The sequence below is a fragment of the Hydrogenophaga flava NBRC 102514 genome (genome assembly GCF_001571145.1).
Classification (GTDB): domain Bacteria; phylum Pseudomonadota; class Gammaproteobacteria; order Burkholderiales; family Burkholderiaceae_C; genus Hydrogenophaga; species Hydrogenophaga flava.
Genome location: NZ_BCTF01000031.1, coordinates 1 through 55,929 on the forward strand (window position 1 = coordinate 1; position 55,929 = coordinate 55,929).

Sequence of the window (55,929 nt, forward strand, 5' to 3'; positions counted from 1 at the left end):
CCCGCCGCGCCTACCGGCTCGCGCCGCTGGTGCTCAGCCTCGGGCATGCGATGCGATCGGGCTCGCAGGTGCTGGCCATCGCCGCCCCGCGCATGCGCGCCCTGGCTGAGCGCGAACGCATCAACGTCGGCCTGGCCTACCCCGACCGGGACGAGATGGTCTACCTGGAGTCGATCCGCTACAACCGGCGCGTTGCGCTGCGCAACGTGGTCTCCGGCCAGCGGGTGCCGATGGAGCTCACCTCGCTGGGCCGGGCGTATCTGGCCACGGTGCCCGCCGAACGCTACGCACTGCTCGAACCCATCTTCAGGAAGCGCAATGGCCGGCACTGGCCCGAGATCAGACGGGCCATCGAAACGGCGACGGACCACATGAAGTCCAAGGGCTACTGCTGGGCCAGCTGGCAACCCGAGGTCCTGGCGCTGGCCACCGCGTTCCCGTCTTCGGAAGGCATCTGTGTCATCAACGTCAGCATGTCCACGCCGGAACAACCCGAGCGCTGGATCAGGACCCTCGCCCCCCATCTGCTGCGCCTGAAAGAGGACATCTGTCTGGAACTGTCCAAGCTTCCCGAGATCTGACCCAGGCATGCAAGGCGTGTGATTCAGAAGCGGCACGCCTCAAGTTGATCCAGGTCAAGTCGATATCTTGGGACATACCCACCCAAACGCCGACCGGCCCAGGAGCACCTGCATGACTGTTTTCCGACGTGTCACCGTTTCGTCTCGTCTCTATGCATCGTTCATTGGCATGGCGGTCATGGCTGTGGCCTCGCTGCTCACTGCCTACCTGCTGCAGATGCGCAGCGAAGCCACGCTCAACCGGCTCCTGGAGGTGGAACACCAGCACACCCAGGAGGTGAACGACTGGCGCATGATGTCGGCCGTCACCAGCGTCCGGATGATGGCGCTATCGCGCAGCGAAGATCCGGCCATCGACGCAATGTTCGGACCCGAGATCGATCCCCTGATCGCCACGATCGACAAGCAGTACGCGGCGATCAAGTCCTGGGCCAGCTCTTCCGAGGAGGTATCGGCGCTCAAGGCCATCGACGATATCGACCCGGTGATCATGGCCGCACACAAAAAGATGTTCGACAGCCGGCAGGCCGGTGACCGACAGGCCGCCATCGAGGTGTTCGACAAGGAATGGCTGCCGGCGGTCAAGCGATACGACGAAGCCATCAACCGGTTCGCAGCCCTGCGCGAGGCCAGGCTGGAACAGTCCATTCGCGACGCCCAGGCGCAAATCCACTCCCAGTTTTGGACCACCAGTGTCGTCATGGCCCTGATCCTCGCGGTCATCGGCTTCTTCGTGGTGGCCGTGGTGCGCTACATCCAGAAATCGCTGGACAGCGCGGTCCGCGCGGCAAAGACTGTGGCCGCTGGCGACCTGACCCTCAAGGTCGAGGCACATGACCGCGACGAGTTCGGCCAGCTCGGCCTGGAACTCAACCGCATGGCCGAGGGCCTGCGCAGCGTGGTCACCAAGGTCCGTCATGGCACCGACCACATGACGAACGCCGCCCACGAGATCGCTCAGGGCAACCAGGACCTGTCCCACCGAACGGAAAACCAGGCGAGCCAGCTGCAGCAGACCGCCGCCACCATGGAGATGCTGGCCGACAACGTGCGGCTGTCCGCCGACAACGCCGTTCAGGCCAACGCGACCGCCCACACCGCCAGCCGGGTGGCCCAGCGTGGGGGGGAGGCCATGGGGCTGGTGGTCAACACCATGGGACAGATCGAGCAGTCCTCCCGCAAGATCGAAGAGATCATCGGCGTCATCGACGGCATCTCGTTCCAGACCAACATCCTGGCTCTGAATGCGGCGGTTGAAGCGGCGCGCGCCGGAGAACAGGGACGTGGCTTTGCTGTGGTCGCTGGCGAGGTCCGCGCACTGGCTCAGCGATCCGCCACCGCCGCGAAGGAGATCAAGCAGCTGATCGCCGATTCCGCCGACAAGGTGCGCGCAGGGAACGTCCAGGTCGAAGAAGCGGGCAAAACCATGCTCGAGCTGGTGGAGTCGGTCCAGCACGTCAGTACCCTGATCGGGGAAATCAGTGCGTCGGCCGCGGATCAGCGCAACAGCATCTCCGGCGTGAGCACGGCGGTGACACAGCTCGATCACACCACCCAGCAGAACGCCGCGCTCGTTGAACAGTCGGCCGCCGCGGCGGCTTCCATGAGCGAACAGGCGAGGGCTCTTGCCGATTCGGTGGCGCTGTTCAGGATTTCCTGAACAGGACACAACGCAAGTCGGCAAGACAGCTTTCACAGGAGTTCAGTCGACCCCAGACAAACCCCAGCCGCCCCCTATCCCGTTTGGTAGGTGCCCGGTGCCCCTGCGCTGCCTAACCTCTGGTCTGCGGATTCCAGTCCGCCCCCCACAGACCACCAAGAGGCCAGCCCATGCACCGCAAACCCGCCTTCCACGGCACCCGTCCCCTGATGGCCGTCGCACTCGCGTGCGCGGCCTGTGCCGCCCACAGCGTCGAGAACGGCGCCCCCATCACGCCCATCGGCATCTTTGAATTCGGCGCGGGCACCCTGCCCCCGTCCTCGGTCGGCGCCACCGTGGGCGTGCGCGGCGCCAGCTACAGCGCCAGCCAGCTGCGCGACACCCGCGGCGACCGCTCGCCGGTCGGCATCAAGCTCAAGGTCCACAGCGCGTCGCTGGCCATCGTCAAGACCACCGACGTGCCGCTGCTGGGCGGCACCTACGGCTTCACCGCCGTCGTGCCCTACCTGGACATGAGCAACCGGCTCACGATCCCCACACCGGTGGGGCCCATGCCCCTGAAGGGAACCAATGCCGCCGTGGGCGACATCACCGTCGCCCCGGTGGTGGTGAAGTGGACGCCCTCGCCCGGCCTGTTCGTCAACGGCCGGCTGGAGCTGCAGCTGCCCACCGGCTCCTACAAGGCCGACCGCCTGATCAACTCCGGCTCCAACCACTGGACCGCCTCGCCCGCCGTGTCCTTCACCTGGATCGGCCCCACCGGGCTGGAGGTGTCGTCCAACATCCAGCTGAACGTGCACGGCAAGAACAAGGACACGCAGTACCGCTCGGGCATGGAGTACCAGCACGAGTTCGCCGTCGGCCAGCACGTGGGACCTTGGACCCTAGGCGTCGGTGGCTACCTCTACCAGCAGATCAGCGACGACAAGGTCAACGGCTCGAAGTTCCAGGACGGCAACCGCTCGCGCGTGATGGCGCTGGGCCCGGCCATCAGCTTCTTCGACCTCGGTTCCGACTGGCCGGTGTTCTGGGCCCACGTCTACAAGGAGTTCGGCGCGCGCAACCGCAGCCAGGGCACACAGGTCGCGGTGCGCGCCGCCTGGTCGTTCTGAGCCCGGCTTCAGCGGGGAACCGAGAGATGGGCCGCGGCGGACGACAGCACCAGGCGCACCAGGTCGGACTGCCGGTGCTGACCGGTCTTGGCCTGGATCTGCTTGAGCTGCACCCGCGCCGTGCCCACCGAGACACCCCGCAGCTGCGCGTATTCCTCGACGGTGCTGCCGGTGGCGATCGCGCCCAGCAGCCGGGCCTCGGTGGGGGTGAGGCCGAACAGGTTCTCCAGCGCCCCGGCCGGCAGCTCCAGCGCCACCGAGGCCGAGGACACCACCAGCATCAGCGAGCCGGGGTCGTCGCCGGGCCTCAGGGCCACGTGCAGGGCCTGGGCGCCCTCGCCCAGCCGCAGGTAGCCCACCCGCTGCGGCCCCGCACGCCGGGCCGCCGACAGCGCGGCGAGCAGCGCCTGGGTGTCCTGGGCCGAGCGGCCGTACAGGTGCTCGCCCTGCAGACACAGCGCCGCGCCGGGCGCCAGCAGGGCCGTGGCCTGCCGGTTCAGCAACTGCACGCGGCCGTCCTCGCCGCACAGCACGATGCCGAAGCACAGGCTGTCCATCAGGCCCCGCAGGCGCTCGTCGCGCTCCATGGTCGCCTGCATCTGGTCGGTCAGCAGGAAGGCCTGCCCGATGTGCGGCGCCAGGTCGGCCAGCCGGTTGACGTGCTCGACCGAAAAGTCGCTGGTGTCGTGCACCGGGCGGTGCAGGGCCAGGCCCAGGTACACACCGCGGCCCACGTCCTGCAGGGTGCCGATGAAACGGCCCAGGCCCAGCATGGCCAGCCGCTGCCGCAGCCGGGGGCCGGCCTCGTCGTCGGGATCGAACAGCAGCTCGTCGCTGGCCACCCGGTCCAGCCCGCGCAGCACACGCCGCTGCTCCAGCCGCGGGTTCTCGCCCGTGTTGAGTTCGGGCGACTGCACCGAGGTGACCGCCCGGGTGCGCGAGTCCTGCGCGGACCACAGCACCTGCGCCTGCCCACCCTCGAAGCGGAAGGCCTGCACCACGGCCGACTGGGCGCCCGTGAGGCTGCACAGGCGGTCCATCGACTGCACCCAGCGCGCCGGCTGCGCGGCACCCGCGTACAGGTCCAGCATCAGTTCGTCCGGTTTTCTCAGGAAGGCGGCGGGGGCGTTCGACATGGTGGGCAGAGATTAGCGAGCAACCGGCGCACCGCAAGGGTGGATTCCCTGCCCATGCGCCACTTTTCATTCACCCGAACTACACAGCAATCGCCATGCCAGAAACCATCCTGCACCACCCCCTGATCTGCACCATGGACCCGCAGCGGCCGTGGGCCCAGGCCATCGCGGTCCGTGACGGCCGCATCCTCGCGGTGGGCTCGCTGAAAGAAGCGCGCGAGGTGCTGCCCACCGCGCCACTGGTGCACCTGCCCGGCGAGATGGTGACCCCGGGCCTGGTCGACGTGCACAACCACTTCGTGTGGGCCGGCCGCGCCGAGCTGTACGAGGTGTTCGTGCCCCCCGTCTTCAGCCTGGACCAGGTGCTGGACGCGGTGCGCGCCGCCGCCGCCGGCAAGGCGCCCGGCGAATGGATCGTGGGCGGCATCTGGGGCTCGGCGCTGATCGGCGAGATCGATGCCGACGCCCGGCGGCGGCTGGACGAGGCCGCGGGCGGCCGCCCGGTGATGCTGCGCGACGACTCGCACCACAACCGCTTCGTGAGCACCGCAGCCCTGGCCGCCGCGGGCATCACGGACGACACGCCCGACCCGGTCAACGGCACCATCGTGCGCGACGCCACCACCGGCGAGGCCACCGGCCTGCTGCTGGAGGCCGCCTGCAGCCTGGTGGAAATGGCAGTGGCGCGCGCGCTGGACGCGTCCCCCCGCCTGGACGTGGAGGCCGCGGCGCACGCCGTGAAGCGGCTGAACGCGGTCGGCGTCACCGGCATGCAGGAGGCGCTGACGACGCGCGCCGTGATGCGCGCCCTCAAGACCCTGGACGACGAAGGCCGGCTGAGCGCCTGGGTGATGGGTTCGCTGCCCATGACCGAGGCCCCGCTGGCGCCCGGCGAAATGCCGGACGAACTGCAGGCGCTGCGCGACGACTTCCGCACCCGCCACTTCCTGCCCGACGCCGGCAAGATCTTCCTGGACGGCGTGCCCACGTCGCGCACCGCCGCCATGCTGGAGCCCTACCTGCCCGACGCGGTGCACGGCTGCTGCTTCCGCGGCGGCACCACGCTCACCGTGCCGCAGCTGGCTCGGGTGCTGTCCGACTGCGAGCAGAAGAACATCCGGGTCAAGATCCACTGCACCGGCGACGCCTCCACACGCGCGGCGCTGGACGCCATCGACGTGCTGCGCAGTTTCAACGGCCCGGGGCTGCAGCACCACATCGCACACGCCACGTTTATCGACCCGGCCGAGATCCCGCGTTTTGCTGCGCTGGACGTGGTGGCCGACCTCTCGCCGCCGCTGTGGTTCCCGAGCGTGATCATCGACGCCATCCGCGGCACCGTGGCCAAGCACATCGTCGACCGCATGGCCCCCATCCGCTCGCTGGTGGAGGCCGGGGCCCTGGTGGCCGGCGGTTCGGACTGGCCCGTGGTGCCCGACCCCAACCCCTGGCCGGCCATGCAGGGCATGGTCACGCGGCGCGACCCCTCGGGCCGGCTGGACGGCGCGCTCGCGCCCGAACAGGCCATCGGCGTGCAGGACGCGCTGCGCGCCTACACCCTCAACGCCGCCCAGGCCACCGGTCTGGCAGATCGGGCCGGCTCGCTCACAGCCGGCAAGTCCGCGGACCTCGCGGTGCTGGACCGTCGGGTCTTCGACATCGACCCCGCCGAGCTGGGCCAGACCCGGGTGCTGCAGACCTGGTTCGAAGGACGTTGCGTGCACGGGGCCGACACATGACCACCGACCCGCGCGTCCCGGTGACGGTGCTCACCGGCTTTCTGGGCAGCGGCAAGACCACGCTGCTGCAGCAGCTGATGCAGCGCCCCGAATGGCGGCGCACCGCCGTGGTCATCAACGAGCTGGGCGAGACCGGGCTGGACCACCTGCTGGTGCAGCACGTCGCGCCCCATGTGCGGCTGCTGCAGAGCGGCTGCCTGTGCTGTTCGGTGCGCGAAGACCTGACGCAGACCCTGGCGGACCTGCTGGCGCGCCGGCGGCGCCAGGAGCTGCACTTCGACCGCGTGGTGGTGGAGACCACGGGGCTGGCCGACCCGCTGCCGGTGATGCACACCCTGACCACGCATGCCTCGCTGGTGCGCGACTTCCGGCTGGCGGGCGTGGTGACCGTGGTCGACGCCTTCAACGGCTTCGCCACGCTCGACCAGCACGAGGAGGCCCGCCGCCAGGTGGCCGTGGCCGATGCGCTGCTGCTGAGCAAGTGCGACCTGGTGCAGCCCGCAGCGCGCGAATCGCTGGAGGGGCGACTGGCGCGTCTGAACCCCAGCGCGCCGCAGCACCGGGTGGACCATGGAGCGCTGCGCTCCGAGCACCTGCTCTACCTGGAAAACCTCGACAACCCCTTCCACGCCCCCGCACCGGCGAACACCCCCGCGCCGAAGACGGCCGGCTGGCTGTTCAGGGCCACCGGCCCGCTCACCGGCTCGCTGTTCCAGCGCGCGCAGCACGCGCACGCCAGCGACATCCAGACCCTGTGCCTGACGGTGGACGAGCCGTTCGAGGACGAGGCCTTCCGCCACTGGCTGACCCTGCTCACCGCCCTGCGCGGCGAGCGCCTGCTGCGCTTCAAGGGCCTGGTCCACATCGCCGAGCGCCCCGAACAGCCGCTGGTGGTGCACGCCGCGCAACACCTGGTGCACCCCCCGGTGCCCCTGCCCGCCTGGCCCGACGCCGACCGCCGCTCGCGGCTGGTGTTCATCACCCAGGGCATGGAGCCGCAGGTGATCGAACGCACGCTGCACAAGTTCACCGGCGCCCGCGCCGTGGCCGCACCGGCCTGACCGTTCCCCGTTTCCGTTTTCTTTCTTCCCCGGAGCAAGCCCCATGAACCACCACCCCGCCCCACGCCGCGAGTTCCTCAAGACCTCTGTCGCCCTCACCGCCGCCAGCGCCCTGCCCGGCTTCGCCATCGCGCAGCAGAAGGCGCTGCGCGTCGGTTACATCACCGCCCTGTCCGGGCCGCGCGCGCCCTTCGGCGTGGCCGACCAGTGGCACCTGGCCAAGATGCGCGAGCTGCTCAAGAACGGCCTGGAGGTGGGCGGCCAGCGCGTGCCGGTCGAGATCCTGCTGCGCGACAACCAGTCCGACCCCAACCGCTCGGTGCAGGTGGCCAGCGAGCTGGTGCTGCGCGAGAAGGTCGACCTGATGCTGGTGGAAGACGGCGACGCCTCCACGCCCGCGGGCCAGCTGTGCGACGTGCACGGCGTGCCGATGATCAGCACCATGTCGCCGTGGCAGGCCTTCCTGTTCGCCCGCAACGGCAAGATCAGCAAGGGCTTCCCGTTCTCGTTCCACTTCTTCTGGGGTGCGGACGACGTGGTGAAAACCTTCACCTCGCTCTGGGACAGCGTCAAGACCGGCAAGTCGGTCGGCACGCTGTACATCGACAACCCACCCGGCGCGGCCTTCGCCGACCCGCTGGCCGGCATGCCGCCCGCGCTGAGGAAGGCCGGCTACGCCGAGTCCACCGGCGGCTTCTTCAAGGTCGCCACGGACGACTTCAGCAACCCCATCGCCAGCTTCAAGAAGGCCAACGCCGACATCGTCTCGGGCTTCATGTACGAGAGCCACTTCGCCACCTTCTGGAAGCAGGCGCAGCAGCAGGGCTACAAGCCCGAGGTCTGCACCGTGGCGGCGGCCTTCCTGTTCCCCAGCGCACTCAAGGCCCTGGGCGCGGCGGGCAACGGCATGTCCACCGAGGTCTGGTGGACGCCCGCGTTTCCCTACCGGTCCTCGCTCACCAACCAGAGCGCCGCCGAGCTCGCGGCCGAGTGGGAGAAGTCCACCGGCAACCAGTGGACCCAGCCGCTGGGCTATGTGCACGCCATGTGGGAGGTGGGCCTGCACGCGCTCAAGACCGCGGGCGACCCGTTCGACCGCAAGGCGGTGCGCGACGCCATCCAGAACATGACGCTGGACACGGTGGTCGGCAAGGTCGACTTCAAGAACAGCCCGATCAAGAGCGTGGCCCGGACGGCGCTGGCCGGTGGCCAATGGAAGCGCACGGCCGCGGGGTCGAAGCACCCCTACGAACTCGTGGTGGTGAACAACGCGCTGGCGCCCGCCATCCCGCTGGGCGGCAAGCTCGAACTGCTCTCGCAAATCAAGTAAGGCGCCCCATGAGTCTGGAAGTCAGGGGCCTGTGCAAGGCCTACGGCCAGGTGGTGGTGGCCGACCGCATCGACATCGATCTGCCGGTCGGCCAGTGCCTGGGCGTGATCGGTCCCAACGGGGCCGGCAAGAGTTCGCTGTTCCACCTGCTCACCGGCACTGTGGCCGCCGACGCGGGGCACATCGCGCTGGAAGGCAAGCCGCTCTCGGGCCTGCCCGCCCACCGGCGCGCGCGCCTGGGCGTGGCGCGCGCCTTCCAGGTGCCGCAGCCCTTCGGCCACCTCAGCGTGTTCCAGAACGCGCTGGCGGCCGCCACCTTTGCGGCCGATCTGCGCGGCGAGGCCGCGGCCAGCGCCGCGCAGGACGCGCTGGAGCGCTGCGGGCTGTCCCGCGCCGCCGACAAGCTGGCCGGCGCCCTGCCCCTGCTGGACCGCAAGCGCCTGGAGATGGCCAAGGCCGTGGCCGCGCAGCCGCGCCTGCTGCTGCTGGACGAGGTGGCCGGCGGCCTGACCGAGCGCGAGGTGCACCAGATGGTGGACCTGGTGCAGCAGCTCAAGCAGCGCTACGCGGTGATCTGGATCGAGCACATCGCGCACGCGCTGCGCGCCGTGGCCGACCGCATCATGGTGCTGCACTTCGGCCGCAAGCTGCTGGAGGACACGCCCGCCGAGGTCATGGACAGCGCCATCGTGCGCGAGATCTACATGGGGGTGCCTGCCAATGCCGCTGCTTGAAGTCGACAGCGTCGACGTGTTCTACGGCGACTTCCAGGCGGTCTCCGGCGTGAGCCTGTCGCTCTCGGCCGGCGAGGTGCTGGCGCTCATCGGTGCCAATGGCGCCGGCAAGACCACGCTGCTGCGCGCGGTCACCGGTCTGCTGGCGCCGCGCGCGGGCCGCATCCGTTTCGACGGCGACGATGTGACCGGCCTGCCCGCCGAAGCCTTGGCGCGCCGCGGCGTGGCCATGGTGCCCGAGGGCCGCATGCTGTTCCCGTCGCTGACGGTGGAGGAGAACCTGCAGATGGGCACGCTCACCCGCCGGCGTGGGCCCTGGACGCTGGACGCGGTGTACGGGGTGTTCCCGGTGCTCAAGGAACTGCGCCAGCGCAACGCGATGCAGCTCTCGGGCGGGCAGCAGCAGATGGTGGCCATCGGCCGCGCGCTGCTGGGCAACCCGCGCCTGCTGGTCTGCGACGAGCTCTCGCTGGGCCTGGCGCCGCTGGTGGTGGAGGAGATCTACCGCACCTTCGACCGCATCCGCGGCGCCGACCTGGCCATCGTGCTGGTGGAGCAGGACGTGGCGCGCGCCCGCTCGGTCTCCGACCGGCTGACCTGTCTGCTCAAGGGCCAGGTCACGCTGCAGGGCGCGAGCCAGGGCATCACGCTGCCGCAGGTGACGGCGGCCTATTTCGGGGAATGACATGGACTGGCTATCGACCTTGATCAACGGCCTGCTGCTCGGCGGCCTCTACGCGCTGTTCGGCCTGGGCCTGGCGCTGGTGTTCGGCGTGATGCGGGTGGTGAACCTGGCGCACGGCGAGTTCATCGTGCTCGGCGCCTACGCCGGCTTCTTCCTGGTGGGCTGGTTCAGCAGCGTGCCGGTGTGGGCCATGCTCATCCCGGTGGTGCTGATCGGCTACGCCTTTGGCTGGCTGCTGCAGGCCACGCTGCTCAACCGCGCGGTGCGCACGGGCAATGTGCTCACGCCGCTGATGCTGACCTTCGGCCTGTCGGTGCTGCTGCGCAACGGCATGGTCGAGCTCTTCGGCGCCGACTCGCGCGCTGTGGACGCCGGCGCGCTGGGCAGCGCCAGCATGGACCTGCTGGGCCTTTCGGTGGGCGTGTACCCGGTGCTGATGCTGCTGCTGGCACTGGCCCTGTTCGCCAGCCTGCAGTGGGTGCTGCGGCACACCGAGTTCGGCCGCACGGTGCGCGCCACGGCCGACTTCCCGGACGTGGTGCGGCTGATGGGCGTCAAACCCGAACGCGTGTTCTGCCAGGTCATGGGCCTGGCCGCGGCCTTCGCCATGGGCGCGGGCTACCTGCTGGCGCAGCGCACGCTGTTCACACCGTTCTCCGGTGTCGAGCGCATGCTGGTGGCCTTCGAGGTGGTGATCATCGGCGGCCTGGGTTCGTTCTGGGGCGCGGTTGCCGGGGGTCTGGTGCTGGGCGTGGCCCAGCTGTTCGGCCAGCGCCTGGACTCCAACGCCGGCTCGCTGTACGCGCACCTGCTGTTCCTCTTCACGCTGATGGTCCGCCCCAAGGGCCTGGCCGGAGGCCGCGCATGAAAGCCCGCGCCCTGCTTCCCCTGGCCTGGACCCTGCCCTGCGCCATCGCCGCCGCGCTGGCGCCGCAGTGGCTGGACGCCGGCCTGATGCGCCTGGCCAGCGAGGTGCTGCTGGCCATCTGCCTGGCCCAGATGTGGAACCTGCTGGCCGGGTACGGCGGCCTGATGTCGCTGGGCCACCAGCTGTTCATCGGCGTCGGCGCCTACGCCCTGTTCGACCTCGCGCAGCGCACCGGCGTCTCGCCCTACTGGCTGCTGCCGCTCACCGCCCTGGCCGGCGCGCTGTGCGCGGTGCTGATCGCGCCCGCCCTGTTCCGGCTGCGCGAGGCCTACTTCGCCATCGGTATCTGGGTCATGGCCGAGGTGGTGCTGCTGCTGGTGACCAAGACCCAGGCCCTGGGCGGCAACGCGGGCCTGACGCTGGACATGTCGGCGCTGGAGGACATCGAGCTGTTCGGGCAGATGAGCTTCTGGCTGTCCTGCGCGCTGGGCATTGCGTCGGTGGCCGGGCTGCAGCTGCTGATGCGCTCGCGCCTGGGCCTGGCCATGACGGCCGTGCGCGACAACGAGGTGGCCGCACGCAGCGTGGGCATCGACGTGCAGCGCGTGCGCCTGGTGGCCTTTGTCATCTCCGGCGGCATGAGCGCGCTGGCCGGTGCCGTGTACTTCATGGGTGGCATGTTCCTCGCGCCCAGCGCCGCCTTCGACGTCAACTGGGTGGTGATGATGCTGTTCGCCACCCTGATCGGCGGCATCGGCACCATCGGCGGCCCGGTCATCGGCGTGCTGATCTGGTTTGCGCTGCGCGAGCTGCTGGCCACCTCGCTGGGCATCTCCGGCGGCTGGTACCTGATCGCCATGGGCGCGGTCGCCGTGCTGGTCAGCCTGTGGGCCCCGCGCGGCCTGCTGGGCCTGCGCCCCTGGACCTCCCTGCGAAAGGCCATGCCATGACACCCGCCGCCCGCCTCCTGCCCCTGGCCGCCGCCCTCGCGGCCTCGGCCACCAGCGTCTGCGCTCAGGACAAGCCACCGCAACCCATCGTGGTGGGCGCGGTCAGCAGCCTCACCGGGCCGGGCGCCTCGGACGCCAGCGTGCAGGCGGCGCGCATGGTCTTCGATTCGGTCAACGCCGCCGGGGGCGTCCAGGGCCGGCGCATCGAGTACCGGGTGATCGACGACCGGATGTCGCCGCCGCAGGCGCAGCGCGCGGCCACCGAGCTGATCGAGGACCCGCGCACCGTCGCCCTGGTGGGCGGTTCCAGTGCGCTGGAGTGCGGCGTGAACCAGGCGCGCTACGCCCAGGCCGGCCTGTTCAACCTGCCCGGCGCCGGTGGCGACCCCGCGTGTTTTTCTTCGACCCACATCGCGCCGCTGAACGCCGGCCCCTACGTGGCCACCGCCACGGCCCTGAGCTTCGCGCACCAGGTGCTGCGCCACGAGCGCCTGTGCGTGGTCTCGCCCGCGCTGCCGGGCATGACCGAGGCGTTCGAAAAATCAGTGCGGGACTGGACGCAGCGCACCAGGGCGCCCGCCCCGGCGCTGGACATGTACCAGCTGGGCGAGCCGCTGGCGCCGCTGGTGCAGCGGGTGGCGGCGCGCCAGTGCCAGGCGGTGGTCTACACCGGCCCCGGCGGCCCCGCCATCGAATGGGTGCTGGCCAGCCGGCCGGCCATGCCCCGGGTGCCCATCGTGATGCTCACCCCGGTCTACACCACGCAGGCCGCGCAGGCGCTGGCGGGTGCGGGCGACGGCCTCTACGCGATGGCCGAGTTCGACCCCTGGTCCAGCGGCTCGATGCAGATCATGGGCTGGCGCCGCCTGCTGATCGCCCGGCAGATCGAACCCAGCTCGCTCTCGCAGGGCGGCTATCTTGCGGCGCAGGCCCTGGTACACACGCTGCAGGGCCTGCGCGGCCCCATCACCCGGGCCAGCGTGGCGCAGGCCCTGCAGACCATGGCGCCCTGGCGCAGCGGCATGATGGAACAGCCCTTCCGGGTCGGCGCCGACGGCCGCCACCAGCTCAACCGCAGCGCGCTGCCGATGAAGCTGGAGGCGGGCAAATGGCGCATCGCCCACACCCAGTGGATCCGCGAGTGAATCAGAGGCTGCGCAGCCCATCTCCGAACACGTCCAGCGCCTTGAACAGCAGCTTGCGCGGGATGGTCAGCGAGGGCATGACGCGCATCACGTTGGTGTAGCGGCCGCAGGGCACCATCAGCACGCCGTGGCTCAGCACATGGCCCATGAGCTTGCCCAGCTTCTCGCCCGTCAGCGGCGCCTTGGTGGCCTGGTCCTCCACCAGTTCGATGCCGATCATCAGCCCGCGGCCGCGCACCTCGCCGATGTAGGGGTTGTTGAAGCCGCGGATGTACGCCTGCGCCTCCTGGCCCAGCTGGTGGGCGCGGTTGATCAGGTCCAGCTTCGGGTCCTGCAGCAGGCTGATGTTGGTCAGGGACACCGCGGCCGACAGCGAGTTGGCCGCGAAGGTGTTGGGCGCCGAGCCGTCGGGGATCTTCGCGGCCAGGTCGGAGCGCATCACCAGACCGGCCATCGGCACGTCGCCGCCCATGCCCTTGCCGAAGGTCAGCATGTCGGGCTTCACGCCCGAGTGCTCGACCGCCCACATCTTGCCGGTGCGGCCCGCGCCACACTGCACCTCGTCCACGATCAGCAGTGCGCCGCTCTTGTCGCAGGCCTTGCGCAGCAGCTGCAGGAACTCGGGCGACGGCGGCACATAACCGCCCTCGCCCTGCACCGGCTCCACGATCACGGCGGCCACGTCGTCGGCCGCGGTGTAGGGCGTGTTGAGCAGGTAGTCCACGTATTCACCGGCGATCTGCTCGGCGCTCTTGTGGGTGGTGTCGAACGGGAAGCGGTAGGCGTAGGGGTACGGCGCATGGATCACGCCGCCCATGAACGGTCCGTAGCCCTTGCGGTAGGCGGTGCCGGTGGTCAGCGCGTTCGAGGCGTTCCACACCCCGTGGTAGCCGCCGTGGAAGGCAATGATCTGGTGCCGACCGGTGACGCGCTTGGCGAACTTCACCGCCGCTTCCAGCGCGTCGCTGCCGCTCTGCGTGAAGAAGGTGATGCAGTCGCCGCGCAGGCCCTCGGGCATGATCTCGGAGATCTTGGCCGCCAGCTCGGTGCGCTTGGAGCTGTTGACCTCCATCGCGTGCATCAGCACTTCCGACTGCTGGCGGATCGCCTCCAGCACCTTCGGGTGGCAGCGGCCCACGCTGCTCACGCCCACGCCGGCCGAGAGGTCGATGAAGGTGTTGCCGTCCGGGTCCTGGAAGGTGACGCCCATGGCGCGGTCCATCACCACCGGCATGCGGCCACCACCGCGCGCCATCGACTCGGTGCGCGCGGACAGCGCCAGCGCTTCTTGCGCCTTGGGACCGGGGAAGGTGGCCGAGACCATCTTGGGCGCATCGGCAAAGCTCAGGGATTCAAAGTCAAGTTCGTTCACGGGGACACCTTGGAGAAACTGTGGTCGGCGATGCATCACCGGCAAGGGTGATCGCATCGAAGGACACAGAGCCGCGTGGCTCTGGTGGGACGGATTCTGTTGGTGCCCCCGCGAGCGGGGTTAGCCCGAATCGGCAAGCTTTGGCAGCCCGCCGGTGGGTGAAGAGACACAGGGGCCGGCGCGCTGCGCCGGCGGGTCTCAGGCCGCGGCGGCGGCCCGTGCGGGCGGCGCGCTGACCGCGCGCGGGGTCTGCGACGGCAGCTCCAGGAACAGCTCCTGGTACTCCGACGCGAAGTGGCTCAGGTGGAAGAAGCCCCACTTCGCGGCGGCGTCACCGATCGACAGCTGCTGGGGCGTGGTGGACATGAGTTCGCGCCGCACACCGTTCAGGCGCACGCTGCGGATGTAGTTCACCGGGTTGGTCTCGGTCACGCTCTGGAAGCTGTTCTGCACCGTGCGGCGGCTGACCCGCAGCCGTTTGCACAGGTCCACCACGCTGGGCGCGTTGGCGGCGTCCGACAGGGTCATGCGGTGGCACTTCTCCACGATGAAGCTGCGCGAGGAGCTGCCGTGGCGCTGGGACCGGTCGCACGCGGGATCGGAGATCAGGCGCATCAGCTCACCCAGCATCGCCTGCTCGACCTGCTGCTCCTCCTCGGGCGTGGACACCTGCCCGGAGACGGCGATCACCGCGTTGAACAGGGCCAGCAGGCGCTTGCGGCTCTCCGCCAGGCGGTGGCCAGGCACCTGCACCACCGGCTGCTTCAGCAGCGCGTCGATGCCGGTGGGCCAGGGGGCGCCCGCCATCATCCGCTCGAAGGCCTCGCGCTCGAAGGTGATGGACAGCATGTCCATGTGCATCGGCATGTGGAACATGAACTCGTCGCCGCCCTGCAGCACGAAGATGCACTTGTCGTCCGCCGCCCGGCCCTGCACCCGCGCTGCGCCGGGCACGGCCAGCGGCACCGCGAAGCAGATCTGGCCGCGCGGCGCCTCGCCGTGCTGCACCACGCGCTGGTTGATGAGTTCGCGGAACGCGTGGATGCGCGTGGTGGAGAACTGGGACAGGGCGCACTGCGCGGCGCCGGCCGAGATCTGGCTGTAGGTCTGGCCCCAGCCATGCACCGATGTGGCGTGCAGGTGCACGTCGTTGAAGCGATCTGTTCTGGTGTTCATGAGACCTCTGGTCAACGTGGTCCGAATGCGGGCATCTGGTGGCCCGTGACGTCGTGATCCCTGGTGCCGCAAGAAGTGTGCCTCTGGCCCCCGGCGCGCCGGTACCCGTGCTAACCCGCAGAAGCGGGTGCCGGGCGTGACAAGGTGCTGATTTGGGCTACTGAGGCGCCGGGCGCCAACCCGACACTCGCCCCGACTTCAGCCACCCACCCGAGTGTTCAACATGACCCAGCACCTCAAGCACTTCATCGAAGGCGCCCACACCGAATCGTCGGACGACGCGCGCCTGGACCTGATCAACCCCGTGGACGAGCAGGTGTACGCCACCGCCGCCAGCGGCACTGCGCAGGACGTGGACCGCGCCGTCTCGGCCGCCCACGCCCAGCTGGTCGGCGGCGCCTGGAGCAAGCTCAACGGCAGCCACCGCGCGGCGCTGCTGAACCAGCTGGCCAGCCTGGTCGAGCGCGACCTGGAGATCCTGGCCGACATGGACGCACGGGCCATCGGCCGCTCGCGCATGGAACCGCGCATGATGGACGTGCCCAACGCCGTGTCCCACCTGCGCGCGGCCGCGGGCTGGGCCAACCAGCTGGAGGGCCGCACCATCCCCACCGGCGGCTACATGGGGGTGCGCACGCTGTCCTACACGGTGCGCGAACCGGTGGGCGTGGTCGCGGCCATCGTGCCCTGGAACGCGCCGCTGATGATCACCACCTGGAAGCTGGCGGCCCTGCTCGCGGCCGGCTGCACCGTGGTCATCAAGCCGTCGGAAGAGACGCCGCAGTCGGCCCTGCACCTGGCCGCGCTGTGCCAGGAAGCGGGCTTCCCCGACGGTGTGGTCAACGTGGTGATGGGCCTGGGTGAGGTGGTGGGTCGCGCGCTGTGCGAGCACCCGCTGGTGGCCAAGATCAGCTTCACCGGCAGCCCCGAGGCGGGCGCGGCCATCCAGCGCATCGCGGCGCCGCTGTTCAAGCGGGTGACGCTGGAGCTGGGCGGCAAGAGCCCGCAGATCGTGTTCGACGACGCCCGCTTCGACGACGCGGTGCGCGGTTGCGCCATGGGCCTGTTCATCAACCAGGGCCAGGTCTGCGCGGCGGGCTCGCGCATTCTGGTGCAGAAGGGCATTGCCGCGAAGTTCTCGGCCGCGCTGGCGCAGGCCGCGAAGGCGGTCACCGTGGGCGACCCTTCGCAGGAGGGCGTGCAGATGGGGCCGGTGGCCAAGAAGGCCCAGTACGAGCGGGTGAACCGCTACATCTGCCAGGGCCTGGAAGAAGGCGCCGAGCTGCTGGCGGGCGGTGTGTCGAACACCGCCAAGGGCTGGTTCGTGCGGCCCACCATCTTCGGCGGCGCGAACAACCGCATGAGCATCGCGCGCGAGGAGATCTTCGGCCCGGTGGGCACGGTCATCGAGTTCGAGACCGACGACGAAGCCATTGCCCTAGCCAACGACTCGGCCTACGGCCTGGCGGCCACGGTGTGGACCGGCAGCCTGGAGCGCGCCCACAAGGTGGCCGGCGCCATGCGCGTGGGTGCCGTCGGCGTGAACTGCTGGAGCCCGCTGGACGCCAACCTGCCCTGGGGCGGCCTCAAGACCAGCGGCATCGGCCGCGAGGGCGGCCTGCCCGGTTCGCTGGCCTACACCGAAGAGAAGGTCATCACCGTGCTGCTGCCCTGACCCACCCCCTCTCCCCTTTCACACCCACGTCCACTGGAGAACCCGACATGAAGCACCAAGACAAGTACCCAGCCAGCATGCGCGCGCTGCACTGGCTGATGGCCCTCCTCATCCTCGGCCAGATCTTTGGCGGCTGGTTCATGACGCCCTACGACGAGACCCGCGAGCCGCTGGTGGGCCAGCTCTACTGGTGGCACAAGTCCTTCGGGCTGCTGGCCTTCCTGCTGATCTTCATCCGTCTGAGCAACCGGCTGCGCTACGTGCCACCCGAGCTGCCTGCGGGCCTGCCCGCCTTCGACCGCAAGCTGGCGCACTTCGCGCACTGGGCCATCTATTTCCTCATCGTGATGCTGCCCATCACCGGCTACACGCTGTCGAGCACCTTCGAGTACAGCGACGGTGTCACATTCTTCGGCATCCACGTGCCCGAGCTGTTCCCGAAGAACGAGACCGCCTACGAAGCCGCCGACTGGCTGCACGGCATCCTGGCCTACACCCTGCTGGCGGTGGTCGTGCTGCACCTGGCCGGCGTGATCAAACACCGCTACTTCGACAAGAACCCCGACAACGATGTCCTCCAACGCATGCTCTGAGAAACCCATGTCCCTGCAACTCAACACCTGCCCCCAGGCGCTGGAACTGATCCGCGCGCGCGTCTCGACCAGCCACTTCAACCCTGCGTTCGAGATCGACGACGACCTGGTCGCCGACCTCATCGGCCACGCCTGCGAGGCGCCCAGCGCCTACCACCTGCAGAACTGGCGCTTCATCGCGGTCCGCTCGCGCGAAGGCCGGCAGAAGCTGTGCGACCCGGCCTACGGCCAGCACCAGGTGAAGGACGCGGCGGTGACGGTGATCGTCATCGGCACCCTCGACGGCTACCAGCGCATCCGCGCCAACCTGCAGCCCCTGGTCGACGCCGGCCACATGGGGCCGGAGGACCTGGAAGCCTGGGCGAACGACACCCACCGCGGCATGCACGACCGGCCGGCGAAGCAGCGCGACGAGGCCATCCGCTCGGGCTCGCTGGCGGCCATGAACCTGATGACGGCGGCCCAGGCCCTGGGCCTGGCCAGCGCCCCGATGGGCGGTTTCGATGCCGCGGCCGTCAGCGCCGCATTCGGCCTCGCGCCGACCGAGCTGCCGGTGATGCTGGTGGCCATCGGCCGGCCCGCGCCGGGCAATTGGCCGCGCAAGCCGCGCCGCCCGGTCGGCGAGGTGCTGTCCATCGTCTGAGGGGCCCGGGCCCGGTCTCAGCTGAACTGGATCGGCGCCAGCTTGGCAATCAGCTCAGAGCTGGAGCGCACCCCCACCTTGGCGTAGATGTTCTGCACATGGCTGCGCAGGGTGGGCAGCGAGATACCCAGGTGCCGGCACAGCGCCTTGTTGCTGATGCCGGTGACCGCAATCTCCACCACGTCCAGCTCGCGCGCGGTCAGGTGGAACTGAACCGAGAGGCTGGTGCGGCTGATGACGCGGCTGGCCACGTGGATGGCGCCCAGGCTGTACTCCACGAAGGGCTGGATCTGGTTCAGGCCGGCCACCTCGGCCTCGGTGAACGGCTGGGCCGCGTCGCGCCGCACCAGCGACAGCACGGCCACGATGCGGCCCTGCTGCCGGAAGAACACATCGCAGTTGTGGAAGTAGCCGTTGGGCTGGTAGAAGCCGGTGTAGATGCCGCTCTGGCGCCACTCGTCGTCGGACATCAGCATCGAGTTGGACACCACCGCCGTGGCCTGGTCCTCGTAGCGCGAGGGGTGCATCGGGTCCTGCGCCCACCAGGTTTCCGAGTACTGGCGCAGCATGGTGTCCAGCTCGTGGTGCGAGGCGCTGTCCTGCTGCAGCTGCGCCCAGGGCACGTAGATGAAGAAGCGGATGCCGTCCACCGGCATCAGCCGGTGAACCAGGGCGAACAGGGCCCGCTTGAAATCGTCCGAGACATCCGAGTTGGCCATCGCCCCGCGTGCTCCGTGTTCACCACACCACCGGACCGGCAGGGCCCGGTGGTGACGGACGCTGCCTCAGAACTGGCTCTCGGGCAGGTGCACCGTCAGGCCGTCCAGATCCGAACTCAAAGCGATTTGACAGCACAAACGGCTGTTCGGGGAATCGGCCGCGGCCGATTCCAGCATGGCGCTTTCCATGGCCTCGGGCGCCGACAGCCGGCCGGCCCAGGCCGGGTCCACCTGGCAGACGCAGGTGGCACAGGAGCAGAAGCCCCCGCACTCACCGACGATGCCGGCGATGCTGTTGTCCACGGCGGCCTGCATGAGCGAGGTGCCGGGTGCAGCCTGCACGGTGGTGGCCTGCCGCTGGTGGTCGATGAAGGTGATGGTGATCATGGTGTGGTGGGGGTTGGTGTGGGGAGCCAGCGGCTCAGGTCCGACGATTCATCGGCCAGCGCGTCGGCGGGCATCTCGGCGGCGGCCGCGACCAGCTTCCGGCCGAGCAGGAAGTCCCTGGGGCGGTTGACGCAGTCCACCGCCAGCAGGCGGCCGCCCGCCAGGTAGAACACCGAGAAGCTGCGGCCCTGGTGGCTGTCGCCGCGGATCACGGCCTGGTCGTGGCCCTGCGACAGGCCCACCATCTGCAGCTTGAGGTCGTACTGGTCGGACCAGAACCAGGGCTGCGCCTGGTAGGCCACCGGCTTGCCGCACAGCGTGGCCGCCGCACAGCTGGCCTGCGCCATGGCGTGCGGCACCGACTCCAGCCGCAGCGCACGGCCATGAGCCTCGCTGAAAAACTCCGTGCAGTCGCCGGCCGCGACGATGAGCGGATCGCTGGTCTGCGCGAAGGCGTTGACCCGGATGCCGTTGCCGACGTCCAGTCCCGCGGCCGCGGCCAGCGCCACGTTGGGCAGCACGCCGATGCCGACGATGACCAGGTCGGCCGGGAAGGTGTCGCCGTCGGCGCACTGCACCGCCGTGACCGCGGACGCGCCCAGGATGCGCTGCACGCTCTTGCCGCAGCGGATGTCCACACCCTCTTCGGTGTGCACGCGCTGGTAGAAGGCCGCCACCTCGGCGCTGGTGACGCGCTCCAGCAGCCGTGGCATGGCTTCGAGCAAGGTGACCGACAGGCCGAGCTGGCGCAGGCCGGCGGCGGTTTCGAGGCCGATGTAGCCCCCGCCCACGATCACCGCGCGCTGGCCAGTGCCCACGCTGGCGTGGGCCTTGATGCGGTCCACATCGGCCAGGGTGCGCAGGTAGAAGACGCCCGGCAAATCGGCACCGGGCACCGTCAGCTCGCGCACACGCGCCCCCAGCGTCAGGGCCAGGGCGCTGTAGTCCAGCACCTCGCCGGAATCGAGGTGCACGCGCTGCTGCGCGCGGTCGATGCGCTCGGCCCGCACGCCCAGGCGCAGGTTCACGCCCGCCTTCTCATAGGCCGCGGCGTTCTTGATCAGCATCTGCTCAGCGCTCATCTGGCTGGCCAGGTAGGCCTTGGACAGCGGCGGGCGCTGGTAGGGCAGCACCGGCTCCTCGCCCACCAGGGTGATGGCGCCCTGCCAGCCCTGCTGGCGCAGGCTGGTCACCAGCTGCGCTGCGGCGTGCCCGGCGCCCAGGATGACGGCATGGGGTGATTGCATGGCCACCTCAGGCGGGGGTGAAGGCAACCGGCAGCCGCTTGATTCCGTGCACGTGGTTGCTGCGCAGGCGGTCGGCCGGACCGGTGAGTGCCATGGACGCCACGCGCTTGGCCATCTCTTCCAGCAGCACGCTCACCTGCAGCTTGGCCACGTGCGTGCCCAGGCAGAAGTGCGGGCCGCCACGGCCGAAGGCCATGTGGTGGTTGGGCGTGCGGTCGACGCGGAACTGCTGCGGCGCGTCGAAGTGCGCCTCGTCCCGGTTGCCCGAGGCGTAGTACATGGCCACCTTGTCGCCGCGCGTGATCTGCGCGCCGCCCAGCTCGGTGTCGGTGGTGGCGATGCGGCGCACGAAGTGCACCGGGCTGGCCCAGCGGAAGATCTCGTCGGCCGCCACGCGCCCATCGACCCCGCCCGCGCGGAAACGCGCCCACTGGTCCGGGAAGTCGCAGAAGGCCTTGATGCCGTGCGAGATGGAGTGGCGCGTGGTCTCGTTGCCGGCCACCACCAGCATCAGGAAGTAGTTGCAGAACTCCCCGTCCGAAAGCGGCCGGCCGTCGTAGGTGCCCAGCGCGAGCCGGCTGACGATGTCGTCCGTGCCCTGGTGGCGGCGCTCCTGCGCCAGCTGCAGGCCCAGCTCGAAAGCCTGCAGCGAGGCCGGGTGCCCGAAGGGCAGCATGCGCCGCTCGGCCTCCGGCACCGCGGCCACGGCCGGGTCGACAAACTCCGGGTCGTCGGAGCCGATCAGCTGGTCGCTCCAGCGGATCATGTCGTTACGCCGGTCTTCCGGAATGCCCAGCACGCGGCACAGCGTGACGATGGGCAGCTGCTTGGCCAGCACCTCCACCACGTCGACCTGAGGCTTCTGCAGCACCTCGTCGAGCAGGCGCGCGGCGGTGCTGCGCACCGAGGCCTCAAGCGCCGCCACCGCCCGCGGCATGAAACCGGGCACGGTGATCATGCGCATGGCCGGGTGCTGGGGCGCATCCATCTCCAGCAGGGTGCGGCGCGCGTCGTTCTGTGCGTCGTCGAAGTCGTCCAGGCTGATCACGCCGTTGCGCGACGAGAACACCTGGGTGTTGCCCGAGACGCTGACGATGTCGTCGTAGCGGGTCACGGCCCAGAAGCCCTTCTGGCCATCGTGGCGCTGATTCCAGGCCACGGGCGATTCGCGGCGCAGGCGCGCGAACTCTTCGGCGGGCACGGCCTGGTGCCAGACGCCGGCATCGGTGAGGTCGACACGCGTGGTCGGCCGGGTGGTGGTGAGCGAAGTCATGGAGATTCCCTTCAGCGGGTGGATGGGGTGTTGGCCGCGAGGCGGGCCAGGCGGTGGCGCACAAAGGCCAGTACCCAGTGCGCCGCGGGGTGGCTGTCGATGCGGGTCTGCAGGCTCTGCACGGCGGCGTCGGTCATCGCGTCGCCCTGTTCGGTGCGCTGCGATTCATAGATGTCCCGGGCCAGGCGCGTGGTCATCTCGGGGTGGGCCTGGATGGTCAGCACGTTCTCGCCGATGGTGGTGATGCCCAGCGGGCAGAAGCCGTTGCCGGCCAGCACGCGGGTGCCGGGCGCGGCCGTGGTGACCTGGTCCTGGTGCAGGGCGATCAGGCGGAAGGTGTCGCCTTCCAGCGCGCCGGGCGGCGCCCAGTCGGGCACGTTCTGCAACGGGTAGTCCTGCACGCCCACGCCCCAGCCCTTGCCAGAGCGCTGCACCTCGCCACCCAGCGTGTCGTGCAGCAGCTGGTGACCAAAGCAGATGCCGACCACCGGCCGCTGCTGCGCCGCACCGACAAGAATCTGCGCCAGCGCGGGTTGCCAGGGCAGGCGCTCGTGCACGCTGGCCGGGCTGCCGGTGACCAGCCAGGCGTCGCATTCGGTGGCCGTGGCCGGCAGTTGATTGCGGTGCGCCTTGTAGACCCTGAAGTCCAGCGCGGCGTCGGCGCTGCGCAGGAAGGGCGGGAACGGTGCGGCCACCTCACCGTGTTCTTCGATCCAGTCGGGACTGGTCTGGCCGCATTCGAGGATGCCAAACAGCATGGTGGACCTCAACCCAGTTCAAAGAAGCGGCGGCGCTCGTCGATCAGCGACTTACCGGCGAAGGACTTGCACTGCGCCTCGCGCGTGGCGCTGAAGGTCTCGACGAAACGTTCGCCCAGCCAGTCCTTCGCGCAGGCCGAGTCACGCAGCGCCGCGATCGCGGCCTGCATGTTCTTGTGCAGCGGCGGGCCGTGGCGCGCGTCGGGCAGGTAGCCGTTGCCCACCGTGGCGGCGCTGGGTTCGAGCTGTTGCTCGATGCCCGCCAGACCCGCCGCGATGCTGGCGGCCGCCGTTAGGTAGTGGTTGGCATCGGCACACGGCAGGCGGTTCTCGACGCGGATCGACGACGGGCTGTGCCCCACCACGCGCAGGCAGGTGGTGCGGTTCTCGATGCCCCAGGTGAAGGCGGGCGGCGCGAAGGTGCCTTCGGCGAAACGGCGCCAGCTGTTCACCGTGGGCGCGAAGATCAGCATGAAGTCGGGCATGTAACGCTGCACGCCCGCGATAAAGTGGCGGAAGCGCCGGGACATCTGGTGCTCGGCATCGGCGTCCCAGAACCAGGGCTTGCCCGCGCCGTCCAGCAGCGAGATGTGGATGTGGCTGGACTGGCTGTCTGCGTCTTCGGACCAGCGTGGCATGAAGGAAATGGTCTGGCCGCGGCGCATCGCGAACACACGCAGGAAGTTCTTCAGCAGCACGGCCTGGTCGGCCGCGGCCATGGCCGTGTTGGCGGCGATGCAGGCCTCCATGAAACCGCCGCCGATCTCTTCGTGCATCTTGGCCAGCTGGATGCCCAGCGGCTCGCAGAAGTCGGCCACGCCGTTGTAGAACTCCGACTGCGCAGCCTGGTAGATCACCAGGTCGTGGCTGGCGTGGGCGGTGGCGGTGCGCAGCTGGTCGTACTGCTTGGCCTGCAGGGTCTCGGCGGTCTCGTTGAACAGCGTGAACTCCAGCTCGTAGCCCAGCTTGGGAAAGACGTCCATGGCGGCGGCGCGGTCGAGCACCTTGCGCAGCACGCTGCGCGGGCAGAAGGCCTGAGCGTCGCCCGAGAACTCGGCCAGGTAGAGGCCCTGGTCGGACGTCGCCTCCCAGGGGATCGCGCGGCGGCTGGCGGTGTCCACCGTCAGCGCGCTGTCGTGGAAGTCGCCCGTGCCGTCGGTGACGCCGGGCATGCTCAAGAACACGTCGGTGGGGTCCAGCGCCAGCTGGGCGGGCGACATGCCCATGCCGCTGGCCAGGATGCCGGGCAGCTCGCTGGCGGCCACCTTCTGGCCCCGCAACAGGCCGTTGGTGTCGGCCACGGCAATGGTGAGAAATCGGTCCGCGCTGTCTTGTCTCATGGTGTTTTCAGGTGGGTTGGATGGAGGTCGCCATGACATCGGTCAATGCATTTGTCACGATGTCGTGCTAGGCAATCCAATGTAGGAAGAGCGGGACCAATCCACCATCGTCTGTTGAGATGAGACGGGCCCTCAGCCGGCGCGCAGGCACCAAAAAAAACAGGGGGATCTCTCCCCCTGCAACCTTGGATGCGCCGGTCGGCCCGCCCGGGCCGCGGTCTCAGGCGCGGCTGGCGCCCATGTTCGCGTAGGCCTTCGGATTGGCCGCCTTGAGGCGGCTGGCCAGCAGCCAGCCCACCAGGGCGGCCAGCGGAATCAGCGAGGGCAGCACGAGGCCCAGGCTGCCGCCCTGCGTGCCGGTGAGGTCGCCGAAGTTGAAGAAGATGTAGACGAAGAGCGCGGCCATCACCAGGCCCGACATCACTGGCATGACCCAGGCGGTCAGCAGCGAGGCCTCGCCATGGCGGCGGAAGAAGCACACCACCGCCAGCGAGGTGACGGACATCATGCCCAGCACGCCCAGCACGCCGACCTGCGAGATCCAGGTGAACATGTTGAGCACCGGGTCGAGCCCCAGGCCCGCGAACACCGCCAGCACGATCAGCGCGCCGATAGTCTGGGCCACCGAGCCGACGTGCGGGCTCTGGTGGGTCGCGTGGGTGCGGCCGAACACCGCGGGCAGCAGGCCTTCACGGCCGGCGACGTAGCTGTAGCGCGCGATGTAGTTGTGGAAGGCCGAGAGCGCGGCAAACAGGCTGGACACCAGCAGCAGCCCGGCGATCATCGGCACCGGCCCACCGACGTAGCGGCCTGCCAGCTCGAAGAAGAAGGTGGTCGGGTCCTTCAGGCCCTGGATGGTCGGGATCAGCTCGGCCGCGCCGACGCCGGCGATCATGAGCCAGGTGGTGAACACGAAGAACAGGCCGATCAACATCACCGAGAGGTAGGTGGCGCGCGGGATCGTGACATCCGGATCGCGTGCTTCCTCGGCGTAGATGGTGGTGGCCTCGAAGCCCATGAACGAGCCCAGGCAGAACAGCACCGCCACGGTGAACGAGCCGGAGGTGATGGCCGACATGTCGAAAATGTTCAGCGACAGGCCACTCGCACCGCCCGTGCCCAGAATGGCGAAGTCCACCAGCAGCACGATCAGGTACTCCAGCAGCACCAGCAGCACCAGCACCTTGGCCGAGAGGTCGACCTGCCGGTAGCCCAGGATGCCCACAAGCACCACCGCCACCAGGCTGTAGACCCACCAGGGCATCTGCAGGCCGAACTCGGAGAACACGCCCGCCGACACACCGCCCAGCAGGCCGATGAGACCGAACTGCAGTGCGTTGTAGGCCACCAGGGCCATCATCGCCGTAGCCCCGCCCCAGCGCCCGCCCAGCCCGCGCGCCGCGTAGGCGTAAAAGGCCCCGGCGTTGCGCACATGGCGGGACATGGCCACGTAGCCGACCGAGAAGGCCAGCATGATCAGGGTCATGAACAGGAAAGTCGCAGGCACGCCGGTGCCGTTGCCCAGCAGGAAGGCGATGGGCACGGCGCCGGCCACGCCGGTGAGCGGCGCCGCGGCCGAGATGACCATGAACGTCACCGAGATGAGGCCCAGCGAGTTCTTACGGAGTTCGTGAGGCCCGCCGTGTGGGGGGTACGCAGGCGTTTCCTGCTCTGACCGATGGTTGTCTGCCATGTTGTTGTCACTGTCTGTTTGCTGCCGATCACAAAGCCCCGCGTCGGCACAGGGTGTCGCGGAACCCCCGCAACTGTCGCGACTCTAGGCGCGCCCCGTCGCGGCGGTTAGCCCGGATCGGCACCTTTTCACGCACCGATGCGGTGCGGGTCCGTCGCCCGCTGGCCCTTGCCGATTCGGGCTACTCGGCCCCGCCGGCCGGCCCCTAGCATGCGCCGAACCACCAGCAGACTGGAGAACCACGGTGCGCCCCGACAGACACATTTCGCCGCTTTCCCGCCCCGCCGCAAGAGGGTGGACCCGACCCGCCCGGGCCCTGTGCCTGCTGGCCGCCGCCCTGCTGATGAACACGGCCCGTGCCGCCGAACTGGTGGTGGTGCAGGTGGCGCCACAGAAGGGCGAGCTGGCGCACTACACCAGCGAACTGCGCACGGGCATGCAGGCCCACCTGGACCATGTCAACGCCTCCGGTGGCATCCGCGGCGACACGGTGCGCCTGGTCTCGCTGGACGACGCTGCCAACCCGGCGCAGGCCATCAGGCAGATCGAGCAGGCCGCGGCCAGCCTGAATCCGGTGGCCTTCCTGTACCTGATCGGGCCCGAGACCATCGCGGCCACGCTGGAGGCCAACGTCTTCGGCCGGCTCGGCATCCCCCTCATCGGCACCTCGCCCGCCGCGGTGCAGCTGCGCACACCGACGCGGTCGCATGTGTTCCACCTCACCCAGGGCGAGAACAGCGAGTACGAGAAGCTGGCCCAGCAGCTGCGCACCATCGGCCTGCGCAAGGTCGCCCTGGTCCACTGGGACGACCCCGCCACCCTGGGCGAGGTGAAGTTCTTCGAGCAGTCCGCCGCGCGCGCCCCGGCCATCGAGGTGATCGCCCGCGCGCCGGTGGCGGCCAGCAGCGGCCAGCTGGACAAGGCGTTCGAGCAGGCCGCACAGGCGCGCGCCGACGCCATCGTCTCCATGCTGCCGGTGGAAGAGACCGCGAAGCTGCTCAAGACGCTGCGCGCCAAGGGTGTGTTCACCCCGGTGTACGGCGCCTCGTACAACGAGTCGGGCCGGCTGTTCGACCACGCGGGCGAAGCGGCCTCGCGCGGCATGACGGTGACCCAGGTGGTGCCCAACCCGTTCGGCGGCTCGCTGCCCGCGGTGCGCGACTACCAGGCCCAGATGAAGCAGTACGCGCCCAAGGACGCGCGGCACGGAACGCTGTCGCTCGAAGGCTTCCTGGCCGCGCGCCTGCTGGTGGAAGCGCTGCGCCAGACCCCCCGTCCGGTGACGGCCACGGGCCTTCGCGACGCACTGGAGCAGCGCGGTCCGTTCGACCTCGGCGGCCTCAAGGCCAGCTTTTCGAAGACCAATCACGTCGGCCTTGATTTCCTGGACATCGGCATCGTCACCTTCGGCGGGCGCCTGCGCTACTGAGCGCGCCAGCGACCGCAAAACACTGCCATTTCAGGCTCATCGATTTCGAACCTGCCTCACAGAATCCGATCCGCCCGTGGCAGCGGCATGCGCAAGGCACGGGCAACCGACCCACCCCACCCCTATCAACAAAGAGACAAACATGAACCGACTCCTCCTTCCTCTGACTGCCGCCGTCGCGCTGGCGTCCATCACCGCCCCAGCCTCTGCGCAAAGCATCTCCTACAACGTGGGGCTGACCTCCCTGTACAAGTACAACGGCATCGACCAGGACGTCCGCGCGCCGAAGAACGTTCGCCCGGCCCTGCAGGGCGGAGTGGACTACGACTTTGGCAACGGCCTCTACGTGGGCAACTGGAACTCCACCGGAAAGTTCGGCGCACAGGGCCAGGCCGACCTGGAGATCGACCTGTACGGCGGCTACCGCGGCGAGTTCGGCCAGGGCTGGCGCTACGACGTCGGCTCCATCCGCTTCGTCTATCCGAAGGACAACAGCTGGAACGCCAACGAGTGGTACGTGCGCCTGGGCCACGGCATCTTCTCGGCCCAGTACGGCCACGGCTTCGGCAACGGCAACAAGACGGCCCGCCTGGCGCTCTCGCTGGCGCAACCGCTGAGCGAGAAGCTGACCCTGGAAGCCGGCATCGCCTTCCGCAACCGCCACAACATGGACAGCGCCAAGGACGCGCACCTGGGCCTGGTCTACGACCTGGGCGGCGGCCTGACCACCTCCGCCCGAATCAGCGGCGCCGAGACCGCCAAGACCGGCCCCGCCGGCAAGACCCGCCTGGTGGTCGGGCTGGTCAAGGCCTTCTGATCAAGCCCTTTTGAGCGCACGGTGGTCTGACCAGGCCACCGTGGGCCGGCCATCCGCACGCAGTGTGTCGGATGGCAGCTCGCCGAACAGCTCGCGGTAGTGGCGCGCGAAATGGCTGAGATGGAAGAACCCCATCTCGGCCGCCGCGTCGCCCACCGGCAGCGCCTGCGCCGTGGTCTGGCCCAGCCGGCGGCGCACCGCGTTGAGCCGCAGGTTGCGCTGGTACTCCAGCGGGCCGATGCCGGCCTCGGTCTGGAAGCTGATCTGCAGTGTGCGGCGGCTGACCCGCAGCCGGGCACAGAGTTCCAGCACGCTCATTGCGCCACCGCCACCCTCCTCCATCAACTCGCGACTGCGCCGCACGATGTAGCTGCGCACTGCCCCGCCGCAGCGCGTCGGGGCACGGGCGTGGTCCACCGCGTCGAACAGGTCCAGAAAGGCGTTGAGCACCAGGTCGTCCAGCGCACAGTCCAGCGCACCTGTCTGCGCTTCATTGGGCTCATGCGTGCCGGCCTGGGCGAGCACCTGTTGCAGGGCCTGCCGCAGACGCAACACCGCCGCGTCGCCCACAGCCAGGCCGCGCGAGCCGCGCGCCAGCGCTCGCTGCTCCGGCGAGAGGTGCAGGTCGGCAATTTGAAGGAAACGCTCGTAGTCCACGTTGGCCGCCAACAGGCTCAGGCCCTGAGGCGCATGCAGCATGAACTCTTCCCGGTTCCTCAGCAGCACGACCTGCGACAGCGGATGGCGTGACCAACCGGTGGACGCCGGCTCCGGCATGGCCTCCGAGACAGCCAGGCACAGTCGCTGATCGGGGCAGCGCCCGCACTGCACCACCTGGCGGTTGAAGCGCTCGCGGAACACCAGGAAGTGGCCGGTGGAGACCTGCTGCAGGCTGCTGCTGAGCGCGCCGCGCCCGAGCTGGTCGTAGTCCTGTGCCCACCCGGGGATGGCCCGGGCGTGCTGGTTCACATCGTTGAAATGGCGCACATCGACGTTCATGGAACGGCCCGGCGAAGGTCCCGAAGGACCGGTGGCAGACGCAGTGGCGGCGGATCGCGGGCGCGGCTTACAGCGCGAGCGAGACCACTTTTTCTTCGAGGTAGGCGTCCAGCGCCTTGCGCGAGAGATCGCGGCCAATGCCGCTGTCCTTGGTGCCGCCCCAGGGCAGGCGCGCGTCCAGCGGGCTCCAGCAGTTGATGGCCACCGCGCCCACCTCGAGCTGCGCGGCCACGCGGTGCGCGGCCGACACGTCGCGCGTCCACACGCTGGCGGACAGGCCGTAGCGGCTGTCGTTGGCGATGGCGATGGCTTCGGCCTCGGTGTCGAACGGGATGATCGCGCCCACCGGTCCGAAGACCTCTTCCTGTGCCAGCTGCATGCCGGGCGTCACGTCGGTGAACACCGTGGGCCGCATGAAGAAGCCTTCGGCGGGCAGCTCACTCCCGGCCCCGCTCAGGCGCCGCGCGCCCTGCGAGATCGCGGTGTCGATGCAGGCCTGCACGCGCTCGCGGTGGCGCGCGCTGATCAGCGCGCCCATCTGCGCGCCCTCCACCTGCGCCCCGCCCAGCCGCACCGATTCGGCGGCCGCGGCCAGCGCCTGCTCCACCTGCGGCAGCAGCGAGCGGTGCACCAGGATGCGTGAGCCGGCCGCGCAGGTCTGGCCCTGGTTGACGAACAGGCCCATGGCCACGCCGGGAATCGCTTCGTCGAGGTTCGCGTCCTGCAGCAGGATCTGCGCGGCCTTGCCGCCGAGTTCCAGCGTGACGCGCTTGAACGACGCCGCCGCGTCGCGGGCGATGATGCGGCCAACCCCGGTGCTGCCGGTGAAGCTGATCTTGCTGACATCGGGGTGCGCCGTCAGCGCCGCGCCCGCCTCTGCGCCCATGCCGTGCACGATGTTGACCACGCCCGGCGGAAAGCCGGCTTCGGCCACCAGTCGACCGAGCTGGCCCACCGCCACCGGCGCGTCCTCGGAGGTCTTGATCACCACCGTGCAGCCGGCCGCCAGCGCGGGCGCGAGCTTCCAGATGGCGATCATCAGCGGCGCGTTCCAGGGCACGATCAGCGCCGCCACGCCCACCGGCTCCAGCCGCGTGTAGTGGTGCATCGGGCGGCCCATGAAGCCGGCGGTGGGCACAGTGCGGCCTTCGAGCTTGTCGGCCCAGCCGGCGAAGTAACGCAGGGTGTCGACCGACATCGGCAGGTCCATCACCGTCATGTCGAAAGCGGGGCGTCCCTGCTCCTCGGCCAGCGTGGCCACGAAAGCCGGTGCGTTGGCCTCCAGCAGGTCGGCCAGGCGGGACAGGCAGCGGCCCCGCTCCTGGCCGGGCATGGTGGCCCAGGGGCCGTGGCGCAGCGCCTGGCGGGCGGCCGCCACGGCGGTGTCCACATCGCCGGCGTCCGAGGCGCTCACGGTGGCGAAGGGGTGGCCGGTGGCCGGGGCCAGCTTCTGGAAGATGGCGCCCGAGCGGGCGGCCTGGTACTGGCCGTTGATGAAGTTGTGCAGCGTGACCGCCGACGTGGTTTGGGTATTCGTGTTCATGGGTGTCTCCTGTTGTTGTGGGCAGCGCTTGCGGCTCCATAGCCGCCAGACGGGCATCAGATGCCGGCCATGTTGATGTACTTGACGACCAGGTAGTCGTCCATGCCGAGGTGCGAGCCTTCGCGCCCGATGCCCGACTGCTTGACGCCGCCGAAGGGCGCCACCTCGCTCGAGATCAGGCCGGTGTTCACGCCCACCATGCCGTACTCCAGCCGCTCGGCCACGCGCCAGACGCGGCCGAGGTCGCGCGCATAGAAGTAGCTGGCCAGGCCGAACTCGGTGTCGTTGGCCATGGCCACCACCTCGTCCTCGGTCTCGAAGCGGAACAGCGGCGCCAGCGGGCCGAAGGTCTCCTCGCGCGCCACAAGCATGTCCTGCGTCACGTCGCCAAGGATGGTGGGCTGGAAGAAGCTCTGGCCCAGCGCGTGGCGACGGCCGCCGCTGAGCACCCGCGCGCCCTTGGCCACGGCGTCCGCGATGTGCTGCTCGACCTTCTGCACCGCGCGGTCGTCGATCAGCGGACCGATGCGCACATCGGCCCCCGTGCCCTCGCCCACCTTCAGCTGCGACACGGCCACCGCCAGCTTGGCGGCAAAGGCCTCGTACACCTTGCTGTGCACATAGAGGCGGTTGGCGCAGACGCAGGTCTGGCCCGCGTTGCGGTACTTGGAGACGATGGCGCCCTCGACCGCGGCGTCCAGGTCGGCGTCCTCGAACACGATGAAGGGCGCGTTGCCGCCCAGCTCCATCGACACCTTCTTGATCGTGGCCGCCGTGCGGGCCATGAGCTGGCGGCCCACCTCGGTGGAACCGGTGAACGAGAGCTTGCGCACCAGCGGGTTGTCGGCGAGCTCGTTGCCGACATCGCTGGCAGAGCCAGTGACCACCGAGAAAACGCCGGGCGGCACGCCCGCGCGCTCGGCCAGCACGGCCAGCGCCAGCGCGGTCAGCGGGGTCTGGCTCGCGGGCTTGACGACCATGGTGCAGCCCGCCGCCAGCGCCGGGCCGGCTTTGCGCGTGATCATGGCCGCGGGGAAGTTCCAGGGTGTGATGGCCGCGCAGACGCCGATGGGCTCCTTGGTGACCACGATGCGCTGCGAAGCGACCGGGGCGGGAATGGTGTCGCCGTAGACGCGCTTGGCCTCTTCCGAGAACCACTGGATGAAGGATGCTGCGTAGGCGATCTCGCCGCGCGCCTCGGCCAGCGGCTTGCCCTGCTCGCTGGTCATGATCAGGGCCAGGTCGTCCTGGTTCGCCAGCATCAGCGCGTACCACTGGGCCAGGATGGCCGAGCGCTCCTTGGCGGTGCGCGCGCGCCAGGCCGGCCAGGCGCGGTTGGCGGCCTCGATGGCCTCGCGCGTCTCGGCGGCGCCCAGGCGCGGCACCGTGGCAATGACTGCCCCCGTGGCGGGGTTCGTCACGTCGATGGAAGCGGTGCCCGACACCCACTGGCCCGCGACGAGACACTGGCCGGGCAGCAGGGAAGGATCTTTGAGTGGAAGCATGTGCATGGGGAAGAAAGAAAACTCAGATCTGCGTGACCATCTTGGTCACCAGGAAGCCGTCGAACGTCTCGGTGCCACCTTCGCTGCCGATGCCGCTGTCCTTGACGCCGCCAAACGGCAGCTCGGGGTGGGCCATGCCGGAGTGGTTGATGTTCACCATGCCCACCTCCAGCCCGTTCATGACCTGGGTCGCGGTCTTGTGCGACTCGGTGAACACGTAGGACGCCAGGCCGTAGGGCACGCTGTTGGCTACCTTCAGCGCGTCTTCGGTGCGCTCGAACTTCAGCAGCGCGGCCACTGGGCCGAAGGGCTCCTCCCGCAGGATGCGCGCATGCTCGGGCAGGTCGGCCACCACGGTCGGCGCGAAGAAGTGGCCAGCCCCGCTCAGGCGCGCACCGCCGGTGAGCACCCGGCCGCCGACGCGCGTGGCGTCGTCCACCAGCTCGCGCACGGCCTGCAGGCGGCGGTCGTGGATCAGCGGCCCCATCTGGGTGGTGGGGTCCAGGCCGTGGCCCACCGGCACCGCAGCGATGGCCTCGACAAAGCGCGCCACGAAACGCTCGTACACACCGGCCTGCACGAACACCCGCGAGGGCGAGACGCAGACCTGCCCGGCGTTGCGCACCTTCATGCGCGCCACCAGCGCGGCCGCGGCGTCCACGTCGGCGTCGTCGAACACCAGCACCGGCGAATGGCCGCCCAGCTCCATGCAGACGCGCTTCATGTGCTGGCCCGCCAGCGCCGCCAGCTGCTTGCCCACCGGCACCGAGCCGGTGAACGACACCTGCCGCACCACGGGCGACTCGATCAGGTGCTTCGAGATCTGTGCTGGCTGGCCGAACACCACGTTGAACACGCCCGGCGGTAGGCCGGCGTCGTGGAAGGCCCGGGCCATCTCGACGATGGCGCTGGGCGACTCCTCCGGCCCCTTGAGGATCAGGGTGCAGCCCGCGCCGATGGCCGCAGACACCTTCTTGATTGCCTGCCCGAGCGGGAAATTCCAGGGGCTGAAGGCGACGCACACCCCCACCGGCTCGCGCACCACCATCTGGCGCACGCGCGGGTCGCGCGCCGGCACCACGCGGCCGTAGATGCGGCGGCATTCTTCGGCGTGCCACTCGACGTGTTCGGCGCTGTTGAGCACCTCGGCCCGGGCGTCGGCCAGTGGCTTGCCGTTGTCCCGCGTGATGCCGTGGGCGATGGCCTCGACCCGGCTGCGCAGCAGCTCGGCGGTCTTGCGCAGCACGGCCGAGCGGTCCAGCGGCGAGCTGTGGCGCCAGGCCGCGAAGGCCTTGTCGGCGGCCGCCACGGCGGCGTCCAGGTCCTGTGGTGTGGCGCAGGGCAGATCGCCCAGGCGCTCCAGCGTCGCGGGGTCGGTCACCGCCAGGGTCTGGCGGGCACCGGCCTCGACGAACTGGCCGTCGATGTAGAGGGTGAGCGTGGGGTACATGGTGTCCTTCGCGGGCGGCGGTGCCGTCACTCGATCCTGATGCCCGCCTCGCGGATCACCTGCTCGTACTTCACGGTCTCCTGCTTCATGGCGGCCAGGGTGTCGGCCGGCTTGGAGGTGCCGACCTCCAGCCCACGCGCGGCGTACTGGGCCTTCATGGGCGAGCCGGCCACGGCCTGCACGACCGCCTGGTTGATCTGCATGACGACGGCGTCGGGCACCTTGCCCGGCGCAAACAGCGCGAATACCGTGGACGGAATCGAGCCGGCCTTGCCACCCGCTTCGGCGATGGTGGGCACCTCGGGCGCGAAGGCCGCGCGCTGCTCGTCGCCGATGGCCAGCAGGCGCACGCGCTCGGACTTGGCCTGCGCGGCCAGCGCCACGCCACCTGCGATCACCGCGTCCACCTCGCCACTGGCCAGGCCGGTGATGGCCGGGCCGATGCCCTTGTAGGGCACGTAGGTCTGGCTGTAGCCGTGCGCCTTGGACAGCATCTCCATGCCGATGTGCGTCACGTGGCCGTTGCCGCCCGTGCCCACGTTGAGCTTGCCCGGGTTGGCCTTGGCGTAGGCGACCAGCTCGGTGAAGGTCTTCACCGGCAGACCCGCGCGCACGCCGATCATCAGGTTCACGCGCGCCAGGTCGCTCACCGGCTTGACGGCCTCTTCCCACTTGTACGGCAGCTTGGAATACAGCATCGGGTTGGTCACCAGGGCCAGCCGGTCCACCATCAGCAGCGTGGCGCCATCGGGCTCGGCCTTGGCCACAGCGTCGGTGCCGATGATCGAGTTGGCGCCGGGCTTGTTGTCCACCACGAAGGTCTTGCCGGTCTGCTTCGACAGGGCGTTGCCGATGTCGCGGGCCAGCACGTCGGGCTCTGTCCCGGCCGGGTACGGCACCACGATGCGCACCGTGGCCGGGGGCCAGGCCTGCGCATGGGCGCCGCCCAGGCCCGCCACCAGCATCACACTGCCCAGCACGCTCGATTGGAGGAAGTTCATGGTTGTCGTCCTTTTGGTTGGTTGATGGAGAGGGAGGCGCGTCACACCGCCATCGGTGCTTCGGCGGAGGTGGAGGCCGGGCGGCGCGCCGCAGGGGCGGCGGGCAGCACGGCGTCGCAGAACTGGCGCAGCTGGGCGGGGGCATCCTGGGCCAGGCCGGCGGCGGCCACGAAGCGGTCCGGCCGCAGCAGCACCCAGTCCACGTTCCGTTTCTGGAACCACAGTTGCAGCTCGTTTTCCAGGTCCTGCACCACGGTCACCTCGGGGCTGGCCGCTGACATGCCCGGCTCGCTGGCACCGCTGCGGGCACGCACGCCCACCAGACGGGTGCAGCCCAGGGCCTGCAGGCGCTCCAGCAGCGCGGCCGGTGCCTGCGCCAGCGGGTCGCCGCGCCAGGACAGCAGCGCGAAGCGGCCGCCAATCACGTCGTCCAGCTTCTCGCTCTCCCCGGCCACGCGCTCGACGTTGGGCTGGATGAACATGCGCCCCACCAGCTCGTCCTGCGCGGCCTTGCCGCTGTTGAGCACCACGCCGGTGGAGAACCGGGGCATGGGCTTGAACTTCATCTGCAGCACGTAGTCGCGGAACTTGGGCACGTTGCGGATGGAGAGGAAGAACTTGTCCCGCATCCAGGCCACGAAGCGGTTGCGCTGCGACAGCACGGCGCCGAACAGGTCGGCCAGATCGATCATGGCCTTGGTGTGGGCGTGGCGCTCGTCGTGGTAGCTCTGCAGCAGCTCGGGCTTCATGCGGCCCTGGACGATCCAGGCCAGCTTCCACGACAGGTTGAAGGCGTCGCGCAGGCCGGCGTTGAGGCCCTGCCCGATCCAGGGCGGCGTGATGTGGGCGGCGTCGCCCGCGATGCAGACCCGGCCGGCCACGAAAGACTTGGCCACGCGAGAGTTGTGCGTGTACACCCGGGCCCGGATGACGTTCAGGCGGCTGGGGTCGGCCACGTGGTTGCGCAGCAGGTCCTGCACCTTGTCGGGCGCCAGCATCTGCTCGCCGTCCTCGCCGGGGAACAGCATGAACTCCCAGCGACGCAGGCCATAGGGCAGACGCAGGCAGACATACGGCCGGCGCGGCTCGCAGTGCAGCGCCGTGTAGGGCGCGTCCAGCGGGTCCTGGTCGCACTCGATCACCACCCACTTGTTCGGGTGCGTCTGTCCTTCGTAGGGGATCTTCAGCAGGCCCTCGCGCACGGTGCTGCGCCCGCCGTCGGCGCCCACCAGGTACTGCGCCCGCACGGTGGTGGTGCCGCCGCCCTCGGCCTGCAGCACCGCGGTCACACCCTCCGCGTCCTGTTCGATGGACTGCAGCGCCACCCCCAGCTGTGTGGTGACGTGCGGGTAGCGCGCCAGGCCCTTGCGCAGGGTCTGCTCGCCCAGCGGCTGCGAGAACAGGTTGCGGCGGAACCAGCCGAACTCGCGCGTGCTGGGCAGGATTTCGGCGAAGCAGCGCTTGTCGGCCGTGTACATGCGCATCGGCACGTTCTGGATCATGTCCCGCAGCATGGCCTCGGCCAGACCCACGGCCTGGAAGGTGCGCAGGGCCTCGTCGTCCAGACCGACGGCGCGCGGGTAGTCCAGCACCTGGGCACTGCGTTCCACCACCAGCGTCTTCACGCCGTAGTGGCCCAGCAGGTTGGCAATCGACACGCCGACCGGGCCCGCGCCCACGATCAGCACCTCGGTGGTTGTGGTTGTGTTCATCGTGTTATCTCCCCCAAAGGGTGTTCAGGCCGGGGTCAGCAGCTGGCTTTCCTGCTGCACCAGCAGGTGGCGCACCGACTTGCGGAATGCGGTGAAGCGTTCGTCGGCCATGAGGCGGGCGCGGCGCTGGCGGCGGTCCTCGAAATCGTCGAAGGCCCAGAGGTAGATCAGCTGGTTGAGGTCGCCGCTCTCGGGCTGCATCAGGCTGACCAGGCGGCCCAGCACTTCGGTCTGCACGGCGCGGCCGGCCTCGTTGTAGAGGCGCAGGTACTCGCGCACGCCGCCGGGCACCAGGGTGTAGGTTCTGAGTTCGTGGAGCATGGTGTCAGTGGGTGGGGAGCAGGAAGTCGCGCACCAGCTGGTGGAACAGCGCGGGCTGGTCGTCGTGGATGTAGTGACCGGCGTCGGGCACCACGGCGCTGCGGATGCGCGGGTTCAGGCGCTGCATCGCGTCGACCATCGCCGGCTGCAGGTAGTCGGAACGGCCGCCCCGCACCACCAGGGTCTCGCAGGCCAGCGCCGCCACGTGCGGCCGCAGGTCCACCACCCGCGCGGGGTCCGGGTTCAGGCGTGTGGCGGCGATGCCGGCGTGGTCGTATTGCCAGGTGAAGCCGCCGCCATCGGCCGGGCGCAGCATGCTCTTGAGGCGCTGCTCGCGCGCCTCTTCGGTCACGCTGGGGCGCAGGGCGCGCATGAAGGTGCGTGCGTCGTCCCAGCTGGCGAAGTGGCTGGGCGTGGTGGCCAGCTCGCCGCGGATGCGGGTGGCGCCCGGGCTGGCCTCGAAGGCGCCCGGCCCCGCGTCCTCCACCAGCAGGCGGTTCACCTTCGACGGGTGCTTGGCCGCGTAGACGATGGCGTTGATGCCGCCCATGGAATGGCCCAGCAGGTCGAAGCGGTCCAGCCCGAGGGCATCCACCACGGCCGCCAGATCGTTCACGTAGGCGTCGGTGTAGTAGTTGTGCTGCAGGTCCCAGTCCGACGTGCCGCGACCACGCTGGTCAAAGGCGATCACCCGACAACCGGGCTGCAGGGCGGCCGCGACACCAGCGAAGGTCTCCGCGTAGCCCCGAATGCCGTGCAGCATCACGACCGGGCGGGCCGTCGGCGCACCCCACTGCGTCACGTGCAGACGCAGGCCGGCGCTGGTCACGGTGTGGTCGAGGCGTTCCATCGTGCTGCTCAGACCAGACCGTCCAGGCCCTTGGCGTCGGCGGCCTTGAGGCCCCCCAGGCGCGCGTTCAGACGGCCGCGCGTGGCGAAGGCCCAGCACACCAGCACCTCGTCGCGGTTGGGCGCGTCGTTGAAGCTGGCGCTGACCGTGTCGTAGTGCGAGCGCACATACAGCGCGTCCTTGTAGGCCAGCGGGATGTCGAGCACCGTGCCGGGCACGCCGCGCTTGCCGGTGGAAGGCACCCAGGCCTTGCCGCCGCCCAGGGCCACACGGATCGGGTCGGCCGCCGGGTTGGTGAGCAGCGCGTTGCCGTGTTCGTACTCGCCGTCCAGGCCGACCAGGATGGCCTTGCCGTAGCTCTCGATCTTCTGCGGGCCGGCGGCTTCCACGATGCGGCGGCCGAACTCGCGGCCCAGTTCCGGGGAGCCTTCGATCCAGGCGCTCAGGTCCTGCTCGTAGCGGCCGGCGTAGGGGTTGTGGATGCAGGCGGCGATGACGAACTTGCGCAGCGGCGCGCCGTCGGCGGGTGCGCCGGTTTCGCCGGCCAGGCTGTCCTCCACCTGCAGGAACCACTTGCGGATGTGAAAGATGCCGAAATTCGGGGACTTCATGATGGGTGATCTCGGGAAGAAAGAAATCAGAGGGGCTGCAGGTCGAAGGGGTCGCTGGGCGCGTTGTAGTGGCCCAGCACCCGCTTGCCTTCTTCGTCGTCGTGCACGGTTTCGAGGAAGAACTCGAAGCGGTGGCCGTCGGGGTCGGTGAAGTACAGGCCATAGCCCACCTTGTGGTCGGTGGTCTTGACCACCGGCACGTTCCGCGCGAGCAACATGCCGTAGAGGCGGCGCAGTTCGTCGAGGTCGCCGTCGATCTCCAGCCCGTAGTGCTGCATGTTGACTTCGCCGATCTGTTGCGCGCGCAGCAGGGCCGGGTCGGCTTTGATCAGGGCGATGTCGTGGTGCTTCTTGCCGAAGGACATGAAGACCCAGCGCGGCTCGCGCGCCGTGACCTCCATGTCCAGCACCTCCTCGTACCAGCGCGCGCTGGCCTCCGGGTCCTTGACGTAGAGCGCCAGGTGGGTGCGCACGATGCGCGGCTTGACGTTGATCGATGCGGTGCTCATGCGCCGGTCCTTCAGTTGATGGATTGCGGGTGGGCCTTCACCGGCGCCACGAAGGGCGTCCAGGCGACCGAGGTGATCTCGCTGAAATCGCGCCACTCCTTGAACCAGCTCTTGCCGCCGTCCATGGAGCGCAGCAGGTGGCCGTACTTGGTGCCGGCAAACAGCAGCGACGGGTCGCACGCGTGCGCGCCGAAAGCCCAGACGGTGGAGTTCGGCGCGGTGTGCAGCAGCGCGGGCGCCCAGGTCTCGCCGCGGTCTTCCGAGCGGTAGATGCGGGTGCGCGTGCCGGGCGTGCCGTCGCCGATGGCCAGCAGCAGCGTGCTGCCGGAGGCGTCGACCACCTGCACGGTGCGCGTGTAGTACATGCCGTCGAAGCGCTCCTTCGAGGCCTTGCCCGACCAGGTCTGGCCGTCGTCGGCGCTGGTGTAGACCGAGTTCACCGTCAGCACCAGGTTCTTCTGCGGCTGGCCGTCCACCGGCGGCAGTACCGCGATGGCGTGGATGTCGGAGTTGTTGATGCCACTGGTGGGCGTATCGACGCGTTCCCAGGTATCGCCGCAATCCGGGCTGCGCCAGGCGCCGCCCTCTTCCACGCCGAACCAGACCTCGCCGCTGCGCACCGGGTTCACGCAGATGGTGAGGATGCGTGGGCGGTTCACGCCCTGGCAGAACTCGGGCAGCTCGATGTTGAGCTGCTCCCAGGACAGGCCACCGTCCTTCGATCGGTACATGCGCGCCCGCGACGGCGCGCCGGTGCCGGCGTAGACCATCTGCGGGTTGGTCGGATCGAAGGCGATCGCCCACACGGTCTGCTGGTTCATGGGCGAGTCCACCCGCTTGAAGTGCCCGCCGCCGTTCACGCTGATGCACAGGCCGGCGTCGGCCCCGGCCAGCACGCGCGAGGGGTCGGAGGGGTCGACCGCGAGGCTGCGCACCACGCCGTCGAATTCGATCGCTTCTTTCAGGCCGAGGCGATGCCAGGTGGCGCCGTCGTCCACGCTGCGCAGAATGCCCTGCCCTGCGGTGCCCACCAGAATGGTTCCGTTCATGTTGCTGCTCCTGTGTGGGGTGTCAGATGAAGATGCCGCGGGTGATGCCGCCGTCCACCGCGATCGACTCGCCGGTGATGGCGCCGGCGCGCTCGGAGGCGAGGAAGAGCACCGTGTCGGCGATCTCGTTGGGCTGCAGCACGCGGCGGATCGGCGTGACCTTGGCGTAGTTGGCTTCCACCTGCTCGGGCGTCAGGCCCTGCAGCTTGGCTTCCTTGGCGTAGAGCTCGTGGATGTGCGGGGTCTCGACCACGCCGGGGTGGACCACGTTGACCGTGATGCCCGAGGGGCCGAGCTGGTCGGACAGGGTCCTGGTCATGTGGCAGATCGCCACGTTGCGCATGCCCGAGAGCTGCTTGCTGCCGCGGCCGGTGAGGCCACCGATGTTGATGATGCGGCCGAAGCCGTTGGCTTTCATGTGGGCGGCCGCGGCCTTGGCGCAGCGCATGTAGCCCACCACCTTGATGTTGATGTCTTCGAGCAGGCCTTCCGGGTCGGCGTTCTCGATCTCGCTGCGCACCAGGCCGCCGGGGTGGGCGGCGCCGTTGACCAGGATGTCGATGCGGCCGAAGTGCTGGGCCACCTGGTCCATCATGGCCTGCACCTGGTCGGTCTTGCTGACGTCGGCCGGCGCGGCCAGGATCTCGACGCCGGTGGCCTCGGAGATTTCGCGCGCAGCTTCTTCCAGCGCGCCTTTGCTGCGCGCCACGATGGCCACGCGCACGCCTTCGCGCGCCAGCGCCTCTGTCACCGCCCGGCCGATGCCGAGGCTGCCACCGGTCACGACCGCGACCTTGCCTTTGAGATTCAGATCCACAACGTCTCCTTCAGGGATGGGGGAATGGCCGGCTCCGTGCCGGCCGCGTGTTGTTCAAACGAGCGACGGGCTCAGAGCGCCATCTCGATCAGCGTCGGGCCGCGCCTGCCGAAGGCCTGCTGCAGCAGCGCGGTGAGTTCGCCGCTGGTGCTGGCGCGCCCGCCGGGCACGCCGTAGGACTGGGCCAGGGTCACCCAGTCGATGCGCGGGTTGTCCAGGCTGGTGATCTGTGCCGCGCGGTCGCCGAGCGCCGCACCGCCGCGGCGCAGCTCGTTGCGCAAGATCGCGTACTGGTGGTTGGCGGCGATCAGCACCACCACGTCCAGGTGTTCGTGTGCGAGGGACCAGAGCGTCTGGATCGTGTACTGCGTGCTGCCGTCCGACAGCAGGGCCACGACCTGGCGGTCCGGGCAGGCGATGGCCGCACCCATGGCCACGGGCAGGCCCTGGCCGATGGCGCCACCGGTGTTGGTGAGCGTGGTGTGCGGCCGGGCGGCGGCCGACACCGCGTAGAAGGGGTAGCCGCAGGTGCCGCCTTCGACCGAGACGATGGCGCGCTCGGGCAGCTCATTCGCCAGGGCCAGCGCGATGCGCGCGGGCGTCAGCGGCCCCTCTTCCGGCGGGCTCAGCACCGCCAACGGCATCGGCACCTCGGCCGCGCCCAGCAACTCGGTCACCGCCTCCAGGCGCGTGGCCGCGTCCTCGCCCACGGCCGCCAGCGTCAGCAGGCGCTCGGCCGGCACCAGCAGGCTGGGGTGGCCTTCGTAGCCGAAGTAGGTCACCGGCGGCAGCGCGCCCACCAGCACCACCAGATCGGCCGGGTCCAGCACCTCGCGGGCGGGCTCGGGGAAGTACGGCAGGCGGTCGAAGGCCGGCAGACCCTGGCCGCGCTCCGAGCGCGAGGGGAAGGTCTCGGCGTAGGCCGTGGCGCCCAGGGCGGCGCACAGGCGCTGCACGGCCTTCTGTGCGCGCGCACCCAGGCCGCTCTGTTCGCCACCACCGCCGAGCAGGAAGACGATCTTGTTGGCCGCCTTCAGCCGCTGCACCGCTGCGGCGGGGTCGAAGGCGGCGGGCGCTTCGGCGACGGCACTGGCGCCCGGCTGCACCAGCGCGGTCTGCTCGCCACCGGTGTGGGCCTGGTGGTCGGCGGGAAAGATCAGGGTGGCGCCCTGGCCGCCGCGGGCCAGGCTCTGCTTCACGGCTTCGCGGCCGGCCGCGTCGCTCTGCTCTACGGCGGCGATGCGGTGCACCCAGCCCGACACCGGGCGCGCCAGCGACTCGATGTCCGAGGTCAGCGGCGCGTCGTAGGGCAGGTGCCAGCTGGTGTGGTCGCCGATGAGGTTGACGATGGGCGTGTGGGCGCGCCGGGCGTTGTGCAGGTTGGCGATGCCGTTGGCAAACCCGGGGCCCAGGTGCAGCAGGGTCGCCGCGGGCTGGCCGGTCATCCGCCCGTACCCGTCGGCGCCGCCGGTGCAGACGTTCTCCTGCAGGCCGACCACGCAGCGCATGCGTTCCTCGCGCTCCAGCGAGCGCACCAGATCGAGCTCGGTGGTGCCCGGATTGGCGAAGCACACGGTCACGCCCTCGTCCGCGAGGGCTGCGAGTAGCGCGTCTGCGCCGGTCATGTCTTTGCGATTTGTCATGTTGCTACTTTATCAAATATTGATAACTTAGCAAAACTTGACATTCATCATGTGTCTTTGGCGTTCTTCTTTATCTTTTAGATCAAACAATGTATTAGCGCGCGAAGTCGACCCAAAACCGGGACAGGGCATGGGAACGGGGTGTTCAGCGAGAATTCCGGCCTGGGCTCGGATAAGCTGCGCGCCCACGCCACCGCACCGAAACGCCAGAAAACGCCCCCATGAACAGCCTCCGCCGCATGCTCGACATCCTCAATCTGTTCAAGCCCGGACAGCCCGTGATCGACGTCGAGACCATCTGCTCGCAGCTGGGCTACGCCCAGGCCAGCGCCTACCGCTATGTGCGCGAACTGAGCGATGTGGGCCTGCTGGTGCGCCTGCCCCGCGGCTACGCGCTGGGGCCGCGGGTGATCGAACTCGACCGCCACATGACCGAGTACGACCCGCTGATCACCTGCAGCCGGGACCTGGTGGACGAGCTGGTGGCGCGCACCGGCATGCACGCGCTGATCAGCGAGCTCTACAGCGCCACGGTGATCAACATCCTGCAGAAGCACGGCAGCGAGACCGAGCCCCTGAACTTCGGCCGCGGCCGTCCCATGGCGCTGTTCCGCAGCGCCACGTCGCGGGTGATCCTGGCCTATCTGCTGCCGCGACAGCTCAAGCGCATCTACGAGAGCAATGCCGCGGAGCCCGACCTGCAGCGGCTCGGCCCGAGCTGGAAGGACTTCTCCAAGGCCATGCTCACCATCCGCAAGCAGGGCTATGCCATCAGCGCAGGCGAGCTGGACCCGGGCAAGACAGGCCTGGCCGCGCCCATCTTCGACGAGAAGTCGCGCATCCTGGGCGCCGTCACCCTGGTGGGCAGCAACGAGCGCTTTGGCGCCTTCTCGCAGGACTACCTGGTCAAGCTGATCACCGACGCGGCGGCCACCATCACGGCGCGCATCGCCGCCGAACAGCCCGCAGCCTGAACGGGCCTGGACCGGACGCGCGCGTCAGCGGCAGTCCGCCAGCAGGCAGGCGCCCTGCTTCGACACCAGCACCGTGGCGCCGCCGTCGGGCGCCAGCGCGCCCGTGTAGCCCACTCGGCTGGCCGACTGGCGAAGCTCGAAGGACTGGCCGTCCTTGCTGACCAGCACCACGCCGTCCAGCGCCGAGCCGACCACGTCGCCCGCGCCCGACTGCACCAGCCCGGTGATGGAACTGCGCCCTGCGTGCTCCACGCGCTGCCAGCTGCGCCCTTCGTCGGTGCTGCGCAGCAGGGTGCCGCGCAACCCGCCGGCCAGCAGGTCGCCATTGGCGAGTGACAAGCCGGCCCACAGGCTGCCGGCGTAGCCGGTGGGCAGCACCTCCCACTGGCGGCCCAGGTCGCGGGTGCGCAGCACCAGGCCCTGCTCGGCGGTCGCGTACAGCGCCCCGTCGCGCCCGGGGAACAGGCTGTAGAGGTTGACGTCCAGGGGCCGGCCGCCCGCTGCGTCGGACGGGTGGCGCGCGCCCAGGGTCACGGGTGTCCAGTGCACGCCGCCGTCCTCGGTGACCATCACGCGCGACCAGAGCCCCACCGCCACGCCGCGCCGCGCGTCCACAAAGTGCACCGCCAGCAGCGGTTGATCTTGCTCCAGCTCCTGGTGCTGGATGCGCCAGGTCTCGCCGCCGTCCTGCGTGTGCAGCACCAGGCCCCAGTGGCCCACAGCCCAGCCGTGGCGGGCATCGACGAAGCTCAGCGCGGTCAGCGTGCCGGAGGCGGGCACGCTGCGCGCCTGCCGCCATTGCCGGCCACCGTCGTCGGACAGCAGCACCACACCGCGCTCGCCCACCGCCACCAGGCGCGGGCCGGCCTGCGCCACGGCCAGCAGGGTGGAGGCGGCGGCGGCGGCGCGCCGGTCGGCGGGTGTGGTCTTGAGCGCGACGGGGCCGGCGCCCTGGGCCAGCGCGGGCTGCGCGCCCGCCAGCACGAGCAGCAGGCCGGCAAGAAGGGAAGTCAGTGGCTTCATGGGAGTGGATCGGAAAGGTCGTTCAATGCGCCATCAGCACGCCGGCCTGCACCGGGTGGCGGCGCGGGAACCAGCGCTGCAGCAGCACCGCCAGCGCGGGCAGCGAGGTCATGGCCATCAGCAGGTTGACCAGGAACATGAAGGCCAGCAGCTTGCCCATGTCGGCCTGGAACTTCAGCGGCGAGGCCATCCAGGTCGCCACGCCGATGGCCAGGGTCAGCGCGGTGAAGATGGTGGCGATGCCCACCTGGCGCAGCGCCTCCGACAGCGCCGTGGCCATGTCCTTGCCCGCGGCCAGGTGCACCTGCAGGCGGCTGTAGATGTAGAGCGCGTAGTCCACGCCGATGCCCGCGGCCAGCACCATCACCGGCAGCGTCGCCACCGTCAGGCCGATGTCGGCCAGCTTCATGAAGCCATAGCCCACGAAGGTGCCCACCGTCAGCGGCAGGCAGCAGGCGACCACGGCCCGCCAGTCGCGGAAGGCGAGCATCACGAACAGCGCGATGGCGGCGTACACGTAGAGCAGCATGGGCAGCTCGCTGCGCTGCACGGTCTCGTTGATGGCGGCCTGGATGCCCGCGTTGCCGGCGGCCAGGCGCAGCCGCAGCCCGGTGTCGGCGGTCTCGGCCGAGAAGGCCTGCGCCGCGTCCACCACCCGCTGCAGGGTCTGCGCCTTGTGGTCCGAGAGGAACAGGTGCAGCGCGCCCATGCTGCAGTCCTTGTTGACGAAGCCGGGGATGCGCGCGATCTCGGTGGTCAGCGAGGCGTAGTTCATCGGGTCGGTGGGCACCACGCCCATCTTGGGATGGCCTTCGTTGTAGCCCTCGTTGTAGGTGCGCAGCATGGTGGCGTAGGACACCGCGGACACCACGCCGGGCACCTCGCGCAGGGCCACGGTGGCGCGGTCGATGTAGTCGCCCAGCGCCGGGTTCTCGCAGCTGCCCGGCGGCGCTTCCACCACCAGGCTCATCCAGTCCAGGCCGATGTCGAAGCCACCGACGATGGCCACGGCGTCGCGGTTGTAGCGGGCGTCGGCGCGCAGCTCGGCGGCCCCGGGCAACACGCTGCCGACCACGCGGTCGCGGCTGAACCAGGCGCTGGCCGCCAGCGTGGCCAGCGTCAACAGGCCCACCAGCAGCGCGTTGCGCGGCACCGCAATGCGCTCCAGCGGCGCCAGCCAGTGGGCACGCCGCGCCTGCCGCTGCTCGGTGGCCAGCGCGTAGGCCAGGGTGGGCTGCACGTAGGACGCGGCCAGCGGCAGCATCACCAGGTTGGTGACGATCTTGAAGGCCACGCCCAGCGCCGCCGTCACCGCCAGCTCGCGGATCATGGGGATCGGGATCAGCAACAGGGTGATGAAGCTCACCCAGGCGATCAGCAGGGCCAGCGCGCCCGGCACCAGCAGGGCGTGGAAGGACTCGCGCGCGGCGGCCTCGCCGCTCATGCCCCGCGCCAGCCCGCCGACGATGGTGTTGATCTGCTGCACGCCGTGCGAGACACCGACGGCGAACACCAGGAACGGCACCAGCACGCCCAGCGGGTCCAGCCCGTAGCCCAGCAGGTGCAACGTGCCGAACTGCCACACCAGCGAGGTCAGCGAACAGGCGATGGGCAGCGCGGTCAGCCGCCACGAGCGGCAGTAGCCGTACACCGCTGCGGCGGTCAGCAGCAGCGCGATGGCGCAGAACTCCAGCACGCCAGTGGCGCCCTCGGCGATGTCGCCGGTCTGCTTGGCAAAGCCGATGATCTGGATTTCGAAGTCGGTGTCCTCGAAGGCCTGGCGCAGCTTCTGTTCCAGCAGTTGGTTGAAGGCGGGGTAGTCGATGCGGCGGCCGTCGCTGCCGATCTCGCGCAGGTCGGCGGTCACCATGGCCGAGCGGCCGTCGCGCGAGACCAGCGAGCCGACGTGCCCGCCCAGGCTGGTCGAGCGGCGGATCTGCGCGATCACCTCGGGCGTCAGCGACGCGGGGGTGATGGTGCCGGCGATCACCGGCTCGGCGCGGAAGCCCTCCTCGGTGATCTCGTTGACGAAGCTGTTGGGCGTCCACAGCGACTGCACACCGACCCGGTCGACGTGCGGCAGGAACTGCACCGCCTCGGTGACCTGGAGCAGGCGCCCCAGGCCCTCGGCGGTCCAGATGTCGCCCTGCCGGGCCTGCACCACCACGGTCAGGCGGTTGGCGCCGAACAGGTCCTTCTCGTACTGCCGGGCGGTGTCGATGTAGGGATGGCCAGCCGGCATCTGCTTCTCGAAGCCGGCGTCCATGCGCAGCTGCAGGGCAAACACCGCCATCACGGCAGTGAAGGCCAGCAGCGCGCACAGAACCAGGCCCCGGCGCCCGAACAGGACGTCTTCCAGCTTGCGGACCACGGGTTCAAGCACGGGGCGTCTCCATCAGAAGCTGTAGTTCACGAACGCGCCCACGAAATCGCGGTCGCGCAGCACCTGGTTGAAGGGGTCCGAGCCGCCACGGAAAGTGGTGTAGCTCAGCCCGCTCTGCCACTGCCCCGCGTTGCGCGAGAAGTTCAGGTACAGCGTGGTGGCCAGTGCGCCCTTGATCCAGGTGCCCTGGATGTTGGGCGTGTAGCCCGCCAGCGCGTAGTTCATGAAGACGCCGGGCGTCACCTGCCAGCCGGGAACCAGCTGGCCGTCGTAGGTCAGGCTCAGGTCGAGGTTGATGCCCGCCGAGGTCTTGCTGCCCTTGGCCACGGTGTTCATGGCCGCGGCCGCCGGATCGAACGCCGCCGCCCGCTCGTTGCCCCAGCCCCAGCCACCTGCGGCCACCACGTCGCCGCCGTAGTCCTTCTTCAGGCCAGGGTAGTGGATGGCCACCAGCTCGGCCAGCACCAGGCCGTTGGTCGCGCCCGTGGCTTCGAGCAGGCCACCCGCGTTGCCGGGCGCCAGCTGCAGCAGGCCCGTCAGGTGCCACTGCAGCTTCTTTTCGTCGACAAAGCAGTTGCCGCCCTGCGTGGCGCAGCCGGTGGTGTTGGGGTTGAGGAACACCGCATCCTTCGGCCGGTACGACAGCTCGGTGCCCACCGCCCAGTCGCCCACCGGGAAACTGGCGCTCACGCCCAGCAGGCGCCGGTCTTCCGGGTACACCAGCGAGGTGGCGAAGGTGGCCGGGTCGAGCCGCACCTGGGGCGACTTGTCGTGGTAGTTCATCGCGTAGAAGCCCAGGTCCACCGAGGTGTCCTTGGGCTGCCACTTCAGCGCCGCACCCCACTGGCCGCTGTTGCGCGCCTTGGTGTCGGTCACGCCGTAGGCCCCGGCACCGCGGCCCAGGCCGTTCACCACCGACCAGTAGCTGCCCGCAGGCGGCAGGTAGCTGGGCTTCCAGCGCGTCTGCACATAGACCTCGGCGTTGAGCCCATCGGCCAGTCCACTGGCCAGGCTGATCGTCGGCGTGGGCAGGATGCCCTCCTTGATCTGGGTGCCGGGCTGCGACAGGCGCATCACGTCCGCCGGGTTGGTGGCGTTGATGCCACCGGGCGTGATGATGCTCTCGCCCCAGTTGATGACCTGGTTGCCCACGCGCAGGCGAGCGCGCTGCTCGCCGATGTCGAAGCTCTTGCTGACCCAGAGGTCGAGCACGCGGGCCTTGAACTCCAGGTCCTTGCGTGCGTCGTCGGCCAGGCCGTCGTTCTGCAGTTCGGGCGCGAACGAGGCCGAACTGAGCCAGCCTGTGGTCTTGCTCGCAGCGAAGTCGCGCAGCCAGTTGACCCGCGCCATGAAGGTCACGTCCTGCGGCATCTTCAGCAGCAGCTCGTGGCTGCCCTTGAGGTAGAGCGTGAACGGGTCGCGCCGTCCGTAGTTCAGTGTGCCCTGGTCGCCCAGGCCGGAGGCCACGGGCGCGGCCACCCCGGCCGGGCCGCCGGTGTTGCCACTCAGGATCAGCTCGGGGCTGGGGTTCTTGAGGCGGATGCCGGTGCCCACACCGATGGTGGACTCGAAGGAACCCGAGACGCTCTCGGTCTCGAAGGTGACGGCCTGGGCGCCCATGGCGAGCGAAGCCAGGCAGGCCGCGGCGACCGCGGTGCGGGTGGTGGTGAAGGTCATGGGGATGCTCCTGTCGGATGGGGTTCAGCGCTCGCTGACGGCGCGCAGGCTCTCGGAGGTGTAGTAGCTCGACTTCATCCGGGGGCCGCTGGCCTCGGTGAACCAGCGCACGTCGGTGCCAGTGCCGGCGGCGTGGAAGTCGAACAGGTAGCGGTTGTCGACCAGGTTGTGCTGGGAGAACGCCACCACGTCGCAGGTGCCGGTTTCAAACACCGGGATCAGATACCCCTCACGCACCTTCCAGAGCTTGCCCTGCGCGTCGTAGTCCTCGGCCAGCACCGCGTTCCAGCTGTCCTCGTCGAGATAGAAGGTGCGCTTGGGCGCCAGGTGGCGCACGCCCTGCTTCACCGTGGCCTCGATCACCCACACGCGGTGCAGCTCGTAGCGCCGGTTCTTCGCATTGATCGCGTCGGGCTGGACGATCTCCTTCATGTCGCCGTCGAACTCGAAGGCGCCGAAGGCGTTGTAGGGCACCAGCAGCTCCTTCTTGCCGGCCAGCTTCCAGTCGAAGCGGTCCAGCGCGCCCTGGAACACCTGCACCTCGTCGATCGCGTACTGGTTCTCGAAGCCAACCTGCGGCGCGTCGTAGGCGTAGCTGGGCAGGCGGCGCACGCGCCGCTGGCCGGGGAAGTAGTAGAAGGCCTCGGTGCCCGCCTGATCGAGGAAGTCGGAGATCACACCGGCCTGGCCCGCCAGCGCCGTCGGCGAGATGTACGAGAACGCGGTGTGCGAGCGGTTCTTGCCGGTCTCGCTCAGCTTGCGCGAGCCCTTCTCCGCCCAGGGCAGGAAGATGGTCTGGTCGTACACGTACTTGATCCACTCGCTGCTGCCGGGACGTGGGGACACCAGGGAGGCGCCGTTCTTGAACTCGGTCGCCACGCCGCGGTAGCGCATGGCCATGTTCCACATCGCCTCGGTGCCGTTGGCGGGCATGGGGAAGAGCACCCCCGGCACCCAGCCGTCCTGCAGCGCCCAGCCGTTGTCCGCCAGCTTGGCAAAGCCCACGTTCTTGCGCGTGTTGTCGGCGACGAAGTCGGGCACACCGCAGCTGCGGCGCGTCGGGTAGACGTCCATCCGGTAGCCCTTGACCTGCTTGATGGTGGCGATCTGGCCCGGCGAGAGCTTGTCGGCGTGCTTGTCGACGTTGCCGGCATCGATGCTGTAGAGCGGCTTGTCGCCCTTGTGCTTCCAGCCGCTCAGGCGCGGCTTGCCCCAGGTCCAACCGGTGTCCTGTTTCTCGGGCGCCCAGGCCGGGATGCTGCCGTCCTTGTTGGCGGCGCGTTCGGCCCCCACCGGCGTCAGGCGCCCGGACAGCGCCGAGGCGTCCTGCGCCCACGCGTGGCCGCCCAGTGTGGTGGCCAGGGCGAGCAGGCCCAGGCGGCCAGCAGCGCGAAGCGATGAAACAGGCAATGGGCGTGCGCTGGGCGCAACGGTGCGGATCTCTGGGTGGGGCAGGACGGCTGTCATGGCGGTTCCTTCTGTCGTTGGAGGGAGGGGGGTTGGGTTCTACTTAAACCGAACTTTAGTTCGGCTATTGCGCTTTCGACCTAGCAAAAACCCTGCCCTGCCCGCCCAGGCGATTTCCGCACCAGATTCGCCAGCAGGCGCCCAACCACGGTGCAACCGCGCACCATTCAAGAGTGAAAACAGGGGGGATCTGACAGCGAATGGTGAGACTCCGACCCCATCCATCGCCATGTCTGGCACGGATAGGGTTCAGCCCCCATTGCCAGAAGCGACAACAAATAACAGAATAAAAGATCGGTTATGAAACCAATCCGTTTGTCCACCCGACCGAAGAAAGGCCCACCCAATGACTGCCCTCGACGCCCTCGCCCCGCGGCTGCGATTCATGACCGGAGGCCAGGTGGACCTGCTGCCGGAGATCGACCACGGCATGACGCCGCGCGGACGGCGCCTGCATGTCCCCATCACCGGCGGCCGGCTGGAAGGTCCGCTACTTCAAGCCCGGGTGCTGCCAGGCGGCGCCGACTGGCAGCTGGTGCGCGCCGACGGGGTGTTCGAACTGGAGGCCATCTACGACCTGCTTTGCGACGACGGCACACTGATCCACGTCCGAAACCAGGCGCTGTGGCGCAGCGACACCAACGACTGGCCGGCGCGCTACGCCATGTGCCAGCCGCGCTTCGAGGCGCCCGCTGGGCCACTGAGCTGGCTGAACGACCACCTGTTCGTCGGCACCATCGGACAGGGCCGCCAGCCCGGCACATCCATCCAGCTGGACGTGTTCCAGCTGCTGATGCCAGGGTCTGACTGAAACGTCAGATCAAACATCCGATCATTTGATCGGATTCATCGCATCAACAAGGGCGTCACGATGGCCAGCCAGCAGGCGCGGGCGTTGGCAAACATCAGGTCCCTCGGCGCCGTCCGGTAGACCAGCGCGGCGCACAGAAAGCTGTGGCTCAGCAGGCCGATGCAGCGCGCCGCGGTCTCCACCTTTGCCGCGTCGGCGTGCGGCGCGTAATGGGTCAGCGCCGAAGCCACGCTGGACGTGACGCGGTCGTCGTGGTCCCGCGTGAGCTGGCTCAGCTCGGGCACCGCATCCAGCGTGTGGATCAGCGCCCCCAGGCCGGGCCGGTCCTCGTACATCTGCGCCACCAGGTTGAACTGGTCGTTCAGGTAGGTCATGACGTCGCGCGAGCCGCCATGGCGCGGATGCACCTCGTCCACCGCCTCGGCCACGCGCTGCAGCCACTGCGTGACCAGTGCATGCACCACCGCCTGCTTGTTCGGAAAGTACTCGTACAGCGCGCCCACCGACAGACCGGCCGCCGCCGCGATGCGCTTGGTGGTGAGCTTGTCCAGACCCTCGCGCTCGATCTCGGAGGCCGCGGCCTCCAGCACCAGATCGACGGTCTGCAAGGCCCGCATCTGCGCCGGCCGGCGGCGCGGCGCCAGCCGTTCGTTCGGTGTGGTCTCGGCCGGCGCGCTGGCACTGTTCTTGCGGTTTTTCATGTGTTTCGAATGGGTGAAAACCCTGATCTACAGACCTCTATTCAGGCCTCAATACCCGAACTATAGTTCGGTTTATGGCGAAGCGCCCCTATTTCTGAACCACCCATCTCACCGCGGAAACGACCCAACGACCATGTCCGACGACGAACTCTGTTACCTCACCGCCACCGAGGCGATCGCACGCTTCAAGGCCCGGAGCCTCTCTCCGGTGGAGTTGCTGCAAGCCCAGCAGCACCGGGCCAACCAGCTGGAGCCCCGGATCAATGCGTTCTGCAACCGGCGAGATGAAGCGGCGCTGGATGCGGCCCGCAAGGCCGAACAGACCTACATGAACAACCCCGGGCAGGCCGCTGCGCTGGAAGGCATTCCGACGGCGCTGAAGGACGAACACAACCTGGTGGGTGAGCACATCACACAGGGGTCGTGGCTGCTCGGCGAGCAGGCCGACACGGCCAACGCGCCGCTGACACAAAGGCTGCTGGATGCAGGGGCTGTGATTCATGCGCGCACCAATGTACCCGAGTGCTGTGTGGCCATGTTCACCCGTTCGCCGCGCTACGGCGTGACCCGCAACCCGTGGAACCCGGTCTACACCTGCGGCGGCTCATCGGGTGGCAGCGGGGCCGCACTGGCCGCCGGGCTCACCACGCTGGCCTCGGGCTCGGACATCGGCGGCTCCATCCGCGTGCCGGCCGCCTACTGCGGCGTCGTGGGGCTCAAGCCTAGCTACGGCCGGGTGCCGGAGAGCAGCATGTTCTTCGCCATGAACCACCACAACCACAACGGTGTGCTGGCCCGCTCGGTGGCCGACTGTGCCCTGATGTTCAACGTCATCAACGGACCGCACCGCGCCGACCCCAGCAGCGTGAAGCCGCGCCTGGAGCTGCCGCTGCAGCAAGCGCCGGTGCGCGGCCTGCGCATCGCACTGTCGATGGATCTGGGTTTCTTCGACGTCAGTCCGGATGTGAGAAGGAACACCCTGCGCGCCGCCGAAATCCTGCGCCAGCAGGGTGCGCAGGTGACCGAGATCGACCTGCCCTGGACCGCCGATGTGCGCAAGGCATTCACCGACGCCCTGGTGTTTCCACTCGGGCGGCTGCTGGAGCAGCTGATCGAGGGCCGAGAGGAACGGGCCAGCGACTACGTTCGCGCCATGGCGGCCATGGCTCGGACCATCTCGCTGGACGAGCACCTGGCCTCGTTCGACCAGCTGGCCAAGATGCACCAGGCGCTGCAGGACGTGTTCGAGCAGCACGACGCGATGATCTGCCCCACACTGGCCGACAACCGCTGGCTGGCCGAAGGTTCGGACACACCGCACGCCGACCTGATGAATGCCGGCATGACCTACCCCTTCAACATGCTCAGCCGGCACCCGGTGCTCAGCGTGCCCAGCGGCATGGCCAGCCACGGCGTGCCCACGGGGCTGCAGATCGTCGGGCCGACCTATGAAGATGCCATGGTGATGCGCATCGGCGCTGCCCTGGAACAGGAGCTGCGCTGGCCCCAGTGGCGCCCGCCCGTGCAGGAACCGGCCGACGCCCTGGCCACCGTCTGAAGGAGATCACCATGATGTCGAGCAACACCACCGGCATGCCCGCCGAGGACGCCACAGACGCCGGGACCGAGCGCGGACAGCTCAAGCGCTCGCTGGGCTTTTTCGATCTGGTCGCGTATGGCCTGGCCTACATGGCGCTCATCGCGCCGCTGACCAACCTGGGCTTTGTGTGGACCGCCTCGGGTGGCGTGGTGGCCGGTGCCTATGTGGTCGCAGCCATCTGCATGTACTTCACCGCGCAGAGCTACGCCACCATGTCGCGCATCGTGCCCAACGCCGGCTCGGTCTACGGCTTCGCCCGCCACAGCCTGGGCGACTTCTGGGGCTTCTTCGCCGGCTGGGGCGTGCTGCTCGACTACATGATGGTGCCGGCCCTGGTGTTCGCACTGATGGCGGTGGGCATGCAGATGCTGGTGCCGGACATTCCCCGCAGCGGCTGGATCGTGGGCGTGGCGCTGCTGATGCTGGCGATCAACTGGGCCGGCATCAAGGTGGCCGCGCGTGTCAACGCCGCGTCCGTGATCGCCCAGGTGGTGATGGTGGTGGGCGTGATGGTGCTGCTGGTGATGGCGATGAACCAGGGCACGGCCAGTGGCGCGCGGCTCAGCGCCCAGCCCTTCCTGGGCGACGGCCCCACCCTGCCCTGGGGCCAGTGGCTGGCCGGCGCCTCCGTGGCGGTGATGACCTTTCTGGGGTTCGACGCGGTCAGCACGCTGTCGGAGGAGGTGAAGAACCCGAACGACCGCAGCACGGTCAGCCGCGCCATCATCGCCGTGCTGGCGATTGCAGCGTCGCTCTACGTGCTGATGAGCTGGATCCTGGGCAGCGCCATGGCGGCCATTCAGCTGCAGGACCCGGCTGCGGCGATCTTCGAACTGCTGGGGCAGGTGGTCGGTCCCTGGTCGCCGGTGCTGCTGGCCTGGCTGATGGGCATCGTGGTCGGCTTCACCAACACCCTGCCCATGCTGGCGGGTGTCGCCCGCATCCTGATGGCCATGGGGCGCGACCGCCAGCTGCCGACCCAGTTGGGCTGGGTGCACGCCGGCACCGGTGTGCCCCGCGTGGCCACCGTCGTCTCCACCCTGGTCTCGCTGGTGGTGGCGCTGTGGCTGAAGGACCGCATCGACCTGCTGGCCTCGATCATCAGCTTCGGTGCCCTGGTTGGCTTCCTGATGCTGCATCTGGCGGTGCTGGTGCACTTCCACCGCGAACCCGCCGGGCGCCATGTGTTCTTCCACCGCGTGGTGCCCGTGGTGGGCATTCTGTCGGTGCTGGCCATCCTGAGCGGCATGCACGCCGCGGCCCTGGAAGTGGGCCTGGCCTGGATTCTGGTGGGTGGTGTGTACGGCCTGTACCTGCGCCGCAGGGGCCGCGCCACCATTCACGTCTGAAATGAAGGCCAGGATCCCCGCGTCAGTGCCCCCGGACGAGCACGCGCATTTCACTGCGCTGGTGCTGGCCGAGTTCGCGGCGCTGGGGGTTGTGGAAGCCCTTCGCTCGCTGGACCGGCGCACCGGGGCGCCCTGCGCCGCTCATGTCCCCCGACGGCCTGCGGCCGTCTCCTCCTTTACTTCGCTATGCAGGACACCCCGGTGCGCCGGTCCGGGGGTTGGCACGCGGGAGGTCGGTTGTTCACTTTTCAGGCTGACCCGTTTCGGCCACCAGCAGTCTTGTTCAAAGGCCGACTTTGCGGCGGGTACGCGGCGGAATTGAGTGTCAGACTTTCTCAGTTTGCCGAAGTATGGCTTCGCGAATCGCCGCCGATATCTCGGCTTCGCTGCGCCCGCCGCTGATGACGACTCCAGAACCAAATTAGAAGTGAGGAACTGATCGAATGCCAGCAGCGGCAGATCTGGCGACTTCCTCTTCGACCTGTCTGCGCGCCGCGGGATCGAGCGCGACGGCGCGGGCTTCCAGGCGATCAAATCCATGGTGGGCAGCGACGTCCGCCAGGACATCGACGTCCCCGATGTTGCGCGCACCGAGGAAGTAGGCGTCGGTGATGGCGATCGCGAGTTGATGCTGGGTCCCCCGCTCGCGCGCGGCAAGGATGAGCGCGTGCGCCGGCTGGGTCGGATAGGTCCACAGTTGTCGACCGAGATCGAGTGCGAAACCCGAGGCGCGCGCCTCAGCCTCGGGTCGCGCAAACGCCGTCTTCGGATCGGTCACGCCATAGCGCGAATGAAGCAGGTCGGGAATGTAGAGCCCTGTAACGGGTGCGTCGGGCAGCAGCACCACCGGACGATGCCGGATGTCCACGGGGACATCGCTGAAGTGCTCCTGCAGAACCTTGTTGAGCCGATGGAGGCCGACGAAGCACCACGGGCACGTGATCTCGGCGTAGAGGTCGATGTGAAGCATGATGGCCTTTCCTTCTCAGTGATCCGCGATGCCTGGGGCCGCTCGAATGAATCGGGCGTCGTCGATCTGCTCGACGAGAAACTTGGCCAGGTTGCCGCGCGACAACTTCATGCCGAGCTGGGTCCTGCCGTACCAACCTGTGTCGATCACGCCCGCCGCGGGGCCGTCCTTGAGGTTCGGGATCCGCACCAGCGTCCAGTCGAGGTCCGACTTGGCGATCAACTCGGCCGTTGCCCGGATGTCCTCGAAGCCCTTGCGGGCGATGAGACTGAATAGCAATGCGAAGGCGCGCACGTTGAAGGCGAATCCGTCTTTTGGGTCGCGATAGGCCGCGGTGGAGATCTGGATCAGGCGGCGGACTTTCGACTTCTTCATGACCGCGATGATGTTGGACAGGCCATGCATCACGGGCCGGTCGCCCTGCACCTTGAGGCTGTTGGGGCCCAGCGCGCTGATGACGGCGTCGCTGCCGTGCAGGCACTTGGCGATCGCGTCCTTGTCTTGCAGATCGCCCACCACGATGTCGATCCGCCCGCGGAGCGCCTGAAGCTTCCTGGCGTCGCGCGTGTAGACCGACAGGCTGTGCCCTTGTCGCAGCGCTTCCTCGATCACGAATTTCCCGGTGGACCCGGTTGCTCCGAACAGGGCAATCCTCACTGCGCAACCTCCACGCTGGCGGCGGCCCGCTTCAGCAGCGATTGCAAGGCCTCGTCCGCTGACGCGATGGCGGCCTGGGCCGCTTCGGGCCCGTGTGCCATACCCTCGACACGCAGGTGCTCGATGTCGGTCAATCCGATGAAGCCGAGCAGGTGCTTGAGGTAGCCGGACTGGTGGTCCCACG

51 protein-coding genes (1 of these 51 only partly in view) are annotated in these 55,929 nt (G+C 69.2%); 20 read left to right on the forward strand and 31 right to left on the reverse strand.

Going from position 1 to position 55,929, the window contains the following annotated elements; translation table 11 throughout:
- From HFL01S_RS25455 to HFL01S_RS21470, 3 genes are all read left to right on the forward strand, one after another.
- A partial coding sequence (locus HFL01S_RS25455; protein ID WP_066262541.1) for an IclR family transcriptional regulator domain-containing protein occupies window positions 1–581 on the forward strand: 581 nt, incomplete at its 5' end.
- 112 nt (window positions 582–693) lie between these two features.
- A complete protein-coding gene (locus tag HFL01S_RS21465; RefSeq protein WP_084383553.1) occupies window positions 694–2,241 on the forward strand; it encodes a methyl-accepting chemotaxis protein in 1,548 nt (515 codons plus the stop codon).
- Between the two features lie 170 nt (window positions 2,242–2,411).
- Window positions 2,412–3,353, forward strand: a complete 942-nt coding sequence (locus HFL01S_RS21470) for a SphA family protein (protein WP_157539007.1) — start codon at window positions 2,412–2,414, stop codon at window positions 3,351–3,353.
- 8 nt (window positions 3,354–3,361) lie between these two features.
- On the opposite strand, the gene HFL01S_RS21475 is transcribed toward HFL01S_RS21470, so the two are convergent.
- Entirely contained in the window at window positions 3,362–4,489 is a 1,128-nt protein-coding gene (locus tag HFL01S_RS21475) for a helix-turn-helix transcriptional regulator (protein WP_157539009.1), read from the reverse strand.
- A gap of 95 nt (window positions 4,490–4,584) precedes the next feature.
- Between HFL01S_RS21475 and HFL01S_RS21480 the strand changes: the two genes are divergently transcribed.
- The 8 genes from HFL01S_RS21480 to HFL01S_RS21515 are packed head-to-tail and all read left to right on the forward strand — an operon-like array spanning window position 4,585 to window position 13,001.
- Entirely contained in the window at window positions 4,585–6,228 is a 1,644-nt protein-coding gene (locus HFL01S_RS21480) for an amidohydrolase (protein WP_066262547.1), read from the forward strand.
- Window positions 6,225–7,289: a CobW family GTP-binding protein gene (locus HFL01S_RS21485; RefSeq protein WP_066262549.1), complete on the forward strand. Its 1,065-nt coding sequence runs from the start codon at window positions 6,225–6,227 to the stop codon at window positions 7,287–7,289. Before HFL01S_RS21480 ends, HFL01S_RS21485 begins: the two co-directional genes overlap by 4 nt.
- Before the next feature lie 43 nt (window positions 7,290–7,332).
- On the forward strand, window positions 7,333–8,619 hold the full coding sequence (locus HFL01S_RS21490) for an ABC transporter substrate-binding protein (RefSeq protein WP_066262551.1): 1,287 nt from the start codon (window positions 7,333–7,335) through the stop codon (window positions 8,617–8,619).
- An 8-nt stretch (window positions 8,620–8,627) separates the two neighbouring features.
- Window positions 8,628–9,353, forward strand: coding sequence for an ABC transporter ATP-binding protein (locus tag HFL01S_RS21495; RefSeq protein ID WP_066262554.1), 726 nt, complete (start codon window positions 8,628–8,630; stop codon window positions 9,351–9,353).
- A complete protein-coding gene (locus HFL01S_RS21500) occupies window positions 9,340–10,038 on the forward strand; it encodes an ABC transporter ATP-binding protein (protein WP_066262557.1) in 699 nt (232 codons plus the stop codon). Before HFL01S_RS21495 ends, HFL01S_RS21500 begins: the two co-directional genes overlap by 14 nt.
- A gap of 1 nt (window position 10,039) precedes the next feature.
- Window positions 10,040–10,906 carry a branched-chain amino acid ABC transporter permease gene (locus tag HFL01S_RS21505; protein ID WP_066262560.1) on the forward strand — a complete coding sequence of 289 codons (867 nt, stop codon included), beginning with the start codon at window positions 10,040–10,042 and terminating at the stop codon, window positions 10,904–10,906.
- Window positions 10,903–11,856 (forward strand): branched-chain amino acid ABC transporter permease, encoded by a 954-nt coding sequence (locus HFL01S_RS21510; RefSeq protein ID WP_066262563.1) that lies wholly within the window; start codon window positions 10,903–10,905, stop codon window positions 11,854–11,856. The genes HFL01S_RS21505 and HFL01S_RS21510 overlap by 4 nt, the downstream gene beginning before the upstream one ends.
- Window positions 11,853–13,001, forward strand: a complete 1,149-nt coding sequence (locus HFL01S_RS21515) for an ABC transporter substrate-binding protein (protein WP_066262566.1) — start codon at window positions 11,853–11,855, stop codon at window positions 12,999–13,001. Before HFL01S_RS21510 ends, HFL01S_RS21515 begins: the two co-directional genes overlap by 4 nt.
- Window position 13,002: 1 nt before the next feature.
- Here HFL01S_RS21515 and HFL01S_RS21520 read toward each other — a convergent pair whose 3' ends face one another.
- Window positions 13,003–14,373: an aspartate aminotransferase family protein gene (locus tag HFL01S_RS21520; protein ID WP_066262570.1), complete on the reverse strand. Its 1,371-nt coding sequence runs from the start codon at window positions 14,371–14,373 to the stop codon at window positions 13,003–13,005.
- 198 nt (window positions 14,374–14,571) lie between these two features.
- On the reverse strand, window positions 14,572–15,549 hold the full coding sequence (locus tag HFL01S_RS21525) for a helix-turn-helix domain-containing protein (protein ID WP_066262573.1): 978 nt from the start codon (window positions 15,547–15,549) through the stop codon (window positions 14,572–14,574).
- A gap of 223 nt (window positions 15,550–15,772) precedes the next feature.
- Here HFL01S_RS21525 and HFL01S_RS21530 point away from each other — a divergent pair, with 223 nt between their 5' ends.
- The 3 genes from HFL01S_RS21530 to HFL01S_RS21540 are packed head-to-tail and all read left to right on the forward strand — an operon-like array spanning window position 15,773 to window position 18,460.
- The gene (locus HFL01S_RS21530; protein WP_066262648.1) at window positions 15,773–17,224 is read left to right on the forward strand and encodes an aldehyde dehydrogenase family protein; all 1,452 of its coding nucleotides are present in this window, start codon (window positions 15,773–15,775) and stop codon (window positions 17,222–17,224) included.
- 47 nt (window positions 17,225–17,271) lie between these two features.
- The gene (locus HFL01S_RS21535) at window positions 17,272–17,817 is read left to right on the forward strand and encodes a cytochrome b (RefSeq protein WP_066262576.1); all 546 of its coding nucleotides are present in this window, start codon (window positions 17,272–17,274) and stop codon (window positions 17,815–17,817) included.
- Between the two features lie 7 nt (window positions 17,818–17,824).
- Window positions 17,825–18,460 carry a nitroreductase family protein gene (locus tag HFL01S_RS21540; protein ID WP_066262579.1) on the forward strand — a complete coding sequence of 212 codons (636 nt, stop codon included), beginning with the start codon at window positions 17,825–17,827 and terminating at the stop codon, window positions 18,458–18,460.
- A gap of 17 nt (window positions 18,461–18,477) precedes the next feature.
- On the opposite strand, the gene HFL01S_RS21545 is transcribed toward HFL01S_RS21540, so the two are convergent.
- The 7 genes from HFL01S_RS21545 to HFL01S_RS21575 form a co-directional block, all read right to left on the reverse strand.
- Window positions 18,478–19,179: a helix-turn-helix transcriptional regulator gene (locus HFL01S_RS21545; protein ID WP_066262581.1), complete on the reverse strand. Its 702-nt coding sequence runs from the start codon at window positions 19,177–19,179 to the stop codon at window positions 18,478–18,480.
- A 66-nt stretch (window positions 19,180–19,245) separates the two neighbouring features.
- On the reverse strand, window positions 19,246–19,566 hold the full coding sequence (locus HFL01S_RS21550) for a 2Fe-2S iron-sulfur cluster-binding protein (protein WP_066262583.1): 321 nt from the start codon (window positions 19,564–19,566) through the stop codon (window positions 19,246–19,248).
- On the reverse strand, window positions 19,563–20,813 hold the full coding sequence (locus HFL01S_RS21555; RefSeq protein ID WP_066262585.1) for an NAD(P)/FAD-dependent oxidoreductase: 1,251 nt from the start codon (window positions 20,811–20,813) through the stop codon (window positions 19,563–19,565). Before HFL01S_RS21555 ends, HFL01S_RS21550 begins: the two co-directional genes overlap by 4 nt.
- A 7-nt stretch (window positions 20,814–20,820) precedes the next feature.
- Window positions 20,821–22,086 (reverse strand): cytochrome P450, encoded by a 1,266-nt coding sequence (locus tag HFL01S_RS21560; protein ID WP_066262587.1) that lies wholly within the window; start codon window positions 22,084–22,086, stop codon window positions 20,821–20,823.
- A gap of 11 nt (window positions 22,087–22,097) precedes the next feature.
- Window positions 22,098–22,844, reverse strand: coding sequence for a glutamine amidotransferase-related protein (locus HFL01S_RS21565; RefSeq protein ID WP_066262589.1), 747 nt, complete (start codon window positions 22,842–22,844; stop codon window positions 22,098–22,100).
- Between the two features lie 8 nt (window positions 22,845–22,852).
- Window positions 22,853–24,184 (reverse strand): type I glutamate--ammonia ligase, encoded by a 1,332-nt coding sequence (locus tag HFL01S_RS21570; protein ID WP_066262591.1) that lies wholly within the window; start codon window positions 24,182–24,184, stop codon window positions 22,853–22,855.
- A 220-nt stretch (window positions 24,185–24,404) separates the two neighbouring features.
- Window positions 24,405–25,877 (reverse strand): APC family permease, encoded by a 1,473-nt coding sequence (locus HFL01S_RS21575; protein WP_066262593.1) that lies wholly within the window; start codon window positions 25,875–25,877, stop codon window positions 24,405–24,407.
- Between the two features lie 343 nt (window positions 25,878–26,220).
- On the opposite strand from HFL01S_RS21575, the gene HFL01S_RS21580 reads away from it, so the two are divergent.
- Window positions 26,221–27,306, forward strand: coding sequence for an ABC transporter substrate-binding protein (locus HFL01S_RS21580; RefSeq protein WP_066262596.1), 1,086 nt, complete (start codon window positions 26,221–26,223; stop codon window positions 27,304–27,306).
- A gap of 142 nt (window positions 27,307–27,448) precedes the next feature.
- Window positions 27,449–28,123: a TorF family putative porin gene (locus HFL01S_RS21585; protein WP_066262601.1), complete on the forward strand. Its 675-nt coding sequence runs from the start codon at window positions 27,449–27,451 to the stop codon at window positions 28,121–28,123.
- Here the strand turns inward: HFL01S_RS21585 and HFL01S_RS21590 are convergent, their stop codons facing one another.
- From HFL01S_RS21590 to HFL01S_RS21650, 13 genes are all read right to left on the reverse strand, one after another.
- Window positions 28,124–29,122: a helix-turn-helix domain-containing protein gene (locus HFL01S_RS21590; protein WP_066262603.1), complete on the reverse strand. Its 999-nt coding sequence runs from the start codon at window positions 29,120–29,122 to the stop codon at window positions 28,124–28,126.
- A gap of 67 nt (window positions 29,123–29,189) precedes the next feature.
- Window positions 29,190–30,665, reverse strand: a complete 1,476-nt coding sequence (locus tag HFL01S_RS21595; protein ID WP_066262605.1) for an aldehyde dehydrogenase family protein — start codon at window positions 30,663–30,665, stop codon at window positions 29,190–29,192.
- Between the two features lie 56 nt (window positions 30,666–30,721).
- Complete coding sequence (locus HFL01S_RS21600) at window positions 30,722–32,170, reverse strand: NAD-dependent succinate-semialdehyde dehydrogenase (protein WP_066262650.1); 1,449 nt, start codon at window positions 32,168–32,170, stop codon at window positions 30,722–30,724.
- A 22-nt stretch (window positions 32,171–32,192) separates the two neighbouring features.
- The gene (locus HFL01S_RS21605; protein WP_066262606.1) at window positions 32,193–33,620 is read right to left on the reverse strand and encodes an NAD-dependent succinate-semialdehyde dehydrogenase; all 1,428 of its coding nucleotides are present in this window, start codon (window positions 33,618–33,620) and stop codon (window positions 32,193–32,195) included.
- Between the two features lie 26 nt (window positions 33,621–33,646).
- The gene (locus HFL01S_RS21610; protein WP_066262608.1) at window positions 33,647–34,621 is read right to left on the reverse strand and encodes a Bug family tripartite tricarboxylate transporter substrate binding protein; all 975 of its coding nucleotides are present in this window, start codon (window positions 34,619–34,621) and stop codon (window positions 33,647–33,649) included.
- A gap of 41 nt (window positions 34,622–34,662) precedes the next feature.
- Entirely contained in the window at window positions 34,663–36,333 is a 1,671-nt protein-coding gene (locus HFL01S_RS21615; RefSeq protein WP_066262611.1) for a bifunctional 3-(3-hydroxy-phenyl)propionate/3-hydroxycinnamic acid hydroxylase, read from the reverse strand.
- A 24-nt stretch (window positions 36,334–36,357) separates the two neighbouring features.
- Complete coding sequence (locus HFL01S_RS21620; protein ID WP_066262612.1) at window positions 36,358–36,654, reverse strand: NIPSNAP family protein; 297 nt, start codon at window positions 36,652–36,654, stop codon at window positions 36,358–36,360.
- 4 nt (window positions 36,655–36,658) lie between these two features.
- Window positions 36,659–37,504: an alpha/beta fold hydrolase gene (locus tag HFL01S_RS21625; RefSeq protein WP_066262617.1), complete on the reverse strand. Its 846-nt coding sequence runs from the start codon at window positions 37,502–37,504 to the stop codon at window positions 36,659–36,661.
- An 8-nt stretch (window positions 37,505–37,512) separates the two neighbouring features.
- Window positions 37,513–38,115 carry an amino acid synthesis family protein gene (locus tag HFL01S_RS21630; RefSeq protein ID WP_066262618.1) on the reverse strand — a complete coding sequence of 201 codons (603 nt, stop codon included), beginning with the start codon at window positions 38,113–38,115 and terminating at the stop codon, window positions 37,513–37,515.
- A gap of 26 nt (window positions 38,116–38,141) precedes the next feature.
- Window positions 38,142–38,624, reverse strand: a complete 483-nt coding sequence (locus HFL01S_RS21635) for a VOC family protein (RefSeq protein WP_066262620.1) — start codon at window positions 38,622–38,624, stop codon at window positions 38,142–38,144.
- Between the two features lie 11 nt (window positions 38,625–38,635).
- Complete coding sequence (locus HFL01S_RS21640) at window positions 38,636–39,673, reverse strand: WD40/YVTN/BNR-like repeat-containing protein (protein ID WP_066262622.1); 1,038 nt, start codon at window positions 39,671–39,673, stop codon at window positions 38,636–38,638.
- A gap of 22 nt (window positions 39,674–39,695) precedes the next feature.
- Complete coding sequence (locus tag HFL01S_RS21645) at window positions 39,696–40,490, reverse strand: SDR family NAD(P)-dependent oxidoreductase (protein ID WP_066262624.1); 795 nt, start codon at window positions 40,488–40,490, stop codon at window positions 39,696–39,698.
- A 71-nt stretch (window positions 40,491–40,561) separates the two neighbouring features.
- Complete coding sequence (locus HFL01S_RS21650; RefSeq protein WP_066262627.1) at window positions 40,562–42,133, reverse strand: acetolactate synthase large subunit; 1,572 nt, start codon at window positions 42,131–42,133, stop codon at window positions 40,562–40,564.
- 221 nt (window positions 42,134–42,354) lie between these two features.
- Here HFL01S_RS21650 and HFL01S_RS21655 point away from each other — a divergent pair, with 221 nt between their 5' ends.
- Window positions 42,355–43,107, forward strand: a complete 753-nt coding sequence (locus HFL01S_RS21655) for an IclR family transcriptional regulator (RefSeq protein WP_066262628.1) — start codon at window positions 42,355–42,357, stop codon at window positions 43,105–43,107.
- A 24-nt stretch (window positions 43,108–43,131) separates the two neighbouring features.
- On the opposite strand, the gene HFL01S_RS21660 is transcribed toward HFL01S_RS21655, so the two are convergent.
- Genes HFL01S_RS21660 through HFL01S_RS21675 form a run of 4 tightly spaced genes read right to left on the reverse strand, consistent with a single transcriptional unit; the run spans window position 43,132 to window position 49,657 of the window.
- On the reverse strand, window positions 43,132–44,130 hold the full coding sequence (locus HFL01S_RS21660) for a WD40/YVTN/BNR-like repeat-containing protein (protein ID WP_066262629.1): 999 nt from the start codon (window positions 44,128–44,130) through the stop codon (window positions 43,132–43,134).
- Between the two features lie 22 nt (window positions 44,131–44,152).
- The gene (locus HFL01S_RS21665; RefSeq protein ID WP_066262631.1) at window positions 44,153–46,513 is read right to left on the reverse strand and encodes an efflux RND transporter permease subunit; all 2,361 of its coding nucleotides are present in this window, start codon (window positions 46,511–46,513) and stop codon (window positions 44,153–44,155) included.
- A 12-nt stretch (window positions 46,514–46,525) separates the two neighbouring features.
- Window positions 46,526–48,190: a DUF1302 domain-containing protein gene (locus tag HFL01S_RS21670; RefSeq protein ID WP_066262634.1), complete on the reverse strand. Its 1,665-nt coding sequence runs from the start codon at window positions 48,188–48,190 to the stop codon at window positions 46,526–46,528.
- Between the two features lie 24 nt (window positions 48,191–48,214).
- Window positions 48,215–49,657, reverse strand: a complete 1,443-nt coding sequence (locus HFL01S_RS21675; protein ID WP_084383554.1) for a DUF1329 domain-containing protein — start codon at window positions 49,655–49,657, stop codon at window positions 48,215–48,217.
- A 346-nt stretch (window positions 49,658–50,003) separates the two neighbouring features.
- On the opposite strand from HFL01S_RS21675, the gene HFL01S_RS21680 reads away from it, so the two are divergent.
- On the forward strand, window positions 50,004–50,468 hold the full coding sequence (locus tag HFL01S_RS21680; RefSeq protein ID WP_066262636.1) for a DUF3237 domain-containing protein: 465 nt from the start codon (window positions 50,004–50,006) through the stop codon (window positions 50,466–50,468).
- 35 nt (window positions 50,469–50,503) lie between these two features.
- On the opposite strand, the gene HFL01S_RS21685 is transcribed toward HFL01S_RS21680, so the two are convergent.
- Window positions 50,504–51,169 carry a TetR/AcrR family transcriptional regulator gene (locus HFL01S_RS21685; protein ID WP_066262638.1) on the reverse strand — a complete coding sequence of 222 codons (666 nt, stop codon included), beginning with the start codon at window positions 51,167–51,169 and terminating at the stop codon, window positions 50,504–50,506.
- 133 nt (window positions 51,170–51,302) lie between these two features.
- Between HFL01S_RS21685 and HFL01S_RS21690 the strand changes: the two genes are divergently transcribed.
- Both HFL01S_RS21690 and HFL01S_RS21695 read left to right on the forward strand, forming a co-directional pair.
- On the forward strand, window positions 51,303–52,727 hold the full coding sequence (locus HFL01S_RS21690) for an amidase (protein WP_066262641.1): 1,425 nt from the start codon (window positions 51,303–51,305) through the stop codon (window positions 52,725–52,727).
- A gap of 11 nt (window positions 52,728–52,738) precedes the next feature.
- Entirely contained in the window at window positions 52,739–54,118 is a 1,380-nt protein-coding gene (locus HFL01S_RS21695) for an APC family permease (protein WP_245644883.1), read from the forward strand.
- Window positions 54,119–54,539: 421 nt separating this feature from the next.
- Here the strand turns inward: HFL01S_RS21695 and HFL01S_RS21700 are convergent, their stop codons facing one another.
- The 3 genes in view from HFL01S_RS21700 to HFL01S_RS21710 are tightly spaced (at most 15 nt apart) and all read right to left on the reverse strand, a layout consistent with a single transcriptional unit that may run on beyond the window.
- Complete coding sequence (locus tag HFL01S_RS21700; protein ID WP_245644884.1) at window positions 54,540–55,088, reverse strand: DsbA family oxidoreductase; 549 nt, start codon at window positions 55,086–55,088, stop codon at window positions 54,540–54,542.
- A gap of 15 nt (window positions 55,089–55,103) precedes the next feature.
- Complete coding sequence (locus HFL01S_RS21705) at window positions 55,104–55,745, reverse strand: SDR family oxidoreductase (protein WP_066262642.1); 642 nt, start codon at window positions 55,743–55,745, stop codon at window positions 55,104–55,106.
- Window positions 55,742–55,929, reverse strand: partial view of an FMN-dependent NADH-azoreductase gene (locus tag HFL01S_RS21710; protein WP_066262644.1) — the 3' end only. 454 nt of this gene lie beyond the right edge of the window; only the last 188 of its 642 coding nucleotides appear in the window; the start codon falls outside the window, past its right edge; its stop codon occupies window positions 55,742–55,744. Before HFL01S_RS21710 ends, HFL01S_RS21705 begins: the two co-directional genes overlap by 4 nt.

Bases quoted from the DNA above. Each gene is read 5' to 3' on its own strand.
- HFL01S_RS21635 (WP_066262620.1), bottom strand. From the start codon at position 38,624: ATGAGCACCGCATCGATCAACGTCAAGCCGCGCATCGTGCGCACCCAC.
- HFL01S_RS21485 (WP_066262549.1), top strand. From the start codon at position 6,225: ATGACCACCGACCCGCGCGTCCCGGTGACGGTGCTCACCGGCTTTCTG.
- HFL01S_RS21595 (WP_066262605.1), bottom strand. From the start codon at position 30,665: ATGAACACGAATACCCAAACCACGTCGGCGGTCACGCTGCACAACTTC.
- HFL01S_RS21660 (WP_066262629.1), bottom strand. From the start codon at position 44,130: ATGAAGCCACTGACTTCCCTTCTTGCCGGCCTGCTGCTCGTGCTGGCG.
- HFL01S_RS21640 (WP_066262622.1), bottom strand. From the start codon at position 39,673: ATGAACGGAACCATTCTGGTGGGCACCGCAGGGCAGGGCATTCTGCGC.
- HFL01S_RS21540 (WP_066262579.1), top strand. From the start codon at position 17,825: ATGTCCCTGCAACTCAACACCTGCCCCCAGGCGCTGGAACTGATCCGC.
- HFL01S_RS21560 (WP_066262587.1), bottom strand. From the start codon at position 22,086: ATGACTTCGCTCACCACCACCCGGCCGACCACGCGTGTCGACCTCACC.
- HFL01S_RS21565 (WP_066262589.1), bottom strand. From the start codon at position 22,844: ATGCTGTTTGGCATCCTCGAATGCGGCCAGACCAGTCCCGACTGGATC.
- HFL01S_RS21570 (WP_066262591.1), bottom strand. From the start codon at position 24,184: ATGAGACAAGACAGCGCGGACCGATTTCTCACCATTGCCGTGGCCGAC.
- HFL01S_RS21465 (WP_084383553.1), top strand. From the start codon at position 694: ATGACTGTTTTCCGACGTGTCACCGTTTCGTCTCGTCTCTATGCATCG.
- HFL01S_RS21670 (WP_066262634.1), bottom strand. From the start codon at position 48,190: ATGACCTTCACCACCACCCGCACCGCGGTCGCCGCGGCCTGCCTGGCT.
- HFL01S_RS21530 (WP_066262648.1), top strand. From the start codon at position 15,773: ATGACCCAGCACCTCAAGCACTTCATCGAAGGCGCCCACACCGAATCG.
- HFL01S_RS21605 (WP_066262606.1), bottom strand. From the start codon at position 33,620: ATGTACCCCACGCTCACCCTCTACATCGACGGCCAGTTCGTCGAGGCC.
- HFL01S_RS21535 (WP_066262576.1), top strand. From the start codon at position 17,272: ATGAAGCACCAAGACAAGTACCCAGCCAGCATGCGCGCGCTGCACTGG.
- HFL01S_RS21685 (WP_066262638.1), bottom strand. From the start codon at position 51,169: ATGAAAAACCGCAAGAACAGTGCCAGCGCGCCGGCCGAGACCACACCG.
- HFL01S_RS21680 (WP_066262636.1), top strand. From the start codon at position 50,004: ATGACTGCCCTCGACGCCCTCGCCCCGCGGCTGCGATTCATGACCGGA.
- HFL01S_RS21690 (WP_066262641.1), top strand. From the start codon at position 51,303: ATGTCCGACGACGAACTCTGTTACCTCACCGCCACCGAGGCGATCGCA.
- HFL01S_RS21675 (WP_084383554.1), bottom strand. From the start codon at position 49,657: ATGACAGCCGTCCTGCCCCACCCAGAGATCCGCACCGTTGCGCCCAGC.
- HFL01S_RS21695 (WP_245644883.1), top strand. From the start codon at position 52,739: ATGATGTCGAGCAACACCACCGGCATGCCCGCCGAGGACGCCACAGAC.
- HFL01S_RS21515 (WP_066262566.1), top strand. From the start codon at position 11,853: ATGACACCCGCCGCCCGCCTCCTGCCCCTGGCCGCCGCCCTCGCGGCC.
- HFL01S_RS21525 (WP_066262573.1), bottom strand. From the start codon at position 15,549: ATGAACACCAGAACAGATCGCTTCAACGACGTGCACCTGCACGCCACA.
- HFL01S_RS21610 (WP_066262608.1), bottom strand. From the start codon at position 34,621: ATGAACTTCCTCCAATCGAGCGTGCTGGGCAGTGTGATGCTGGTGGCG.
- HFL01S_RS21490 (WP_066262551.1), top strand. From the start codon at position 7,333: ATGAACCACCACCCCGCCCCACGCCGCGAGTTCCTCAAGACCTCTGTC.
- HFL01S_RS21630 (WP_066262618.1), bottom strand. From the start codon at position 38,115: ATGAAGTCCCCGAATTTCGGCATCTTTCACATCCGCAAGTGGTTCCTG.
- HFL01S_RS21625 (WP_066262617.1), bottom strand. From the start codon at position 37,504: ATGGAACGCCTCGACCACACCGTGACCAGCGCCGGCCTGCGTCTGCAC.
- HFL01S_RS21510 (WP_066262563.1), top strand. From the start codon at position 10,903: ATGAAAGCCCGCGCCCTGCTTCCCCTGGCCTGGACCCTGCCCTGCGCC.
- HFL01S_RS21575 (WP_066262593.1), bottom strand. From the start codon at position 25,877: ATGGCAGACAACCATCGGTCAGAGCAGGAAACGCCTGCGTACCCCCCA.
- HFL01S_RS21655 (WP_066262628.1), top strand. From the start codon at position 42,355: ATGAACAGCCTCCGCCGCATGCTCGACATCCTCAATCTGTTCAAGCCC.
- HFL01S_RS21615 (WP_066262611.1), bottom strand. From the start codon at position 36,333: ATGAACACAACCACAACCACCGAGGTGCTGATCGTGGGCGCGGGCCCG.
- HFL01S_RS21590 (WP_066262603.1), bottom strand. From the start codon at position 29,122: ATGAACGTCGATGTGCGCCATTTCAACGATGTGAACCAGCACGCCCGG.
- HFL01S_RS21650 (WP_066262627.1), bottom strand. From the start codon at position 42,133: ATGACAAATCGCAAAGACATGACCGGCGCAGACGCGCTACTCGCAGCC.
- HFL01S_RS21545 (WP_066262581.1), bottom strand. From the start codon at position 19,179: ATGGCCAACTCGGATGTCTCGGACGATTTCAAGCGGGCCCTGTTCGCC.
- HFL01S_RS21480 (WP_066262547.1), top strand. From the start codon at position 4,585: ATGCCAGAAACCATCCTGCACCACCCCCTGATCTGCACCATGGACCCG.
- HFL01S_RS21580 (WP_066262596.1), top strand. From the start codon at position 26,221: ATGAACACGGCCCGTGCCGCCGAACTGGTGGTGGTGCAGGTGGCGCCA.
- HFL01S_RS21700 (WP_245644884.1), bottom strand. From the start codon at position 55,088: ATGCTTCACATCGACCTCTACGCCGAGATCACGTGCCCGTGGTGCTTC.
- HFL01S_RS21475 (WP_157539009.1), bottom strand. From the start codon at position 4,489: ATGTCGAACGCCCCCGCCGCCTTCCTGAGAAAACCGGACGAACTGATG.
- HFL01S_RS21550 (WP_066262583.1), bottom strand. From the start codon at position 19,566: ATGATCACCATCACCTTCATCGACCACCAGCGGCAGGCCACCACCGTG.
- HFL01S_RS21500 (WP_066262557.1), top strand. From the start codon at position 9,340: ATGCCGCTGCTTGAAGTCGACAGCGTCGACGTGTTCTACGGCGACTTC.
- HFL01S_RS21505 (WP_066262560.1), top strand. From the start codon at position 10,040: ATGGACTGGCTATCGACCTTGATCAACGGCCTGCTGCTCGGCGGCCTC.
- HFL01S_RS21495 (WP_066262554.1), top strand. From the start codon at position 8,628: ATGAGTCTGGAAGTCAGGGGCCTGTGCAAGGCCTACGGCCAGGTGGTG.
- HFL01S_RS21585 (WP_066262601.1), top strand. From the start codon at position 27,449: ATGAACCGACTCCTCCTTCCTCTGACTGCCGCCGTCGCGCTGGCGTCC.
- HFL01S_RS21600 (WP_066262650.1), bottom strand. From the start codon at position 32,170: ATGCTTCCACTCAAAGATCCTTCCCTGCTGCCCGGCCAGTGTCTCGTC.
- HFL01S_RS21470 (WP_157539007.1), top strand. From the start codon at position 2,412: ATGCACCGCAAACCCGCCTTCCACGGCACCCGTCCCCTGATGGCCGTC.
- HFL01S_RS21555 (WP_066262585.1), bottom strand. From the start codon at position 20,813: ATGCAATCACCCCATGCCGTCATCCTGGGCGCCGGGCACGCCGCAGCG.
- HFL01S_RS21620 (WP_066262612.1), bottom strand. From the start codon at position 36,654: ATGCTCCACGAACTCAGAACCTACACCCTGGTGCCCGGCGGCGTGCGC.